54 protein-coding genes (1 of these 54 running past the window's edge) are annotated in these 57,671 nt (G+C 50.6%); 22 read left to right on the top strand and 32 right to left on the bottom strand.

All coding sequences use genetic code 11. The features are described from left to right. From VB741_RS03085 to VB741_RS03070, 4 genes are all read right to left on the bottom strand, one after another. A protein-coding gene (locus tag VB741_RS03085; protein WP_323363675.1) for a class I SAM-dependent methyltransferase crosses the window boundary here: on the bottom strand, positions 1 to 972 show its 5' portion. Its footprint begins 144 nt before the window's first position; the window shows 972 of its 1,116 coding nt (coding positions 1-972); its start codon is at positions 970 to 972; its stop codon lies beyond the left edge, outside the window. A 95-nt stretch (positions 973 to 1,067) separates the two neighbouring features. Continuing rightward, entirely contained in the window at positions 1,068 to 2,885 is a 1,818-nt protein-coding gene (locus VB741_RS03080) for a glycosyltransferase family 4 protein (protein WP_323363674.1), read from the bottom strand. Between the two features lie 215 nt (positions 2,886 to 3,100). Continuing rightward, a complete protein-coding gene (locus VB741_RS03075; protein WP_323363673.1) occupies positions 3,101 to 3,304 on the bottom strand; it encodes a hypothetical protein in 204 nt (67 codons plus the stop codon). A 139-nt stretch (positions 3,305 to 3,443) separates the two neighbouring features. Continuing rightward, positions 3,444 to 4,610 (bottom strand): DegT/DnrJ/EryC1/StrS family aminotransferase, encoded by a 1,167-nt coding sequence (locus tag VB741_RS03070; RefSeq protein WP_323363672.1) that lies wholly within the window; start codon positions 4,608 to 4,610, stop codon positions 3,444 to 3,446. Between the two features lie 78 nt (positions 4,611 to 4,688). Here VB741_RS03070 and VB741_RS03065 point away from each other — a divergent pair, with 78 nt between their 5' ends. The 3 genes from VB741_RS03065 to VB741_RS03055 are packed head-to-tail and all read left to right on the top strand — an operon-like array spanning position 4,689 to position 8,610. After that, positions 4,689 to 5,813 (top strand): glycosyltransferase family 4 protein, encoded by a 1,125-nt coding sequence (locus VB741_RS03065; protein ID WP_323363671.1) that lies wholly within the window; start codon positions 4,689 to 4,691, stop codon positions 5,811 to 5,813. Between the two features lie 30 nt (positions 5,814 to 5,843). Beyond that, positions 5,844 to 7,286 (top strand): undecaprenyl-phosphate galactose phosphotransferase WbaP, encoded by a 1,443-nt coding sequence (gene wbaP, locus VB741_RS03060; protein WP_323363670.1) that lies wholly within the window; start codon positions 5,844 to 5,846, stop codon positions 7,284 to 7,286. Beyond that, positions 7,273 to 8,610 (top strand): O-antigen ligase family protein, encoded by a 1,338-nt coding sequence (locus VB741_RS03055; RefSeq protein ID WP_323363669.1) that lies wholly within the window; start codon positions 7,273 to 7,275, stop codon positions 8,608 to 8,610. Before wbaP ends, VB741_RS03055 begins: the two co-directional genes overlap by 14 nt. Before the next feature lie 90 nt (positions 8,611 to 8,700). Here the strand turns inward: VB741_RS03055 and petL are convergent, their stop codons facing one another. After that, complete coding sequence (petL, locus tag VB741_RS03050; RefSeq protein ID WP_323363668.1) at positions 8,701 to 8,796, bottom strand: cytochrome b6-f complex subunit PetL; 96 nt, start codon at positions 8,794 to 8,796, stop codon at positions 8,701 to 8,703. Between the two features lie 200 nt (positions 8,797 to 8,996). Between petL and leuC the strand changes: the two genes are divergently transcribed. From leuC to leuD, 4 genes are all read left to right on the top strand, one after another. Continuing rightward, entirely contained in the window at positions 8,997 to 10,400 is a 1,404-nt protein-coding gene (leuC, locus tag VB741_RS03045) for a 3-isopropylmalate dehydratase large subunit (protein ID WP_323363667.1), read from the top strand. 448 nt (positions 10,401 to 10,848) lie between these two features. Next, positions 10,849 to 11,496: a Crp/Fnr family transcriptional regulator gene (locus VB741_RS03040; RefSeq protein ID WP_323363666.1), complete on the top strand. Its 648-nt coding sequence runs from the start codon at positions 10,849 to 10,851 to the stop codon at positions 11,494 to 11,496. Between the two features lie 542 nt (positions 11,497 to 12,038). Further along, on the top strand, positions 12,039 to 13,850 hold the full coding sequence (locus VB741_RS03035) for an alpha-amylase family glycosyl hydrolase (RefSeq protein WP_323363665.1): 1,812 nt from the start codon (positions 12,039 to 12,041) through the stop codon (positions 13,848 to 13,850). Between the two features lie 159 nt (positions 13,851 to 14,009). Then, entirely contained in the window at positions 14,010 to 14,612 is a 603-nt protein-coding gene (gene leuD / locus VB741_RS03030; protein ID WP_323363664.1) for a 3-isopropylmalate dehydratase small subunit, read from the top strand. Positions 14,613 to 14,634: 22 nt separating this feature from the next. On the opposite strand, the gene pyk is transcribed toward leuD, so the two are convergent. After that, a complete protein-coding gene (gene pyk / locus VB741_RS03025; protein ID WP_323363663.1) occupies positions 14,635 to 16,419 on the bottom strand; it encodes a pyruvate kinase in 1,785 nt (594 codons plus the stop codon). A 375-nt stretch (positions 16,420 to 16,794) separates the two neighbouring features. Between pyk and crtR the strand changes: the two genes are divergently transcribed. Beyond that, a complete protein-coding gene (crtR, locus tag VB741_RS03020; RefSeq protein WP_442786277.1) occupies positions 16,795 to 17,688 on the top strand; it encodes a beta-carotene hydroxylase in 894 nt (297 codons plus the stop codon). A 61-nt stretch (positions 17,689 to 17,749) separates the two neighbouring features. Here the strand turns inward: crtR and aroH are convergent, their stop codons facing one another. Both aroH and sppA read right to left on the bottom strand, forming a co-directional pair. Further along, entirely contained in the window at positions 17,750 to 18,148 is a 399-nt protein-coding gene (aroH, locus tag VB741_RS03015) for a chorismate mutase (RefSeq protein ID WP_323363661.1), read from the bottom strand. Positions 18,149 to 18,246: 98 nt separating this feature from the next. Further along, entirely contained in the window at positions 18,247 to 19,113 is an 867-nt protein-coding gene (gene sppA / locus VB741_RS03010) for a signal peptide peptidase SppA (protein WP_323363660.1), read from the bottom strand. A 200-nt stretch (positions 19,114 to 19,313) separates the two neighbouring features. Between sppA and VB741_RS03005 the strand changes: the two genes are divergently transcribed. The 7 genes from VB741_RS03005 to VB741_RS02975 all read left to right on the top strand — a co-directional run bounded on the left by VB741_RS03005 (position 19,314) and on the right by VB741_RS02975 (position 26,033). Further along, on the top strand, positions 19,314 to 20,444 hold the full coding sequence (locus tag VB741_RS03005; protein WP_323363659.1) for a DMT family transporter: 1,131 nt from the start codon (positions 19,314 to 19,316) through the stop codon (positions 20,442 to 20,444). Between the two features lie 495 nt (positions 20,445 to 20,939). Then, positions 20,940 to 22,376, top strand: coding sequence for a HEAT repeat domain-containing protein (locus VB741_RS03000; RefSeq protein ID WP_323363658.1), 1,437 nt, complete (start codon positions 20,940 to 20,942; stop codon positions 22,374 to 22,376). Between the two features lie 80 nt (positions 22,377 to 22,456). Continuing rightward, positions 22,457 to 23,554, top strand: coding sequence for a glycosyltransferase family 4 protein (locus VB741_RS02995; RefSeq protein ID WP_442786276.1), 1,098 nt, complete (start codon positions 22,457 to 22,459; stop codon positions 23,552 to 23,554). Positions 23,555 to 23,612: 58 nt separating this feature from the next. Next, on the top strand, positions 23,613 to 23,999 hold the full coding sequence (locus tag VB741_RS02990; protein ID WP_323363656.1) for a hypothetical protein: 387 nt from the start codon (positions 23,613 to 23,615) through the stop codon (positions 23,997 to 23,999). Between the two features lie 370 nt (positions 24,000 to 24,369). Continuing rightward, the gene (locus VB741_RS02985) at positions 24,370 to 24,714 is read left to right on the top strand and encodes a YbjQ family protein (protein WP_323363655.1); all 345 of its coding nucleotides are present in this window, start codon (positions 24,370 to 24,372) and stop codon (positions 24,712 to 24,714) included. A gap of 47 nt (positions 24,715 to 24,761) precedes the next feature. Continuing rightward, entirely contained in the window at positions 24,762 to 25,202 is a 441-nt protein-coding gene (locus VB741_RS02980; protein WP_323363654.1) for a YbjQ family protein, read from the top strand. Next, positions 25,203 to 26,033, top strand: coding sequence for a M48 family metallopeptidase (locus tag VB741_RS02975; protein WP_323363653.1), 831 nt, complete (start codon positions 25,203 to 25,205; stop codon positions 26,031 to 26,033). A gap of 23 nt (positions 26,034 to 26,056) precedes the next feature. Here VB741_RS02975 and VB741_RS02970 read toward each other — a convergent pair whose 3' ends face one another. The 11 genes from VB741_RS02970 to rpaB all read right to left on the bottom strand — a co-directional run bounded on the left by VB741_RS02970 (position 26,057) and on the right by rpaB (position 36,535). Beyond that, complete coding sequence (locus tag VB741_RS02970; protein WP_323363652.1) at positions 26,057 to 26,863, bottom strand: hypothetical protein; 807 nt, start codon at positions 26,861 to 26,863, stop codon at positions 26,057 to 26,059. 58 nt (positions 26,864 to 26,921) lie between these two features. Next, positions 26,922 to 27,689 (bottom strand): HAD family hydrolase, encoded by a 768-nt coding sequence (locus tag VB741_RS02965; RefSeq protein WP_323363651.1) that lies wholly within the window; start codon positions 27,687 to 27,689, stop codon positions 26,922 to 26,924. 377 nt (positions 27,690 to 28,066) lie between these two features. Continuing rightward, positions 28,067 to 28,996: a 2-hydroxyacid dehydrogenase gene (locus tag VB741_RS02960; RefSeq protein WP_323363650.1), complete on the bottom strand. Its 930-nt coding sequence runs from the start codon at positions 28,994 to 28,996 to the stop codon at positions 28,067 to 28,069. 16 nt (positions 28,997 to 29,012) lie between these two features. Further along, on the bottom strand, positions 29,013 to 30,047 hold the full coding sequence (locus tag VB741_RS02955) for a homogentisate phytyltransferase (protein WP_323363649.1): 1,035 nt from the start codon (positions 30,045 to 30,047) through the stop codon (positions 29,013 to 29,015). Positions 30,048 to 30,219: 172 nt separating this feature from the next. Continuing rightward, positions 30,220 to 31,269 carry an AI-2E family transporter gene (locus VB741_RS02950; RefSeq protein ID WP_323363648.1) on the bottom strand — a complete coding sequence of 350 codons (1,050 nt, stop codon included), beginning with the start codon at positions 31,267 to 31,269 and terminating at the stop codon, positions 30,220 to 30,222. 9 nt (positions 31,270 to 31,278) lie between these two features. Next, positions 31,279 to 31,608, bottom strand: a complete 330-nt coding sequence (locus tag VB741_RS02945) for a DUF2288 domain-containing protein (protein WP_323363647.1) — start codon at positions 31,606 to 31,608, stop codon at positions 31,279 to 31,281. A gap of 145 nt (positions 31,609 to 31,753) precedes the next feature. After that, the gene (locus tag VB741_RS02940; protein WP_442786278.1) at positions 31,754 to 32,335 is read right to left on the bottom strand and encodes a lysophospholipid acyltransferase family protein; all 582 of its coding nucleotides are present in this window, start codon (positions 32,333 to 32,335) and stop codon (positions 31,754 to 31,756) included. A 216-nt stretch (positions 32,336 to 32,551) separates the two neighbouring features. Next, positions 32,552 to 33,463: an ACP S-malonyltransferase gene (fabD, locus tag VB741_RS02935; protein WP_323363645.1), complete on the bottom strand. Its 912-nt coding sequence runs from the start codon at positions 33,461 to 33,463 to the stop codon at positions 32,552 to 32,554. A 95-nt stretch (positions 33,464 to 33,558) separates the two neighbouring features. Beyond that, entirely contained in the window at positions 33,559 to 34,557 is a 999-nt protein-coding gene (locus VB741_RS02930; protein WP_323363644.1) for a beta-ketoacyl-ACP synthase III, read from the bottom strand. Between the two features lie 6 nt (positions 34,558 to 34,563). Beyond that, positions 34,564 to 35,598, bottom strand: a complete 1,035-nt coding sequence (plsX, locus tag VB741_RS02925; RefSeq protein ID WP_323363643.1) for a phosphate acyltransferase PlsX — start codon at positions 35,596 to 35,598, stop codon at positions 34,564 to 34,566. A 208-nt stretch (positions 35,599 to 35,806) separates the two neighbouring features. Then, on the bottom strand, positions 35,807 to 36,535 hold the full coding sequence (gene rpaB, locus VB741_RS02920) for a response regulator transcription factor RpaB (protein WP_323363642.1): 729 nt from the start codon (positions 36,533 to 36,535) through the stop codon (positions 35,807 to 35,809). Between the two features lie 467 nt (positions 36,536 to 37,002). Here rpaB and radA point away from each other — a divergent pair, with 467 nt between their 5' ends. After that, entirely contained in the window at positions 37,003 to 38,490 is a 1,488-nt protein-coding gene (radA, locus tag VB741_RS02915) for a DNA repair protein RadA (RefSeq protein ID WP_323363641.1), read from the top strand. A gap of 7 nt (positions 38,491 to 38,497) precedes the next feature. Next, entirely contained in the window at positions 38,498 to 39,955 is a 1,458-nt protein-coding gene (locus VB741_RS02910) for a cyclic nucleotide-binding domain-containing protein (RefSeq protein WP_323363640.1), read from the top strand. A 114-nt stretch (positions 39,956 to 40,069) separates the two neighbouring features. Here VB741_RS02910 and VB741_RS02905 read toward each other — a convergent pair whose 3' ends face one another. The 12 genes from VB741_RS02905 to VB741_RS02850 form a co-directional block, all read right to left on the bottom strand. Further along, positions 40,070 to 40,606: a hypothetical protein gene (locus tag VB741_RS02905; protein WP_323363639.1), complete on the bottom strand. Its 537-nt coding sequence runs from the start codon at positions 40,604 to 40,606 to the stop codon at positions 40,070 to 40,072. A 250-nt stretch (positions 40,607 to 40,856) separates the two neighbouring features. Then, positions 40,857 to 41,072 (bottom strand): hypothetical protein, encoded by a 216-nt coding sequence (locus VB741_RS02900; RefSeq protein ID WP_323363638.1) that lies wholly within the window; start codon positions 41,070 to 41,072, stop codon positions 40,857 to 40,859. A 337-nt stretch (positions 41,073 to 41,409) separates the two neighbouring features. Beyond that, positions 41,410 to 41,862 (bottom strand): hypothetical protein, encoded by a 453-nt coding sequence (locus VB741_RS02895; RefSeq protein WP_323363637.1) that lies wholly within the window; start codon positions 41,860 to 41,862, stop codon positions 41,410 to 41,412. Positions 41,863 to 42,164: 302 nt separating this feature from the next. Further along, a complete protein-coding gene (locus VB741_RS02890) occupies positions 42,165 to 43,109 on the bottom strand; it encodes a F0F1 ATP synthase subunit gamma (protein WP_323363636.1) in 945 nt (314 codons plus the stop codon). A 64-nt stretch (positions 43,110 to 43,173) separates the two neighbouring features. Further along, positions 43,174 to 44,688 carry a F0F1 ATP synthase subunit alpha gene (gene atpA / locus VB741_RS02885; protein ID WP_323363635.1) on the bottom strand — a complete coding sequence of 505 codons (1,515 nt, stop codon included), beginning with the start codon at positions 44,686 to 44,688 and terminating at the stop codon, positions 43,174 to 43,176. Between the two features lie 157 nt (positions 44,689 to 44,845). Continuing rightward, positions 44,846 to 45,409: an ATP synthase F1 subunit delta gene (gene atpH / locus VB741_RS02880; RefSeq protein ID WP_323363634.1), complete on the bottom strand. Its 564-nt coding sequence runs from the start codon at positions 45,407 to 45,409 to the stop codon at positions 44,846 to 44,848. After that, positions 45,406 to 45,933: a F0F1 ATP synthase subunit B gene (locus tag VB741_RS02875; protein WP_323363633.1), complete on the bottom strand. Its 528-nt coding sequence runs from the start codon at positions 45,931 to 45,933 to the stop codon at positions 45,406 to 45,408. Before VB741_RS02875 ends, atpH begins: the two co-directional genes overlap by 4 nt. A 79-nt stretch (positions 45,934 to 46,012) precedes the next feature. Continuing rightward, the gene (locus VB741_RS02870; RefSeq protein WP_323363632.1) at positions 46,013 to 46,441 is read right to left on the bottom strand and encodes a F0F1 ATP synthase subunit B'; all 429 of its coding nucleotides are present in this window, start codon (positions 46,439 to 46,441) and stop codon (positions 46,013 to 46,015) included. A 177-nt stretch (positions 46,442 to 46,618) separates the two neighbouring features. After that, positions 46,619 to 46,864 (bottom strand): ATP synthase F0 subunit C, encoded by a 246-nt coding sequence (atpE, locus tag VB741_RS02865; RefSeq protein ID WP_006516215.1) that lies wholly within the window; start codon positions 46,862 to 46,864, stop codon positions 46,619 to 46,621. A 101-nt stretch (positions 46,865 to 46,965) separates the two neighbouring features. After that, entirely contained in the window at positions 46,966 to 47,721 is a 756-nt protein-coding gene (atpB, locus tag VB741_RS02860) for a F0F1 ATP synthase subunit A (protein WP_323363631.1), read from the bottom strand. 82 nt (positions 47,722 to 47,803) lie between these two features. Beyond that, on the bottom strand, positions 47,804 to 48,229 hold the full coding sequence (locus VB741_RS02855; RefSeq protein ID WP_323363630.1) for an ATP synthase subunit I: 426 nt from the start codon (positions 48,227 to 48,229) through the stop codon (positions 47,804 to 47,806). Positions 48,230 to 48,489: 260 nt separating this feature from the next. Further along, positions 48,490 to 49,689 (bottom strand): class I SAM-dependent methyltransferase, encoded by a 1,200-nt coding sequence (locus VB741_RS02850; RefSeq protein ID WP_323363629.1) that lies wholly within the window; start codon positions 49,687 to 49,689, stop codon positions 48,490 to 48,492. Positions 49,690 to 50,116: 427 nt separating this feature from the next. Here VB741_RS02850 and VB741_RS02845 point away from each other — a divergent pair, with 427 nt between their 5' ends. From VB741_RS02845 to VB741_RS02825, 5 genes are all read left to right on the top strand, one after another. Further along, entirely contained in the window at positions 50,117 to 52,807 is a 2,691-nt protein-coding gene (locus VB741_RS02845; protein ID WP_323363628.1) for a phycobilisome rod-core linker polypeptide, read from the top strand. 430 nt (positions 52,808 to 53,237) lie between these two features. Further along, a complete protein-coding gene (locus VB741_RS02840; protein WP_323363627.1) occupies positions 53,238 to 53,723 on the top strand; it encodes an allophycocyanin in 486 nt (161 codons plus the stop codon). 77 nt (positions 53,724 to 53,800) lie between these two features. Beyond that, on the top strand, positions 53,801 to 54,286 hold the full coding sequence (gene apcB, locus VB741_RS02835) for an allophycocyanin subunit beta (RefSeq protein ID WP_193996132.1): 486 nt from the start codon (positions 53,801 to 53,803) through the stop codon (positions 54,284 to 54,286). A gap of 378 nt (positions 54,287 to 54,664) precedes the next feature. Next, the gene (locus VB741_RS02830; protein ID WP_323363626.1) at positions 54,665 to 54,868 is read left to right on the top strand and encodes a phycobilisome linker polypeptide; all 204 of its coding nucleotides are present in this window, start codon (positions 54,665 to 54,667) and stop codon (positions 54,866 to 54,868) included. A 427-nt stretch (positions 54,869 to 55,295) separates the two neighbouring features. Further along, complete coding sequence (locus VB741_RS02825) at positions 55,296 to 56,630, top strand: trypsin-like peptidase domain-containing protein (RefSeq protein WP_323363712.1); 1,335 nt, start codon at positions 55,296 to 55,298, stop codon at positions 56,628 to 56,630. Between the two features lie 155 nt (positions 56,631 to 56,785). Here the strand turns inward: VB741_RS02825 and VB741_RS02820 are convergent, their stop codons facing one another. Further along, positions 56,786 to 56,971 carry a chlorophyll a/b-binding protein gene (locus VB741_RS02820; RefSeq protein WP_323363625.1) on the bottom strand — a complete coding sequence of 62 codons (186 nt, stop codon included), beginning with the start codon at positions 56,969 to 56,971 and terminating at the stop codon, positions 56,786 to 56,788. Between the last annotated feature and the right edge of the window lie 700 nt (positions 56,972 to 57,671).

Here is a 57,671-nt window from a genome sequence, read left to right as displayed (position 1 = left end):
AAGACACATACTATGTTTTCTTAAATGATAGTCAAGAGCTTCAATATCACACTTCCGATAAATGACACTCCCCCCCGTAGTAATAGTTGAGGAATTAGACGCAACATTAAATTCCGTTGTATGAACAGCAATTCCACCGGGACGCAAAAGCTGAGAGGAGCGCAAGATAAAGTCGAAACCAGCTTGCAAGCCCCCTAAATGTTCAAGGGCACATGAACTCCATATAAAATCAAACTTGTCAGTAATAGTTTCAGGATGATTCATATCAGCCGGTTGAAACCGTACCAGCTTTTGAAAAGCCTCTTGAGATATAATCTTCGGTTTCCACAGTTGTTGCAAAGAACCCGCATGCTGATTTGTTGCTTGCCAAGCCTTAGAGGCTTCGGCACTGGTATCTAGATCAGTCGCTAAAATTTCAACTCCGTGTTTAGCGAACACGGCTGGCAAAGGTTCAGTACCCACAGCAAACCCTAAACCGCGCTTGCCTGCTTGCAGCATGCCACGCTCTGAAAGCGCTTGCAAAATGGAACAGTACTCCCAACCCTTACGCTCCAGCTTCTGAGGAGAGGAACTGAGGCCACCATCTGGATTAATCTCTTTATTCCAATCAGCAAACCAAGGCAACTGAAAATGACGGTGCTGGCACACCATTGTTTTTATCGCATAGTCTTGTTCCTGCGGTAGGAATTTTTCACTAGCAAGCAAACTTAATGATGTTGCTATTTTTTCATTCTCTGTCTCAATCTGACCATCCTTTGGAACAAGCGATAGATTAGCGTTCCAATCTATTGACACAGAAGTCGACACTAATTCTGGAGACGGATGAATGGACTTAATTATTTCTTTTAACTCTAGGATCTGACTCTGCAAACTCACCACTTGATCCTCAAGATCAAGGATTCTACTTTGAGCTGTTGATATGCCAATCGCTCGTTTTACAACTTCTTTTAATCTTGAAGAAAGCAAAATCATGCTTATACACACTAACCGTGCCTAATATATATACCAATTAGTGTACATTTTCAATAAAGCTTAAATTTCGTTTAGAGAAATCGATTTAGCTATTATTAGGCTTCTAGGATGATTCTTCCTAACTGACGTAAATTTTCTTGAGTACTTAAAGGAATTTTTGCACACTCTCGTCCGACATAATCGATCACCTGTTTTTTCTTTTTCTCTTTGGCAAATACTATTTTCTTGGAGAGCACATCACTAAAATTTTTAGGATTAGCTGCACTCAGCCCTAATTCACAAAAAAGAATTTGGTTCTCGGAGAAATTAAACTTCCTAGAAATTACGTTATAAATATCCTTGCAAAATACAACTGTCTGAAGAGAGCGATTGACTATTAAAGCCAAATTATCCAAATCAATTCCTTTGATATTAACCAAAAAAATAATTCCAGGATATATCTTTAAATTATCGAGCATTTCATCTGATAGATGACCACCATCTATTTCGTAAATCAATAGTTCATATAGGTTATTAGCTAACCGCCCCTCAAAATTTGATATCTTATATGAGGTCCCATCAAGCTCTGAATGAGCTTGATTTCCTACTTGGTCATAAAACAAGTCTGTATCATAATTTGGAGAAAGCAGTTCAAGTAGCTGCTGTGTCAAATCCCTCTTTTTATTGGTAGGAAGATATTTGAAATAAGCAATTTTTGTTTTCTGAAAATCTCTTGGAATTCGCGAGAATGAAACACTATAACGACTAACTGGCTGCTGTTCAGAAAACACATCCGAAATTTTCTGAGCAACAGACTTCCAAGTAAAGCTATTAGCCTGCTTTAAAGACCTATCCTTTAAAGTTAAATGAAAATGGCTGTCATCTAAGACACTACACATACGTGTAGTAATTTCATTTGGTTGATGGGGGTCGAAAAGTTGATCTTGTGATCCAATGACTTCAGGCACAGAAGAACAAGATGACCCAATAGTAGGAGCTCCGCAGGACATTGCCTCAAGGGCAGGTAGACCGAACCCTTCATAAAAGGATGGGAAAACAAATAAATAACAAGTAGAATATAAGGCCCTTAATTCTTCATCTGATACATAGTTAGTAATAATGAGAGAAGAACGAATCCCTAGCTGACTAGCAAGGCTTTCGATACTCTTACAGAAGCTCGCACTTAATTTACAGGCAATAACCAAATCATACTTTTCCTGTAAACGTTTAGGTAAGTCAGCAAAACTTCTTATCAGGCCATCAATATTCTTACGCCAATCTTCACCACCGGCGTACATGACAAATGGTTTTTTGATATTGAATTTCTCCCTAAAATGTTCATTCCATTGATGAAACTCAAGCTCATCAAGCGGTCGAAAAAATGATGAAACACCCCCCGATATATTCACAATTTTATCAGGTGATATATTGAGGTACTTAATTGCATCCTGACGAGTTGCCTCAGAAATTGCAAAAATAAAATCAGAATTAGTAATATTTTTCAGTCGGTTTAAATAATGATCACGAAAGCCAGGAATACTCCAATAGGTATCGGGAAATATAAGTGGAATTAAGTCATAGCAAATCGTATAGATACGTTTCGAAAAATTTTGAAACCTTGGAATAACCGAGTCTAATCCCTCCATCGGGCTAGGAATAAAGTATGCATCAACATCTTTGGACAAAAGTGTTGTTTTTAAAATCAATGAATTAATATCGGTTTCATAGGGTGTAGGATAAGCAATGCTATGTGAGTCATACTTTGGATTTACGGGAAAGTCTAATGCCTCTATTTGCGAATTAGAAAACACTGAATATTTAGTTTGGCTATCCAGTTCCAGTAATTCTTTCAGTACAGCCTCTGTATATCTACCAATGCCACGTTGTCTCGAAGTGGGTGACTGAAGAGCTTGTAAATCAATTGCAATATGCATAATAGATAGCACCTATGTTCTTCAATAACGGGTTAAACAGATTAAGGTAAAAGTATTTTAATTGTGGAGAAGCTTTAAGAAAACGCGCGATAGTTGCAGGATAAAAGTCAGATAAAATAGCGTAATGCTCATTTACTTGATTAAAAGTTTTTATACTTTATAGGTATGATTTCAAAAATATTTTAATTACAACGTATGTCACATAATTTCTCAGTTCATTTGAGCTTGTAGAGTTTGGTTAATATCTTTTTAAGAAAAAACTTTACTCCCTCTGGAATAAATTGCTTTGCCTTTTGAACGAATCGTCTGTGCATCGCATCGGTCTTTGCCAGGATAAGATGGGAGGTAGTTGTAGAAGAGATGCGTTTAGCCTCTTTATAAACCTCTTCTAAGCGCTCTAGCGTCTCTTGTTCGTTCATATTTTTTACTGGGAGCTAGGGTCACAAAAGAATTTAATGCAATGTCACTGCCTGAGCAACCCTTGGGTCCAGCAATTGAATCAGAAATATGGACGGATAACATATTTCGTCAGTCACCAGGATATCTGACCAGATAAAACTACAGCTTTTTAAGATGGCACTGCAACGTCTTGGTCACATAGTCGACTTGCTCGGATGCCAATTCAGGCCACATCGGTAAACTCAATACCTGTCGTCCCAGTTGATCGCTGACAGGATTTTGGGGATATTCGCCTAAATAGATCGGTAGTTTATCTTGAGGGATAGGGTAATAAATCATCGCGCCGATGCCGGCATCGCTTAAGGATTGTCTTAATCGATCTCGCTTATCTCCCAAAATTCGGACCGTGTACTGGTGAAACACGTGCCCCTCAGATGTCGATGGTGTGATCACGCCATCGACATTTGCCAAATATTGACTATAGGTATTCGCTATCAAACATCGTTTCTGATTCCATTCATCGATGTAGCGTAGCTTGACTTGTAAGATAGCTGCCTGGATAGCATCCAACCGAGAGTTATAGCCCAACATGACATTGTGATAGCGTTCTTTTGAACCATGCACGCGCAGCATACGAGCCATTTCGGCAACTTCATCATCATTGGTGGTAATCAGCCCGCCGTCACCATAGGCTCCAAGATTTTTGGTTGGAAAAAATGAAAATGCTCCTACGTCGCCTATGGTGCCGACATATCGATCTTGTAGCAGATGACGTGTTGTGTCTTGACAGTTTTGGTTGCAGCCAGTGCAATCACCTTTATAAATAGCTCCAAAGGCCTGGGCACAGTCTTCGATGACTTTGAGATTATACTTAGTTGCAATGTCCATAAGCTGAGCCATGGCTGCCGGGTTGCCATATAGGTGAACTGGCATGATGGCTTTGGTTTTTGCAGTAATCGCCGCTTCGACAAGACAGGGGTCAATGTTGAACGTTTCCGGCTGAATATCGACAAATACCGGCTTAGCTCCCACATTGCTGATGGATTCTGCTGTGGCGAAAAAACTAAAAGGTGTGGTGATCACCTCATCCCCTGGCATAATTCCCATGGCCCGCAGACCAATGACCAACGCATCGGTACCTGAGTTCACACCAATGGCATGCTTCACCCCCAGATAAGCTGCTACATCCGCTTCAAACGCCTGCACCGTTGGCCCCAGGATAAACTGCCCAGAGTCTAAGACCTGATTGATGGCTGTTTGGATTTCATCCTTAATGGCCTGGTACTGAGGTTTTAAGTTGAGGATGGGGATTTTGATTTCGCTCACGGTATCTCTGTCTGAAGGGTCTGATGCCTGGAGGCTCTGCTCTAGAATCTTAGGACGATTTGTGTCGCCAATTTTGCTATGCGTGTTGCCGTTGTCCATGAATGGCTGGCTAGCCATGCCGGATCTGAGAAAGTTGTGGAGCAAATTCTGCAGATTTATCCAGATGCAGACCTGTTTAGCTTGGTGGATTTTTTGTCGCCGGATCAGCGGTACTTCATTGGCAATCGTTCGGTACAGACGTCTTTTATTCAACGATTGCCCTGGGCCAAACGGATCTTTCGTCAGTATTTGCCGCTGATGCCCTTGGCGGTGGAGCAGTTTGATTTATCCGCCTACGACGTGGTGATTTCTAGCAACCATGCGGTGGCCAAGGGGGTACTCACGGCCCCCCATCAACTCCACATCAGCTATGTACATACCCCCATTCGCTATGCCTGGGACCTGCAACATCAATATCTGCGGCAAGCGGGTTTAGAACGGGGAATTAAAGGCGGCATTACCCGACTGATTTTGCACTACCTACGGCTATGGGACACGGCCAGTGCCCATCGGGTGGATAAATTTGTGGCCAATTCCCAGTTTATTGCTAAGCGGATTTGGCGGGCCTATCGCCGACCGGCCCAGGTGATTTACCCTCCGGTGGATATGTCTCGGTTTGATTGGCAGCAGCCCCGCGAAGAGTTTTATCTGACGGTGTCGCGGTTTGTTCCCTATAAACGCGTTGACCTGACGGTGCAGGCCTTCAATCAACTGGGACTGCCCTTGGTGGTGATTGGGGATGGCTCCGACTGGCGGCGGATTAAAGCCATGGCGGGTCCTACGATTCGCCTATTGGGGCAGCAGCCGGATGCGGTGGTGACGGATCATATGCAGCGATGCAAGGGGTTTATTTTTCCAGCGGAGGAAGATTTTGGCATTACTCCGGTGGAGGCTCAAGCGGCGGGAGCCCCTGTGATTGCCTTTGGCCGAGGCGGGGTGGCCGAAACCGTAATCCATGGCAAAACCGGTGTCCTGTTTTCAGAACAGACAGTTGACAGTCTGGTACAGGCCATAAAATCCTTTGAAATGGGTATGTATGAATTAAATCGGGATACCCTACGGCAACAGGCAGAACAGTTTTCCATCCATTGCTTTCAAAACCAATTGCGGAACTGTATTGAGCAAACCTATACAGCTTTCCTGCAAGGTGATCCCTTAGAGTAGTTAGGTTATAGCCCTCGGCATCTGGTGCCCATGACTCTTTCTCAGTCAACTCAACCTGCGATCGCACCCCTCAAAGTAAGGGCTCACCCCAGTTATATGGTGACCGCCCTGGTCGCATGCGATGCCCTAGGGTTGAGCATCGCCGGCATTGCCAGTGTCTATATTCGCCTGTGGTTCAACGGTCAGTACGCGCCTTCCCTTTATTGGGAACTATGGCCTTTGCTGGGCCTATTTTTATTAGGCTATGGCTTAGCCGGCCTCTACCCTGGCCAGGGCATCGGCCCGGTGGAAGAACTACGCCGCTTAACCCTAACCACGACACTGCTCTATCTCACTCTAGGATCGGCGATCTTTCTCTTTCGCGATCTAGAACTCTATTCCCGCGCCGCCTTTCTCATGGCCTGGAGCCTATCGATTATCGTGCCCCTGCTGGGCCGTTACGCCTTAAGGGCCTTGGTGGCCAAGCGCTCTTGGTGGGGATACCCGGTATTGGTGCTGGGGGCCGGAGAAACGGGAGCCCTCGTGATTCGCACCCTGCATCGCCAGCCCGCCTTGGGGCTTAAACCCGTGGCCGTGCTGGATGACGATGTCACCAAACACGGTCACCTAGAAGGGGTACCCGTCATTGGGAACTTGGCCCAGGCTCCAGTACTCGCCAACCGTGACCAAATTCCCTACGCCATTATGGCCATGCCAGGGGTACACCATGATCGACTGCTGTACGTCGCCCAGCGCTATGGTCGAGCCTTTCCCCATCTGCTGATCATTCCCGATCTGTTTGGCATGGCCAGCCTGTGGGTGGCCGCTCGCGATCTGGGGGGGGTGCTGGGTCTAGAATCCCGCCAACAACTCCTACTCCCTGGCCCAAAACTGGCCAAAAGCCTGCTGGACCAATGTTTAACTATCATCGTCGGATTTGTCTGCCTACCCCTGATCGCCCTGATTGCCCTGATCATTCGACTCGACTCGGCCGGGCCCGTTTTTTATGCCCAAGTCCGCATCGGTCGAAAAGGTCGCCCCTTCAAAGCCTGGAAATTTCGCACCATGGTGCCCAATGCTGACAAAGTGCTGAAGGAGTATCTCCAGGGTCACCCAGAGCTGCGCAACCATTGGGACCAAGATCGCAAACTTAAATACGATCCCCGCATTACCGGCGTAGGCCGATGGCTCAGGCGCACCAGCCTAGATGAACTCCCCCAGCTGTGGAATGTGCTCAAGGGTGACATGAGCCTGGTGGGACCACGCCCCATCGTCCACGATGAAGTCCGACGATATGCCGAAAAATTTGAACTTTACACCCAGGTTCTCCCCGGCCTGACTGGGTTGTGGCAGGTGTCAGGCCGCAACAATATCACCTACGAAGAACGGGTCAACCTCGACGCCTACTATGTCCGTAACTGGTCAGTTTGGCTAGATTTATATATTCTTATCCGTACCGTATGGGTGGTCTTAGTGGGGGATGGTGCGTATTAACTCAGCTCAATCTACCGAAAATTTTCTGGCTCCGCTGCGTTCCGGCCTTTGGTATGAATGGCTGTGGATTGGGGCCCTGGTAGTACTCCCCTTCGCCAGCTACCTAAGTTTGACCATTTTAGTCGCCCTCATGATCAGCGCCCTAGTCCAGAGGGGCCACGCCATTGGTCATGTCCTATGGCGTCAGGGCTACGGTCTCTTAACGGTGGGCTTATTGGCCAGTGCCGGCTTTGCCGTCAATCGGGGTGATGCCTGGCTGCAATTGGCCAACTTTCTACCCTACTTTTTGTTGGTGGGTGTCCTGACTACGGCCCCCCGATTTCGGCCCCCCAGCCAATTATTGACTAGGGCGGCCCTGGCATTGGTGTTGGGGTCTTTACCCTTCAGCGTCGCCGCCCTGATCGAATACATCGTAAGATTCCCAACCATTACCGCCCAGGTCAGCGATTGGTCAATGTTTAACTGGGTATTTGATGTCAGTTTTGCCGGGCACCGGGCCCATGGTGGTCTGAGCCACCCGAACATTTTGAGTAACTATCTCACCCTTGTGTTGGGGTTAGGGCTGGGCTGGCTGGTGGGACAAGCTAGGTCCCAGCCCAAAAGTCGGCCTAAACTCACACCGGTGATGGCGGCCGCCGTTACCCTGGCGGGTATGGGCATCTTTTGCACCAGCTCCCGAAACGGACTCATCGCTGCCGTCATCTTGCTACTCATAGCCGGATACCTAGCTCGACGCCACCGCTGGGTGTGGATGCTGGGCTTAGTCATTTTCAGCGCCATGGCCACGGGGCTATTTTTCATGGGATTTGGCGGTCGCACTCTCGATCTGGCCCTATTTACCCAAGACCCTCGCATCGCCGCCTGGCGCATTGCCATAGATTTAATTCAGCAGCGCCCCTTAGTGGGCTGGGGCCTGGGGGGCTTTAGCCATCAGTATGTACCCTTTAGCGTCACGGACCACGAGCGGCTGTTTCATCCCCATAATCTTTGGCTCTATTTAGCCTGTGACACCGGCATTCCCACCATGGTGCTCTTTTGTGGGGTGGTGGGTCGCAGCTACATCGCCGGCCTCCGTCGCCTGGTGGCGAGGCCCAACCAAACACTACTCAGCTATCTGCTCGGGTTTACCGGATGCATGATCTTTGCCCTGTTTGATGTCACCCTATTCGATGCTCGCCTTAATGTTCTGAGTTGGTTTCTGTTGGCAGGAATTGGTGTGTTAGCTCAGCGGGATGATTGGCCCACCACCAAGCCATCCCAGGAAAGTCTATCCTCAACTGATCGATCCAAGCCAGATTCTCCAAGAACAAGCCCACAAAACTAAAAAAACTGCTTTCGGGCAGGAATGACATCTTCACGCATCCCGGCCTAAAAGCAGTTCTGGAAATAGATTGTCGGAAATATTGAACCTAACCTAGATCAGCTTGGCCGATTTGAGGCCAAAGTACATACCAATAGCAGCGCCTGCTGCGCCAAACAAAAGTACCAAATAAACCACTGCTCCAGCCATCGCCAAACTCCTTTTTTATCGCAACCAAAAAAGCCTTATATTCAACCATTGAAACATGTTCACTGATCATTTGTCGCGGATAATCCGCCCATTGATAGCCCAGGCACATCCTGTGAATGGGAACCTCTAAGGCTAGAATGAAAGGCCTAGCATCTTTTTGGTTAGACACCGGTTAGACAGCGGCAACACCCCACATCACCATGAGCAAAGGCACATTATTCGATAAAGTTTGGGATCTCCATACGGTCACCACACTCCCCTCAGGCCAGACCCAGCTATTTATTGGGCTTCATCTCATCCATGAGGTGACCAGTCCCCAAGCCTTTGCCATGCTGCGCGATCGCAACCTCCCAGTGATGTTCCCCGAGCGCACCGTAGCCACAGTGGATCACATCGTCCCCACCGATAACCAGGCCAGACCCTTCGCCGACAGCTTAGCCGAGGACATGATCGTTGCCCTAGAAAGCAACACCCAAACCAACGACATTCGATTTTTTAACGTGGGCTCCGGCAGCCAGGGCATCGTCCACGTCATTGCCCCTGAACAGGGATTGACCCAACCGGGCATGACCATTGCCTGCGGCGATAGCCACACCTCCACCCATGGAGCCTTCGGCGCAATTGCCTTTGGCATCGGCACCAGCCAGGTGCGGGACGTACTCGCCTCCCAAACCCTGTCCCTCGACAAACTCAAAGTGCGGCGCATCGAAGTCAACGGCACCCTAGCACCGGGCGTCTACGCCAAAGACGTCACCCTACATGTGATTCGCAAGCTTGGGGCCAAGGGCGGCGCAGGCTATGCCTATGAGTATGCGGGCAGCACCATTGAGGCCATGTCCATGGAAGAGCGCATGACCCTGTGCAACATGTCCATTGAGGGCGGAGCCCGCTGCGGCTACGTCAATCCTGACCAGACCACCTACGACTATCTCAACGGTCGAAAATTTGCCCCCCAAGGAGACCAATTTACCCAGGCCGTCACCTGGTGGGACAGCCTCCGGAGCGATAACGACGCCGACTATGACGACGTCGTCGTCTTTGACGCCCAAGACATTGCCCCCACCGTCACCTGGGGCATCAGCCCCGACCAAGCCATTGGCATCGATGAGGCCATTCCTCAGCTGGCCTCTTTCCCTCCAGAAGAACAGCCCCTAATCCAAGAAGCCTATGCCTATATGGACCTAGCCCCCGGCCAGCCCATGCTCGGCACCCCCATTGACGTATGCTTCATCGGCAGCTGCACCAATGGTCGTCTCAGCGATTTAAGGGAAGCCGCCAAGGTGGCCCAGGGTCGCCATGTGGCCGCAGGCATCAAAGCCTTTGTGGTCTCAGGGTCAGAACAGGTCAAACAACAAGCCGAAGCCGAAGGTCTAGATAAAATTTTTGAGGCAGCTGGCTTTGAATGGAGAGAACCCGGCTGCTCCATGTGCCTAGCCATGAACCCGGACAAACTTCAGGGACGACAAATCAGTGCCTCATCCTCCAACCGCAACTTTAAAGGACGCCAGGGTTCCGCATCAGGTCGCACCCTGCTCATGAGCCCGGCCATGGTAGCCTTGGCCGCCGTCAACGGTCAGGTTAGCGACGTTCGCAGTCTGGTATAACCTCAGCCACATTCAGCCACATAAGTACAGTCAGCCAATATAGATCAGCAGAAATGCATTTCAGCGCCATCCTGCTAACCTCTCAACCAGAAAACTAGGCCAGAAAGCCAAGCCCTGGGAGCAGATTAGCCTCATCCTCATCCCAGATTTTGACCCATGAGACCTATTCACCCCATGGGTCAAAATTTTACTTAGGGAGAGATAAACAATTACAGCCAAAAGGTTTCGCTTTTCTTAACCTTTTGATTACCAGACGTTAAAGCTTTGCTTTAATCATGTGGTTAATATCGGCCCAGCGAACTTCACTGCGCTGCCAGGACAAATCATTTTTCCCATAGCAGCGCGAAATTTCTTTATTTTTAGCAGAGTTATCCAAGCATTGCCGTTGGCTAAACTACATCTCTGCCATCGATTGCCCAGACCGCATTCCTAGGGGCTCAGTTTTTTTATGTCAGTATCCCAGCTCACCCAAAGCCATTCCACCCAAGCCCACAGCACATCGGACCACTATATTGCGCTGCTGGAGCAGCTTTACCACGAGCGCAATCTAACGCAATTTGCAGCAGGCCAAAGCATTCCCCTGAGGCGGAATGAAATTTACGTTATCTGCCGAGGCATTGTGCAGCTGCACACGATTCATCCAGACGGCAGCGAAACACTCCTGGGACTGGCAGGACCCTCCATGCCCTTTGGCCTCAGCCTGACGGGGGTTAGTCCCTATTGGGCAACGGCGCTTACCCCCGTAGATGCTTTGCCCCTATCCATGGCAGAGCTGGAAAATTCGCCCCCGTTAATGGCAGGACTGTTCTCCCATCTATCTAGACGTCTCCAGCAATCGGAAGCTTGGCTAGCTCTCTCTGGAAAGCGGCTAGTGGCCGATCGACTACGGCAGCTTTTAATTACGTTGGCCCAGGAGTTTGGTCGGGTAGAACCCCAAGGAGTTAAACTAACCATCCGTTTAACCCATCACCAGCTAGCCACAACCATTGGCACAACTCGGGTCACCGTCACCCGCCTGCTAAGAGATTTTCGTAAAGAAGGGTGGCTCACCATCCACCAGCGCTACCTGATTTTGCCCCTGAATATGCTCAACTAAAGCTGGCCACTGTACCCAGCTTTTGCTCAGGCAGCCTGTGCCCATCAACTAAGGGTCAACGCCATTAGCCCCTTGGCAACTAAAACTATAAAAGAGGTTCTTGGCGCATAACCAAGGACCTCTTTTATAGTTTTTTCTGATGGTCCAGAGAGAGTTCAATTCACATAGACTTTAGAGTTTATTGAGAGTTGTGAAGCATACTCGATATTTAGACTTATCTCCAGACTTTTCTAAAAAACCGGTGATAACCTAATTACTCATAAATCACAATCAAAATTGCTCAATTATTAGTCTTGCTGATATTCAAATCAGACAGTCCATATCTGATGGTGAATTATCCAGTCACCTGGGTTAAGCTGACCCAAATAGACTTTAATAATTGATCTAATTATTCAACTCCCTAGACATTCAAACCCTCAGGAATATTTGGAAACTTTGTGGAACAAGGATTTAACCTTGGGCCTCAAGTTTATTTGCTTGCATTTACTCTATCGCACCTCAGTGCTTGCCCACGAAAATATTCACACCAGACTTCCCTATTCATGTTGACAACGTCTAAAGCTGCCATATCGTTTGAGCAATTTACCTCTAAAATCCGCCATCTACTGAGCCGTGTATATTCTGAAGAGCAGATTAATACTCTTCTGCCTAAGCTTTACGATCTGACCAAAGAGCATCTCAAAGCCTACTCCAAAGAGGATTTGGGTAAGTGGAATCAGAATAATGTTTTGCTCATTACCTACGGTGATAGCATCCGCAGTGACGATACATCGCCGTTACAAACCCTGCACCAGTTTCTCAACACCCACCTAAAGGACACCGTTACAGGAGTCCACATCCTGCCATTTTTCCCCTACAGTTCTGACGATGGATTTTCTGTGATTGACTTTTTGGCAGTCAATCAAACCCTGGGCAACTGGGCTGATGTGGAGGCCATTGGCAGCAGCTTCAACCTGATGTTCGATCTGGTGGCTAACCACGTTTCTAGCCAAAGCGATTGGTTTCAGCAGTTTAAGCAAGACCAACTACCAGGCCGTGATTATTTCATTAGCCTGCCAGATGATACACCAACAGCGGATGTGGTGCGCCCCCGCAGCAGCCCCCTCCTCACTCCGGTGGAGACAGCTCAAGGTTTGCAACATGTCTGGACCACATTTAGTGCCGACCAAGTCGACTTAAACTATGGCAACCCTGACGTCTTTCTAGAGTTTGTCAACATCATGATGGCCTATGCAGGCCACGGTGCTCGCTATATTCGGTTAGATGCCGTGGGCTTTTTGTGGAAATCCTTAGGGACCTGCTGCATTCATTTGCCGGAGACCCACGCCATAATTCAAACCTTCCGCGCGATTCTACAAATGGTGGATCCAGGTATTGCCCTAATCACCGAAACCAATGTACCGAATCGGGAAAATTTGAGCTACTTTGGCGATCGCAACGAAGCCCACATGATCTACAACTTCAGCCTGCCACCGCTGCTGCTGAATGCGTTGATGCAAGGTCGAGCCGATCATCTCAAAACATGGATGATGAGCATGCCACCAGCCCCCATTGGTTGCGCCTACTTTAATTTTACCGCCTCCCACGATGGTATTGGCATGCGTCCCACCGAGGGACTGTTGGCAGCAGAAGAGTTTGAAACCCTGATTGATACCATGCGCAGCTTTGGTGCCCAAATCAATATGCGCCGCAAAGCTGATGGTAGCGAGTCTCCCTATGAGATCAATATCTCCCTATTTGACGCCCTCCAGGGAACAGCCCAGGGACCTGACCAATGGCAGATTGAGCGGTTCATTTGCTCCCAAACCGTGATGATGTCTTTAGAAGGCATTCCAGCGTTCTATATCCACAGTTTGCTGGCCACCCCCAATGATGTGGAAAAGATGCAGCTCACTGGCCACAATCGCTCCATCAACCGGCACTCCTGGGATAAAAACCGATTAGACGCTCTCCTCACGGATCCTAACTCTAACCAATCCATCGTATTGGCAGAGTTGTCACGGCTGATCAAGATTCGTCGTCAGCAAAAAGCGTTTCATCCTAACGCAACACAATATACTCTACACCTAGACAATCCGGCTATTTTTGCCTTCTGGCGTCAGAGCATTGCCCGGGATCAAAGCATTTTTTCCATTCACAACCTCAGTAACCAGCCCCATACCCTCAGGCTAAGCCAACTAAACCTGGTGAATACCGACAGTTGGATGGATCTAATTAGCGGCGAACAGTTTGACGATCTCCATGCGGCTTACAATCTGCAGCCATACCAGTCAGTGTGGCTAACTAATCGGCCCTACTATGACCTGTCTAATACGCCTAACCAGACAGACCTGGAATTCCTTTACCAGGTTTAAAAACAGCCCCAGGCAACCCAGAATTCGCCCCCATTACTTCCCCCATGGGTCTGAACCATGGGGGAAATAACATGAAGAAGTCTATTGCAGGGAAAACCTGGTATCACGTTACTATAGGAAACCGGTAACCTCATATACGGTAGCGTTTTAACACACACTATGGCTCCAGCAACGTCTAAAATCACATCGGTCAACGGTCGCGGCATTCCTTTAGTGGGCAATGACATCGATACGGACCGGATCATCCCGGCTCGTTTTTTGCGCTGTGTGACCTTCGACGGCCTAGGAGAAAACGTGTTTGCAGACGATCGAGTCCAGAGCAACGGCACCCATCCCTTTGACCAGACCCAATATCAAGGGGCCAAGATTTTAGTCGTCAATAGCAATTTTGGCTGTGGCTCCTCTCGGGAGCATGCCCCCCAAGCCATTATGCGTTGGGGCATCAGTGCTATTGTGGGCCAAAGTTTTGCCGAAATTTTCCTCGGCAACTGTGTGGCCATCGGCATGCCCTGTGCCGTAGCCACACCAGAGACCATTAACCAACTTCAGAGATTAATTGCCGCATCCCCTGACACCGCCCTCACCCTCGACTTAGAAGGCCTCACAATATCTGGCGGCGGACTGAACTCAGAGGTCACCATCAAAGCAGGCAACCACCAAATGTTCATCAACGGCACCTGGGATGCCTGTGGTCAACTACTCCAGGGGGCCGAACAAATTAGAGCAACTGCAGCCAACCTGCCCTATGTCAGCTGGGGATAGGGTCAGCTGGGGGTAGGAACTACTAATAGGACATTGTGGCTTCGCGATGGCCGCCGTTGCTGGCCCCAGAGCTAATCATCCCCCGCTTGGCATCTAAGGTAATGATGGTGCCATCGCGAATAATCCGGGTGGCATCGCCCACGCCAACCAATACTGGAATCCCCAGACGTAACCCCAGCACAGCGGCATGGCCCCCATGGCTGGCATCCTCTGTAACGATGCCGCCGGCATGGCGCATGATGTCCACATAGTCAGCACTGGTACTGGGCACCACTAAAATTTCACCGGGGTTAAAATTGCTGATATCTAAGGCCTTGCTCACGACCCGGGCGCGACCGCTGACCACACCTTCACCAATGCCTTTGCCATGGCCCAGGACAGCGGTAACCAGCTCCACCTTAATCAGGTCCGTGGAACCGGAAACCCCTTGCAGGGTGCCCGCAGTCATGACGACTAAATCCCCATCATCTAGGAGTTCTTTTTCTTGGGCGACGTTAATCGCTGACAAAAAGGTTTGATTGCTAGAGGGTAAATCGCCCACCAGTAAAGGTTTCACCCCCCAAACCAGCTGCAGCCGCCGGGCCACCTCTACATGGGGGGTGACGGCTAGGATCGGGGTGGAAGGACGAAACTTGGAAACGTTACGGGCCGTGGCACCGGTTTTGGTCAAGGACATAATCGCCGCTGCATCGAGCTGCGATGCAATTTGCCCGACGGCCCGGCTAATGGCATTGGGAATGGTGCGACTAGTGCCCGTATCTGTTTTTTTAGTCAGTTCCTCTTTTTCGGTGCGCATGGCGATCTTGGCCATGGTGGCTACAGCTTCTACCGGATACTCCCCCACCGCTGTTTCATTCGACAGCATGACGGCATCCGTGCCATCGATAATGGCGTTGGCCACATCGGAGACCTCCGCTCGGGTGGGCCGAGGATTGCTCACCATGCTGTCGAGCATTTGAGTGGCTGTAATCACGGGGATGCCGAGGCGATTGGCGGTGGCAATTAGGCGCTTTTGGAGAATGGGCACATCTTCAGCCGGTAGCTCTACCCCCAGGTCCCCCCGCGCCACCATGACGCCGTCCGACAGGGACAAAATGGCCTCCATCTGTTCAATGGCTTCATGCTTTTCAATTTTGACGATGACGGGCACTTGTTTGCCGGCATTGGCAATAATCTGCTTGATTTCTAAGACGTCTTGGGGATTGCGCACAAAGCTGAGGGCCACCCAATCCACCCCCTGATCAAGGCCAAAGGCGAGGTCCACCTTGTCTTTTTCCGTCAGAGCCCTAATGGATAGGTAGACGCCAGGAAAGTTAACGCCTTTGCTGTTGGATAGCTTGCCGCCCACCACCACCTCGCAGTGGAGTTCTTTTTGCTCCATATCCTTATTGACCACTCGCATTTCCACCTTGCCATCGTCCAGCAAGATGATGGCACCGGTGGGGACCTCGTCCACCAAGGGCTCATAGGTAACGGAGCTAATGGTTTGGGTACCGGGCAACTGACGACTGGTGAGGATAAAGCTGTCACCAGGTTTTAAATGGATAGAGCCTTCTTCGAATTTACCTAAACGAATTTTGGGTCCTTGCAGATCCTGCAAAATGCCGACGGGCTGATTGAGTTCAAAGGAAATCTGGCGAATCAACCGAATACTACGTTGATGATCGTCGTGGGTTCCGTGGGAAAAGTTGAGGCGCAGGGTAGTGGAACCGGCTTCAATGAGCGATCGCAACGTTTCAGGATCCTGAGTTGCAGGACCAATGGTCGATACAATTTTGGTCCGACGCAGGGCATGGCGCAGTGACATAGTGCTGTCCGTAGGCTAGTGACAGTGGGTTAATAAACCACCGGATACTATCATGTCTGGACTCGTTTCCGCTCCACCTATCCCCTCGGCTTCACCTTAGAGTTGCAATGTCCTGCCTTAAGCATAAAGCCCACACTTCTGGCCGGAATGCACCCAAAAATCAACTTAGATGCCAAACCAATGCCAAATTTTACAGACAGCCCTAGACAAATTCACGGCACCTCAGGCTAGGACATATTTTTTGACCATGTGGCGGCAATGTAGCCAGCAATATAGCTCAAACAAGGTTAGGGGTATATGAGATAACGTCACAAAACTTTATTATGCCCGCTAGGTAGCGTATACTTCGAAACATAGGTGTGAAGGAGTATAACTGTGGTTTCGGTGGCAACACGTCCTTCGGCGGTGCGCAGAAGAGTACCCAAGGATCTTTTAGACGCAGATGGTGGCGTCAGCCCGGATCTACTCATATTCGTTGGTGCAGTTGCATTGGTGATTGTGGCAACGTTTGGGTATTTTTCCTGGAGCTTTCCCCATTGGGTTTGTTTTGTTTTAAATACGGTGGCCCTACACCTAGTAGGTACGGTCATCCATGATGCATCCCACAATTCAGCCCACAGCAACCGAATTGTCAATGCGGTGTTGGGTCATGGCAGCGCCCTCATGCTGGGGTTCACCTTCCCCGTGTTCACCCGGGTGCATTTACAACACCACGCCAATGTCAACGATCCAGAGAATGACCCCGATCACTTTGTGTCCACCTGTGGTCCTCTATGGCTAATCGCGCCGCGGTTTTTCTACCATGAAATTTACTTCTTCCAGCGGCGGCTGTGGAAAAAGTATGAGCTCTGGGAATGGTTTTTAAGCCGTTTGACCTTTGCCGGGTTGATTTACTCGGCTTGGCGGTTTGATTTTTTGCCCTATTTTGCCAACTACTGGTTTGCGCCAGCCTTGGTGGTGGGTGTAGCCCTGGGGTTGTTTTTCGACTACCTGCCTCACCGTCCCTTCCAAGAAAAGAATCGTTGGAAAAACGCGCGGGTCTATCCAGGTCGCCTATTGAACCTGCTGATCATGGGGCAGAACTATCACCTGGTTCATCATTTGTGGCCCTCCATTCCCTGGTATAAGTACAAGCCAGCCTACGAGCTCATGAAGCCTTTATTGGACGAGAAGGGCTCTCCCCAATCCCTAGGTCTGAATCAGCGGAAGGACTTTTGGGGATTTGTGTATGATATTTTCCTGGGTATCCGCTTTCATCACAAAAATTGATCCATCAAAAACGTGGGGGATTTTGCATGCAAAATCCCCCACGTTTTTGACCCCGTCTTTATTAGGCCGTCACACTCGCCCAGTCAGGCCTCAATCCACTGGCTCCCCTCAGGTAGGGATGGTAAATCTCAGCCTGGGGGATAGCCATATAACCATGGATCAAAAAGCGAATACACATGGGGAGGCTACCCGCCACATGCATATGCTGCACGTCTAGTAGGGGTACGGTGTCCCAACAGGGGCGCTGGCGTGCGATCGCAGCTGGGAAAATTGCGTTTAAATCCGACGTCACCGAAAAGGTGACACTTACCATGTCATCCGGCGTAATCGGATTATTCGCCTCTAAGGCATCCAACAGCTCTTTCACCGCATCCGTCATGGCCGCGATTGAATTTTCGGGTACGGTGGTCGCCCCTCGAATCGCCCGCAATCGCCAGTCACCCCTATCCCCCTGCGACATGTTACCTATCCCCCATACAATGCTCGACTGGCATCTAGCCAATTCCTTAGCTAGATTAGCTCTTCTAGGGCTAGATTAAACCCATCCTTGCACCGTAATTATCCAACAAAGGGCCCCGGTAGCGATGTGCCGGGCGATTGATAGAGCCACAGGGGCATCCCCTGGTAGGCTAGCTCAAACTCCACCCAGCCCATCAGACGAGGACTCATCCAGGCAGCATGCGCCTGCCTGGCTTGACTACCGGACAAAAGCTTATTCCAAAATGGCTTACGTTCTTCAATGGTATAAACCTCAGTCTTGTCCGGATCCAGATCGACCAACTCCGCCGCCCAACGCTTTGCATCCGCTTCCGTCCCCAGACGATCCACCACCCCCAGCGCTAGGGCTTGGGAACCGGTAAAAATCCGCCCATCGGCAAACCCGCGCACCGTCTCTTCACTCAAATTTCGTGCTTCGGCCACCGTCGACACAAACTGTCCGTAGCTAACGTCAATCAGCTCCTGCAAAATCGTTTGCTCAGACTGGGTCAACTCCCGATCAAAGGACAGAATGTCTTTGTAGGGGCCCGACTTGATCACCTTAAACGACACCCCAATCTTCTCCAGCAGCCGCTCCAGGTTATTCCCCCGCAAAATCACCCCAATACTGCCGGTAATCGTGCCCGGATTGGTCACAATGTGCTGGGCCCCCATGCCGATATATACCCCGCCGGAAGCAGAAATATTGCCAAAGCTAGCGACAATTTTGACGGTTTCTTGCAGCTGCTTCAGGGCACTGTAAATCTCTTGGGAATCACCCACCGTGCCCCCCGGACTATCAATCCGGAGGAGCAAGGCCGGAAATTTCTTCTCTTTCACCTCTTCAAGGGCTTCCAGCACTCGCTTCCGGGTTCCCCCCGCAATCGCCCCAGAAATTTCGATCCGGGCAATCTGTTTACGGAAACGTGGCTTGAATGGCCAAATCATAGATAAAAATTCAATAAACAACGGCAAGTCTAGATGATTACTATAAACGCCCGTTGACCTTTGGCGTCGCTCCCCAGACACCAACCAGACCGTAACCTGGTTAAGCAGCGTCACCGGAGCTTAACATTACTTTATAATATTCGAAACATTTCTCTAGCTCATTCTCAACCCATCGCATAAATTCATATCTTCGTGACTGAATGGCCTCCCCCTTCAACCCGGAAAAAACTCCCACCCTGCTTTTAATTGCCCCTTTCTTTTTATGGGGAACAGCCATGGTGGCCATGAAGGGCATGATTGCCACCACCACCCCCCTGTTTTTAGCCACGCTGCGGCTAGTGCCAGCGGGTGTATTAGTGCTGATGGTAGCGGCTATTTTGGGCCGTAAACAACCTACAACCTGGCAAGGATGGGCCTGGATCAGCGGTTTTGCCCTGGTGGATGGCACCCTATTTCAAGGTTTTTTAGCGGAAGGTCTGCAACGGACAGGGGCGGGGCTTGGATCAGTCATGATTGATTCTCAACCCATTGCCGTCGCGCTCATGGCGCGGTTTCTATTTAAGGAAATTGTTGGCCCCTTAGGATGGTTGGGCCTAGTTATAGGCATTGTGGGCATCAGCCTATTGGGTTTGCCCGACGATTGGATTCTTCAAGCATGGTCTGGTCTGACCACTACCCTGACCACCGGGCAATGGCCCGCCCAAGAAACCGCATTATTCAATCCATGGCTTCAAGGGGTAGATTTACCCGCTGTTCTCCTAGGCCATGGCGAATGGTTAATGCTCTTAGCGGCTTTATCCATGGCGGTGGGGACGGTGATGATCGCCTATGTAGCCCGACATGTGGACCCTGTGGTGGCCACGGGCTGGCATATGATTTTTGGCGGGCTGCCGCTGCTGGGGCTATCGGCCTACACCGAAGTCCACCAGTGGCAAGGCATTACCCCCGAGGGCTGGTTAGCCATCCTATATTCGACTGTGTTCGGCAGTGCCATTGCCTATGGGGTGTTTTTCTATTTAGCGTCCAAAGGGAATCTGACCAGCCTCAGTGCCCTGACGTTTCTCACCCCTGTTTTTGCCCTCACCTTTAGCATGTCACTGCTGTCGGAAAACCTCACCACCGTCCAGTGGATCGGTGTGGGCTTGACCTTGGTGAGCATTTATTTAGTCAATCAGCGGGCTGTAATTGCCCAAGCCGCCATGGCAGGCCTGACCCAGCCAGCCATTCACACTGTAGTTGCAGCAATTAGTCCCCAGCTGGCCAATGCCCTGACCGACTGGTTGCGATCGCACAGCCCGGTGGATTCATCATCGGATGGATCATCACCCTAGAAACATGCCTAGGCTGCCCCAGCCACATACAGCCTTCATATAGATGTCCTATAGACTAAAAAGTCTTGACAACTAGTCTTAGTATCACCCAACTATTTGAGTTAGTATTGGCTTCAAGCTAGTAAAGTCCTGTTATGGCAGGCCGTGTACTTAAGACATGACGGTTTTGCCAAAGACCCATGAATTTTGGGTACAGTTAAGATAAGGTCCAGTAACTATCATTTTTAATCGCACGGCGCTGTTGTCCGTCAATCCAAACAACAGTATGACTGTTTAGTTTCTCGTCATCCCCCATAGCTCGCTCAACCCCATGGGATTAGCCTGCTTTGAACATGACACAGGAAAAACGCTAAAACAGTCTGCTTTAGCAGTCTGACTTAATTGTATAGATTTAGCAGGCATCTACGTTCGCTCCACTGAATAGTCAATCTAAACAGTACGTACTAATACTAAGCAGTACATAGCAAGACGCAGATACTGGATATAAAACTAACTATGATTTGGCGCTCTACCCTAGTATTTTTAACCAGCCTGACAGCCCTCACAGTGCCTGTAGGCAGTCTGCCCGCCCAGAGCAGCTCCCTGCTCATGGCCCAGTCTTCAGCAGTTGATCCGAATACCGCCATTGATACGGGCCAGGCGGTACCTAACTTTGATGCTATTCCCGCCGATTCGCCATTGCAAGGCGCTGCATCTGAGCAGCAGATAGAAGAAATTAAGGCCATCCAGCAGGAATTAAAAAAGCGCGGGTTTTATAACGGTCCCATTGACGGCATCTATGGACCAGCAACGGCAGGGGCCATTCAAACCATCAGGGGACAAGGGGGACAACCGCTATTCCCCTCAGAAGCAGCCCCAGACAGCCCTCCAGACAAAGAAGCCGGTGTACCCGAGGCCTCATCGGCGGCAGCGGGGGAGCCAGGGGTGGACGGACAGACTAATCCGGCAACTGAAAAAGTCGAAATTGGCCAGCAGGTTTCACCAGCAACCGGCGTCGACAGCCCTGAAACCAACGCCAATGCATTTGAGGAAACGACTAATGGGACTAATGAATACCCCCCAGCTGACGCCCCTCCGGCTGACGCCCCCCCGGCTGACGCCCCATCATCACCAGGGCTTGGTCGATTACTGTGGCCAGGCTTAGCACTGATTGCGGCCCTGGGGAGCTTTGGCATTGGCTTTATTTTATCGAATCGGCCAAAACCAGGGACTGAGGATGATTCTTCCGAGTCCCCCTGGGGCGTTATTCCCAATGGAGTCCCCCAGGGGAATGTATCTGTTCCCGCCCCCTCATCTTTCCTGGGCCATGTAGCCACCAACGGTGGTGAGCCCAGCAGCCACAACTCAACTGACCATGGGGTACCCCAACCTAATCCCATACCCCATCACTTATCCACCATCGCGGCAGCCCCCTCGGCCAGTGCTACCACCCGTTTAGCAAGGGTTGATGTGATGGATGAGCTGGTGGCAAATTTGCAGGTAGCCGATCCGACCAAACGGCGGAAAGCAATTTGGGAGTTGGGTCAGCGGGGTAATTCCTCCGCTGTACAGCACCTGGTCAACAGCATGGTAGATGCTGACTCCAAGGAAAAAAGTCTGATTCTGGCCGCGCTTTCAGAAATCGGTATTCGTTCTTTGAAACCTCTGAACCGAGCCCTAGCCATTGCCCTCCAAGATGATAATCCCGATGTACGGAAAAATGCGATCCGTGACTTGACCCGTGTCTACGATCTGGTGACCCAAATCAGTCAGATGCTAGGTCATGCAACGGAGGATGAAGATCCTGAAGTGCGTCGAACGGCAGAATGGGCGTTGGGACAGCTCAACCGGATTCGCGAGGCTCCTAAGCTCAAATCATCCATCAACACATTAGAGGGCTCCCACCCTACACCAGACCTATTGCCTGATGGAATAGAGAATCTAAAAAATTAGCCATTGGTGATTTAGGCTGTAATCGACATAATCGTCGGCATAATCTAGTAGGGTCATAGGGCTAAATCGAAGCGATAGCCATGGCACGGTGCTTGAAATTATTATTGGTCTCTACCCCTGTGGGTCCACTTGGTTCGGGATTAGGGGGTGGGGTAGAGTTAACGGTGGTGAATTTATTGACGGCCTTGACCCAGCGCGGTCATCAGGTTGCGATCGCAGCCCCCGAAAGCTCCCACATCAACTCCCACATCAACTCCCACATCAACGGGACACAGCTGATCCAAATTCCTGGCACCCTTCAACCCACCGCCCAAACTCAGGGCCGAGACACTCCAGCCACCATGGTGGATAACGCCGTCCTAGCCAACCAGTGGAACTACGCCCACCGGGTACAGCACAGCTACGACCTGATCGTTAATTTCGCCTACGACTGGCTACCCCTTTACCTAACATCATTTTTTGATGTCCCCATTGCCCATTTCATCAGCATGGGCTCCCTCAGTTGGGTCATGGATCGGGCAATTTCCCAGGTGCATGACAAATTTCCAGGTACCCTGGGGGCCTACACCCAAACCCAGGTCGATACATTTCCCCCGGGGCTCACGTGGCAATTGCTCAGCAGTGCCATTGATCTGAGCCAATATGACTATTGCCAGACCCCCGGCCCCGAGCTGGTATGGCTAGGCCGCATCTCCCCTGAAAAAGGTTTAGAAGATGCCGTTGCTGCCGCCCAGCGAACCCAAACACCCCTGAAAATCCTGGGCAAACTTGAAAATCCAGCCTATTGGGATAACATTCAACGCACCTATCCCAATGCGCCCATGGAGTATCTGGGATTTGTCAATACTCAGCAGCTCCAGGCCACGGTCCGTCGCTGCCAGGGGTTGCTCATGACCCCACGCTGGGTAGAGGCCTTTGGTAACGTCGCCATTGAAGCCTTGGCCTGTGGTGTACCGGTAGTGGCCTACCGTCGCGGTGGCCCCGCCGAAATTATCGACCATGGCAAAACCGGCTGGTTGGTAGAACCCGATAGTGTGGACGGATTAGTGGCCAGCATTCAACAACTAGCCACCATCAACCGTTACCACTGTCGTCAGCAAGCAGAAACTGAATATTCTTTACCGGCCCTGGGCCAACGCTTTGAAAATTGGTTTGAGACAATAATAGAAAACCGCTGAATGTATTCAGCGGCTGGTGCCGCCCACAGCTGTTGTATCTAATTCCTTCCCCCTTTACATGCTCTCCATCCCTTTAATCGAAATCACTCAATTAATCGAACGCCTGGCAGACTACCCTGAAGCGTTGCGATCGCTCCACGAAATCGAAGACTGCGACGGCGACCTCAACGATGCCGCCCTATCCTTAGCCCTGCGGGCGGGCTTAGAACCCTCCCAAAACGACGGTTGGCTTGAGGGATTTGCCAAACGTTATCGACACATTGCTTGCCTGCCACAATTTCGGGCGGACCTGGGGGAACAACGCATCATTGAGCTAGTCCAATACCTCACCGAAAATAGCCAATGTCCCAATCTTTTAGTCATTCCCGTAGCACTGTATGTCAGCAAAACTGGCATCCATACCTTTTGCCAAAGTTTTGACAATAGCCGCGTATCAACACCGTAAGCCCTGTTACGTCCAAAATTACAGCCAAAGCAATCGTTTTACGGTCGGGAAATCGACAGTTGGCAACTTGGTCGTAGGTTAATCCGTGGGTTAAATTAGCCCAGCCCTCACACAAATTTGGATAAAGCAACTTTAATAACCATCTGGGCATCTTATCAAACAGCAGATAAAATCAGGCCCAGATGCCCTGGGAGAGGCATATTCTTGCCTGAAAAACGCTCAACAGCGAGCCTAACAATCCATCGGTCGTGAGAACGGAATTTCCTCTCTCCCCGGTGTATTGATCTGTATTGATCAAGGACAGTCCACGACGGAGGATTAAACTGGCTCCCTCGCAACAGACACAATAACCACTTATCGGAGAATTTCCATGACACGCTCCATAGCCCGCTCCTCTAAGATTATTCTGACCACCCTAGAAGGCGTGCCCGGCAAAGAAATCGTCGAGCATTACGGTCTGGTGCAGGGCAGCACTATTCGCGCTAAGCATGTCGGCAAAGACATTCTAGCGGGCTTTAAAAATATCGTTGGGGGTGAACTCAAAGCCTATACAGAACTGCTACAGGAATCACGGAAAGAGGCCGTTGATCGCATGGTCATGGAGGCTGAACAACTGGGGGCTAATGCCGTTGTGAATGTTCGATTTGCCACCTCTTCGGTAGCGCCCGGAGCAGCTGAACTCTTTGCCTATGGCACCGCCGTTAAAGTCCAGTAAATTAAGCACTTGAGTCAGTATTAGGGAAGCAATCGGAGGTAAATCTGATGGTAGATATTCTCGTTTTTCTAACCTTGCTTGGGTTGGGCTACTTTATTGGTAATCACCGCGAGCGCAAACACTACGAAGACATTAAGCGACGCGAAAAAAGCACCCTCCATATCCCCATTATGAGCTGGGGAGCCAAGCAAGACTTACCCTATGCCCATGAGACCGAAATGTTTGTGGGCAGCGTCGTGATCGCCAATGATTACTTCAAGACCATTTCCGCTGGGTTACGCAATTTCGTGGGGGGTCGGGTCACCGTTTATGAAACCCTGATCGACCGAGGACGGCGAGAAGCCATACTGCGGATGAAAGAATCCGCCATTGAATGGGGCGCATCCCAAATCCTCAACGTGCGCTTTGAAACATCCAACATTTCTGGGGAAAGCGGAGGGGGGGCCGGGTCCGTTGAGATCATGGCCTATGGTACGGGTATTCGTTAGATGAAATACATCCCGCGTGAAATAGTCCATGAGGTCAACATAACCCCAGTGCATCCCCTGGTCGATTTTGGTTACCTGATCGGCACGGTGGCTGCAGCGGCGGTGGCTGTGTATGTTGGCCTAGGGGTGGCAGGGGCTCAAATTGCGGCGCGCATAGGCCCAGAAGCAGAGGCCAAGGTGGGGGAGATAATTTTTGACAGTATGTTTGCCGAGGCTACCCTCATACAAGATGGGCCGCAGTTTGAATATACCCAGTCTTTGGCGGAAGCCTTGCGCAGTGAGAGTCTACAGCAGCGGCCTGAGCTGAAACTCCACATCCTGGATGAAGATATCCCCAATGCCATGGTCATACCTGGGGGGTATGTGTTTGTAACCCAGGGGCTCTTAGATGACATTGAGACGGAAAATGAACTGGCGTTTGTGCTGGCCCATGAACTCGGCCACTACGAACATCGAGATACCCTCCGCAGCCTGGGAAGATCCTTGGTGTTTCTCAGTTTGAATAGTGTCTTAGCCCTAGGGGGGGTGCAACTGCCCCCCATGCTAACGGGGTCCATCAGTCTGGCAGATTTGCACTATAGCCGCGATCAGGAGCAACGGGCCGATGTCTATGCTATTGAAATGATGCATGAGCACTATGGGCACCTGGGCCACAGCTTGGACTTTTTTAAGCGGCTGAATGAGTCAGAACCGGACCTGGGAGCAGTCAATCAGGTGTTGGAATGGCAGTCCACCCATCCCCTCACCCAGTCGAGGATTGAAGAATTGGAAGCCCTGGCCAAGCAACGAGGTTGGGCATTAGCAGGGGAGGCAACGGCCCTGCCCTTCTAATGCCCAGAAAAAGAGCCCATGACCTAATTCTCCGAATGCCCCCAGGCGAAATCTCCTGGTGACAGCTGTGGCGGCTGCTCTAGCTCCAGTCCCAAATAGGCCACCAGGGACTGAAAATGAACCCACGAGGGCTGCTGTTTATACTGCCGTAGGTAATCAATCAGCTTAGCTTTATGGACCTGGGAAAACCATGGCCGCAGGAGCCGGGCAACGTAAGTACTAATAAACAAGCCTTGTACCAGGGTGGTGACATTGGCCGGTCGGCGGTCTAAGCTGGCACCGCTAAAGTCAATCAGCACAGGCCCCGTAGGCAGCACCAACCCATGGGCCGTAATGCAGCGCAGATCGCCATGGTCTAGGCCAGCCTGATCTAACCGATGGGCCTGATGGATCAACTGGGTCACCACGGTGCGAATGGCCGCCACCGAGGGCGGTGTTTGTAGCCAGTCCACCAGCCTGGGGCCATCGATGTAGTCCATCAGCAAAAAGTTATCGCTATGGGCGATCACCTGGGGAGCCACCCCCACCCCATTGGCCCGCAGCTGCATGGCGGCTTCGAGCCTCAGATTAGGCTGGGGTGAAGGCTCTCGGCGGATTTTGAGCACCCGATCTTGGCCTTGGTGGCACACTTGCAGGACCACTCCGCAATAGCCCAAACCGAGGATGTTTAATCCCAGCAGAGTTTGGGGGCCACGGGGGTAAATGGATTCAATCTCATGGGTCTGGAGTTCATCCCAGCGGCGGGCCAGAACGGCTGCATCACCGCTGGGATAGGCCAATAACTGTCGGGCTGGACTGTGCCACCACTGGTCTAGGCTCAGTTCAGTCATACATTTTAGAGACCCAAGCCGAGACACAAGACACGCAAAATCCTGGGGACACAGGCCCCTAGGCACACAACTGACGGGCTAGGGCCACCGTAAAGTGGGTAGCGTCGCCCGCATCCCCTGCGAGCACGGTAAATGGGGTTTCTGGAGTCCCCAAATCGCTCAGCACCAGCTTAGCTTCAGAGAAGTCTTGGTCCTTTGTATAGTCGTTGACGGTCACGACGGTCTTGAGTCCGGTGGGAGTGGCGGAGCGGAGACCGTTGTTCGTGTCCTCAAAGGCTAGACAATTGTCGGCGGGTAGGTCCAGATGCTCTAGAGCATACTCAAAGATGTCGGGGGCGGGCTTTTTATGGGGGACCATGTCGCCTGCGGCGATCACATCAAACCAGTTGAGGCTGTCGGCACCGAGGGTATTTTCGAGCAGGGCTTGCACGTTGGCTGGGGTGGTGGTGGTTGCGATCGCAAGTCTCACTCCCTCCCTGCGAGCCTCATTCAGCAGCCGTTCCACCCCCGGTCGTAGGGGAATCTGACCGGCCGCCGCATACTGCTTGTAATAGTTAGTCTTCGTGACATGGAGATGCTTGATCAAGGCATCCAGGTGCTCAAATCCCCCAGGCAGTTGAAAATCACTGAGGTAGTCCTGCACATAGGCCAAAATCCGCTCCTTACCACCAGACACCTCCAACAGCTGGCCATAGAGTTCAGGGGTCCAGTCCCAATCCATGCCCGTATCCGCAAAGGCTTGGTTAAAGGCGGGTCGATGACCATCCCGCTCCGTTTCCGCTAGGGTACCATCCACATCAAAAATCAACGCCTTTAACTCTGCCACAGACTTCTCCTGTTAACTGCCTAGGGCTAATTTTACCGCCATTGGGAAACGGCCCTAAAACATATCAACGTTGTCGATCTGCTCAACCCGTAGGGTTTGCTACAAAAGTCCCCATCCATCGGTTGATATGTTGGGATGGAATGATGTGACCAGGTAACCCAACCGATGCCGTAATCGGCAATCCTAGGGTGGTCCCTAGGTCCAACCGTCGTTCACTACTCATGTGCCTAATCAGGCATTTCTTGAAGCGTTTCAATCGAAGCTCAGCCCTAGGGCTGGGCTTTTTTCTTCGCCATCTCCTCGCCACGCCAGAAGAGACCACGTCTCCTGACACCCTGTCTCCTGACACCCTGTCTCCTGACACCCTGTCTCCTGATTCAATATCCCTGACGCCGATCCACCGGATTCAGCAAAGGGCGACCGGCAGTTAAGCGGCGGTAGTTTTCAACAATTTGAGGCGCTACCGACACAGGGTCAGTCAGGCTAGCAATGTGGGGGGTCAGGGTAATTTTAGGATGACTCCAAAAGGGATGGTCCTGGGGTAAAGGCTCCTGGCGAAACACATCTAAACAGGCCCCAGCCAGATGATGGTTATCCAAGAGCGCCAGCAAATCTGCTTCCGCCAAATGGTGCCCCCTGGCCACATTGATCACATAGGCTCCTGGAGGGAGCTGGCCCAGGGTCTCGACATTAAGAATATTCTCGGTCTCAGGGGTTAACGGCAATATACAGACGAGAATTTTGCTAGCCGATAAGAAGTCTGCCAGTTGTTGGGGTCCGGCAAATACCTGCACCTTTGCCATGGCCTTAGCTCGACGAGACCAACCGACCACAGAGAACCCCACTTGACCTAGTCGCTGGGCCACCGCCTGACCAATCTGCCCCAGGCCCATCACCCCTACGGTGATTTGATCTAGATTGAGCGGAGCTAGAGGCTGCCACTGCCGCTGCCGTTGCTGTTGACCATAGCGGGAAAACTGTCGCCCGTGGTTTAAAGCAGCAGCTAAAACATAGTCCCCCATCTGGCTGACCAGCCGTGGATCCACCATGCGGACAACGGTGACCTGTTCAGGAATGGAGGTATCCTGCAAAAGATTATCCACCCCCGCCCCCATGGACGAAATCACCTGCAAGTTTGGGTACTGGGCGAAAATGCCCTGGGGCTGAGCCCATACTAGGGTAAATGTCACATCTGCCCTATCCCCATCGTCCGGCCACACTCGCAGGTCCACGTCGGGGGCAATTGCTTGGATAGCAGCCATCCAAGGCTGGGGGTCTTTAGTCGGACAAATTAAACTTAAAACCATCTTCTTGCTGCAGGGTTCACCCCATCTGGTGTAGCAAGCAGGCGGTGGGAAAAATCAGGTATTCAATAAAAAATAACTTCCAGACAAACTGGAAATATTCTTGGCAGCTCAATTTTTGGGCCCCCATATCATCCTCGTCATGCTCTTGACAGCTCAGTTGGGGGGCTTCCGTGTCATCAGATAAGGGCTGCACCTGATGACTTAAGTACCAAAAATACATCAATGCTAGGCCGTGGGTAACCATGAAGAATGGCGCGTTAATCCCAGGGATAACCATCGCCGCGATTATGAGGCTGGCGTAACAAACGGTCAATAGCCACCAGACAAGTTTTAAGATCATGGGGCCCGTCAACCCGCCGATGGAATAGGTCTGGTTATCTCGTAGGGCTTTGAGCAGTGCGATCGCACCACTAAACACCAGCACCAGCAGTGTCAGCACCCACACTCGCCCAGGCACCTGGGGCCGCAGTAGCCCCAACTGACTCGCAGCATGGAGAAATATGCCCAGGTTCGCCACCGCCCCCCGCACCAGCAGTTTGCACAATGGCCCCAATAGAGGAAATCGTTTGAGCTGTAGCGGCGGCAGGGAATAGGCCGTCCCAATCGCTAAACTCAGACAGACCGTCCCCAATAAATAAATGCTTTGGGAAACCACCGCCAATAGGATCGCCCCACTACAGGCAATCCCTACCAACATCTTGGCCTGGGGGGCAGAGAACTCCCCAGAGGCAATGGGCAAATAGGGTTTCGTCACCCGATCAGCAGCGACATCCTCAATTTGGTTAAGACCCACAATGTAAATGTTGGTGCACATACAGGCCAACCAGGTCAACCATAGGGCACTCACCCCCTGCCACACATGAAATGTCCCTGGGGACACCCCGGCGGGGTAACGGGTTGCCCAAGCAATGGCAAATAGCCCCAAGACACTCAGACTGGTGCCCACAAGGGTGTGGGGTCGAGAAAACTTCCAAAATGCCCGCAACCAGGGAATTGGGCTTTGGATTAAATTCAGAGATGGGGGGCTTAGGGCAGATTTGGCCATCGACATGGGGGGACCTCTTAAATCACCATGCCGATTTTTCCCAATGCCGTCAACAGATTCAGGGCATTGTTGAAATGCTTAATGGTTCTGCTAAACATTTGTATCGCCGCTGGCTGGCATTCTCAGTTTTAGCTCCATTTTTTACAGGGGTTACCATGGCCACCTGGGCAAAAAAACATCACATAGAATGTCCCTTCATCTCATCCACATCCAAGAGGCTGACAATTACTCCAGCGATGGGAATGGCCAAAAACAGTCCCAGCAACCCCGCAATCCGCAATCCCACAATCAAGGCAAAAAACATCACCACAGGATTGATGTTGAGGGAGTCTCGCATCACATGGGGCAGCAGCACATTCTCCTCGAATTGCTCCAACAAAATGAACACCACCACCGCTTTCAAGGCTATGCCAATCCCTTGGGACAATAGCAACAGCCCCACCAGGGACACTCCCAAAGTGGCACCAATCCCAGGAATCCAATTAAATACCCCCGCAATTATCGCTAGGACAAGGGCATAGGGAATTTTCAACAGCAAAAAGACCACAAAGGTGGACATGGTAAAAACGATGGCCAACAGCAGCCGTCCCCAAAAGAACCCCAAAAGATTCTTTTGAATGGTGAGGGTCAACCGCTGTCGCTGATGTTCTGGCACCGCTTTCAGCACCAAGCGCCAAAGCCGGGAGCCATCTAACATCATAAAAAAGGTCACCACGGCAATCAGAATACCGTGGATAAAATTCTCCAGCAGCGTCTGGACCAAACCAAGGCCCGACCCGACCAATGTGGTGGCCTGTTGCTGCAGCTGCTCCCCTAGGGTTTGCAGATCCACCTGCACATTCCACTGGCGCAGGGTGGTTTCAATCCGCTCAATCAACGGCAGTAAAGAGTTGAGAAAGTCCGTACCATTTTCTAGCAGGCTTTGCCCCTGGGCCATCACCGCTAGGACCAAGGTGGTGACCAGCCCTACCACTAGGACCAAGGCCACCATAAACACCACAAACACGGCAACACCATGGGGCAAGAGCCTGCGGCACCAGCGCACCGGATAACTCAGTAAAAATGCCAAAATCATGGAGATCACAAACACGATCACCACAATCTCAAAATAGGCCAGCACCTGGAGCGACGCCCAAGCACTGGCTAGAAGTAATAAAAATCGAACTAGGGCTGAATTATCTAACTGGGCCAAGACAATCTGCACTTTTTCTAGCGAGGGCGTTGCCATGGGAGTTAGTTATGTAGAGAGTCCACTGGCGTGGTCCGCTGCCTGATCGATCTCCTGCACTAGAACATAGGGTTGCACGATTAAGGACTGTAGTTGACTACTCGGTCCCACCACCCCCCAGGTTTGTAACTGCTCTTTTGTGGGTTTGGTCATTAGCTGTTCACCGATCCAGCGCTGCACGAGTTGCACGTTGTCATGGGTCAGGGCAATGCCCACCTCGATCAAATCTAGCTGAGGATCCACTAATACGACCACATCACGCGCAATATGGGGTTTAAGCCAATCCCACTGGGTGGGTCCCACCATATTGGCTAACTCTTGTCGCAAGGTTTCGGACATAGTAGTGCTCCGCTGGACTGAATAGAGATCGGTACAAACCGAGGGCCAACAACGCCCAAAATTTATCACTTTAGGTTGAAAAGTTATTGTAACCGTTGCTTCAAAGGCCTTTGAAGCAACGGCCTTTGAAGCAATGCCATCTGGTCTAACGCCCTAGATCGTGGAGGGCGTGGATGCGATCGCAACAATAATTCGTCACCGCTTGTAAGGCCACTTTATCCTTACTAGAACTGGGGGGGGCAATGGGCGGCCCAATGCGCACGGTCACCGGCCAGGGCTTCGGAAACATCGCCCCGCGCGGCAAAATACGATGGGTGCCCCACAAACTCACTGGCACCATAGGGACTTGGGCCTTAGCCGCAATCATCGCAGCCCCCAACTTAGGATCTGAAATCCGACCATCGGGGGTGCGGGTACCTTGCAAAAACACCCCCACGGCCCACCCCTGCTCTAGCTGTTGCAGCGCGGCTCGAATCGCTCCACGGGCAGAACCGCCCCGCTGCACCGGATAGGCCCCATAGGCACGAATGGCTGAGGCCAAGACCGGCACCTTAAACAGCTCCTGCTTGGCCATATAGGACACGGGACGACGCACACAGGATGACACAATGGGCGGGTCAAAATCGCTAGCGTGGTTGGCCACCACCAGCACAGGGCCAGACTTGGGCATATGCTCAGCTCCGTAAATTCGGCCCCGAAAATACCCCCGCAGCACCGGATTGACCATAGACCACTTAAACAAATAGTAGAGCGCTAGACTAATCCTCGGCTCGCGCTGCCGTTCTAAACTGCCCACGGTCGTCTAACCATATCTCTAGCTACTAGATGGGCCGTCTGCCCTCCGGCCACCAAACCCAACATTGACCTAACAACAGTTACCCCAATGCCCATGCCCCCGGACCCATTTCCCATACCTGTATAAACCGCCTCCACCCAGGCTAACCTACACACATTCGACCGGGACCTTGCCACTGGGCTGCATCGCCTCAACCTGTTCCAATGTTTCCACATTCTGCAGGGTCAAACTGCGACAGGTGCGTTTGATCAATCCAGCTAACACCCGTCCTGGACCCACTTCAATCACCGTATCCACCCCTTGCTCCGGCAGGATCAAGGAAATTTCACGCCAACGGACGGAGCCGGTCATCTGTTGCATCAGGCGCTTTTTCAAAGTGTCTCCATCCGTGGTCGGGGTCGGATCAACATTTGCAAGCACGGGAACCGTTGCCGTCTTAAAGGGGACATCGGCTAAAATCTGATCAAATTCATGGGCCGCCGGAGCCATCAATGGGGAATGAAAGGCCCCACCCACATTTAGCTTGACGGCTCGTTTTGTCTTGATGCCCGTCATAACTGCCTCGACAGCAGCCGGAGTCCCGGAAATCACAACCTGAGCAGAACTATTATCATTCGCCAGCACCACACCTTCGGTGGTGGCCAGCGCTTGATCGAGTTCATCCCGGTCAAAGCCCATCAGGGCAGCCATGGCACCATCGGCGGCCTGGGCCATGAGTTCGGCCCGCCGTTTCACCAGGCATAAACCCGCCGCAAAATCAAACACATCAGCCGCATAGAGGGCAGAATATTCCCCCAGACTATGACCGGCCACCAGGTCTGGGTGGGTGCCCTGGGCCTTGAGTAGGTCGACCAATATACACTCAATCACGTAGAGACAGGGCTGGGTATATAGGGTGTTGGCGAGCTGAGATTCGTCACTCTGACACTGGCCCAATACGGACCAGCCCAAAATATCTTCAGCTTCGGCAAATTTATCTTTAGCTAGATCAGCTAAATCACTGCCCATGCCCACGGCCTGGGACCCTTGCCCAGGAAACACCCATACGGTCTTTGCCATTGTTGTCTACGTGTATTTTCTGTATCCCACTGTCTCAGTAAATGGGCAATTAGGGAAGTCTTGAAAAATCAGGAGAACGATGGGTGGCAGGGAAATTATCGGCCCCACTCCAGCAAAACCGCACCCCAGGTCAGACCTGCGCCAAAGCCAGACATGGCAATTTTATGGCCGGGTTGGATTTTACCCATGCGGACCCATTCGTCTAACGCAATGGGAATGGACGCAGCTGAGGTGTTGCCGTGCTTGGCCATGTTGCTGACCACACGCTCAGCCGGTAGATTGAGCCGCTTGGCAACAGCATCTAAAATTCGCTGATTGGCCTGGTGCAAAATCAACCAGTCCATGTCACTGGCGACCAGCCCGGCATGGAAGAGGGTTTTTTCTAATACTTCAGGCACCCGACTCACGGCAAAGCGATAGACCTCACGACCGTTCATGGTGATGGCTGTGAAGGTGCCTTTCTGGGCGGTGACGCCATCGACTAAGGGCACAGACTGGGCGGTGTAGGCCAAGTTCAAACAGCCGTTCAGGGTGCCGTCACTATGCATTTCAAACCCCAGCAGCCGGTCGCGATCGCAGGCCTGCATCACCACCGCCCCCGCCCCATCGCCAAATAGCACACAGGTGGTGCGGTCTTCCCAGTCTACCCAGCGACTGAGCAAATCAGCACCGATCACCAAAACGTTTTGGTAGGTACCGGTACGAATGAACTGGGCTGCCGTCACCACCCCAAACACAAACCCGGAACAAGCTGCAGTTAAGTCAAAAGCAACAGCCCGGGTAGCACCGATAGCCGCCTGCACCTGACAGGCCGTACCAAATAAATCATCGGGGGTGGAAGTGGCCAGGATAATCAGATCGATGTCGTCGGGGGTGAGGTTTGCCGTTGAGATCGCCCCTTTAGCAGCCTGGGCCGCCAGCACCGCCAGCGATTCATCACCATTAGCCACATGGCGCTGGCCAATGCCCGTACGGGAAGAAATCCACTCATCGGAAGTATCCACCACTCGACTGAGCATGTCATTACTCAGCGCTGTCTCAACCTGAGCACTACCGCTGCCAATAAAGGCCACACCGGCCTCACCATTTATCATTACTAACTATTCTCCGTTGGTCACCGATGCAGCAACCTTTTGGTACTGATCCTGGATATGCCCAATCACCCCATTATCCACCGCCTCCTTAGACTGGCGGATAGCATTGAAGATAGATGGTGCGTTAGAGCTACCATGGCTAATCACAGCCACGCCATTCACACCTAACAGCAAAGCACCACCATGCTCAGCATGATCGAGACGTTGTTTAATGCGCTTGAGATTACCCTTTAGGATCAGCACCCCCAGCTTTCCTAAAATACCGCGTGGCAGCTCCTCACGGAGAATGTTCATGGCCGCCTCACCGACCGCCTCAGCAAATTTCAACAGCACATTGCCCACAAAACCATCGCAGACAATCACATCAAAATTGCCCGAAAGCACGTCTCGCCCCTCGGCATTGCCTACAAAGTTAATCACCGCCGACTCACTCAGAGTCTGGTGCACCTGCACGGCTACATCGTTGCCCTTACTCGCCTCTTCACCAATGTTCAACAGCCCCACTCGAGGGTTGTCAGCACCAAAAGCATACTCAGAATAAACGCTGCCCATCAGGGCAAACTGCTCTAAAAACTTGGGCCGACAGTCAACGTTGGCCCCCACATCCAAGATTAAAACGGGCTTACCCGCCACCAGGGTGGGAAATACCGCACCAATAGCAGGTCGATCAATCCCCTTAATCCGCCCCAGCCGTAGCAGGGCAGAGGCCATGGCCGCCCCAGAATGCCCCGCCGACACCACCGCATCAGCCCGCCCCTGCTTCACCATATCCATGGCCACATTAATGGATGCCTTACGTTTCTTACGCAAAGCACTGAGGGGTTCCTCATGCATTTCAATGGTGCCTTCCGCAGGCACAATCTCGACCCGACTCAAACTGTCAGGATCGGCGACACAGGCCCTAATCTTGTCAGGATCACCCACGAGCAAGATTTCAACACCTAGCTCTTCTCTTGCCCTAATGGCTCCAGCAACGATTTCAGCAGGTGCATAATCACCCCCCATTGCGTCTACTGCGATCCGCGCTTGAGTTAGGCCCATCGAATTAGATCTATAGAAACTTTAAGAAATTCTATCAGACTGAAACCGAGTGAAAATTCACAACTTCAATTTTCTGACAAAAGCTCAGACAAAAGCTTCTAAAGCTTCTGCTACCAGCACCGCCCATGGATGTATGCCCAGATACAAACATCGTTATCTGACAGGGTTAGCAGCGACCCAATGGTCTGCCCATGGGAGGTGAGGAGAACTACTCTTCGCCAGGCTCAACAATGCGCTGGAACAGATAGCCAGTACCCCGCGCCGTTAAAATTAACTCAGGGTTACTCGGGTCATCCTCTAGCTTGGCACGCAATCTAGAGATGTGAACATCCACCACTCGGGTATCCACATGGCGTTCGGGGGTATAACCCCAAACTTCCTGCAAAATTTCAGAGCGAGAAAAGGGCTCACCGGAGCGACTGACCAAAAGCTCTAGCAAGCTAAATTCCATACCCGTTAGCCGGATCCGCTCATCGCCCTTATAGACTTGGCGCTTGTTGGTATCAATCCGGATGTTATTGATGCTGATCACGCCGGAGCTAGGAATACCCGAGGTACCCGTCTTTTCCACCCGCCGCAACACCGAGCGGATTCTGGCCTCTAGCTCCTTGGGGGAGAAGGGCTTAACCACATAGTCATCAGCGCCTAGTTCTAATCCGGTAATGCGGTCGGCCACGTCCCCTAGAGCCGTCAGCATAATGATAGGAATATCAGACTCTTTGCGTAATTCTTGGCAAACACCATAGCCATCTAGCTTAGGCATCATTACATCCAGCACCACCAGATCAGGAACTTCGTGTCGAAAGGTATTTAATGCCTCTTCACCATCAGCCGCAGTAACGACGTCGTAGCCAATCATCGAAAGACGGGTTTCTAAAATGCGACGAATACTGGCTTCGTCATCGACGACCAAGATTTTCTCTTTTACGCTTTCCAAAGTTTCTTGAACTCCTACATAACGGTAACGGCAGAAGACTTCGACCGTTGAAGGGATGAACTATAAGCTCTATATCCCTTGAAAAACCGACAGCTTCACCCCTGTGCAAACATCCCTAATAAAGCAATGGAGCACAGGGATGGAAGGACTCCTGATTAAATCTTGATTAGGTACTATTTTTAAGATACCTAACATTGTATTGATTTTTACAGCCTATGGCCTTGTATTGCTAGGGTTTTCAACGTTTCTTAAGGTTGTTGTCCATAAAACATTTTTTTGGCATTTTTTTGGCATTTTTTTGGCATTTTTTTGGCATTTTTTTGGCTACGGCACCTGCTGATTCACGTTGCCGATGTTTGCACGGATTTGCTTAAAGATCGCAGGATGGGTGGCGGGCATGCCCGTAGAGTTTTAGTCTCTGCTAACCTTAACCGTGGGTATGTAGTTCATATGTTTTATGGCTAGCCATGGCTAAGGCACGCTCGGTATATGTATGTAATGAATGCGGAGCAGAATCGCGGCAGTATTTTGGCAAATGTGCCGTTTGCGGCAGTTGGAACTCCTTGGTGGAGCAGGTTATGGAGCCTGAGGCCATCGCAGTCCGTCCAGGTCGTCGCAGCACCAGCAAACGCGCCGACAGTAAACCCCGGCTGGCCAAAACCTTTAGCCAAATTGTGGATCATCCCCAAAGTCGCATTAGCTCTGGCTACAGTGAGCTAGACCGGGTGCTGGGGGGCGGCATTGTCCCGGGTTCTTTGGTGCTCGTGGGGGGGGACCCTGGCATTGGTAAGTCGACTCTGCTGCTGCAAACGGCTAATCGGTTGGCGGCCAAGGCCTCGGTGTTGTATGTCTGCGCGGAGGAGTCGGGGCAGCAGGTCAAGCTGCGATCGCAACGCCTGGGGATAAATCAGGAGACAGAGGGAAACGGGGAAAGGGAGCCGGGGGAAGATGTCCTGGGACCGTCGCCAGAGTCTTTATTTCTTTTGGCTGAGACCGATCTGGAGACCATCCTGGCAGAATTAGAATCGTTGCGGCCTCAGGTGGCGGTAATCGACAGTATTCAGGCGTTGTTTTACGGCCAACTCACCTCGGCACCGGGCTCGGTATCCCAGGTGAGGGAATGTACCTCGGCCCTGATGCAGCTGGCTAAGCGGGAGAACATCACCCTGTTTATTGTGGGCCATGTCACCAAGGAAGGAGCCATTGCCGGACCGAAGGTGTTGGAGCATTTGGTGGATACGGTGCTTTATTTTGAAGGGGACCGGTTTGCCAGCCATCGGTTGCTGCGCTCGGTCAAAAATCGGTTTGGGGCCACCCACGAGCTGGGGGTGTTTGAAATGGTGGCGGAGGGGTTGGCGGAGGTGACTAACCCTTCTGCCCTGTTTATGGGCAATGGGGATGAGCAGGTACCCGGGATTTCCACCATTGTGGCTTGTGAAGGGTCCCGACCATTGGTGGTGGAGCTGCAGTCCTTGGTCAGTCCTACCAGCTACAGCTCTCCCCGGCGCACCGCCACCGGCATTGGCTACAATCGCCTGCTGCAGATTTTGGCTGTGTTAGAGAAACGGGTGGGGATACCCCTGTCTAAGTTGGATGCCTATGTGGCGTCGTCAGGGGGACTGAGCGTGGGGGAACCGGCAGCGGATTTGGGTATTGCCATTGCGGTGGCCGCCAGCTTTCGCGATCGCATCGTCGATCCGGGCCTGGTGCTAATTGGGGAAGTAGGGCTCGGGGGGCAGGTCCGCCCGGTCTCCCAAATCGAACTCCGGCTCAAGGAAGCGGCCAAACTCGGCTTTAAGCGGGCCCTGGTCCCCAAGGGTCAGAAAATAGCCGGGCTGCCTCTGGAAATTACAGAGGTGGGTAGAGTTGTGGATGCGATCGCGCAAGCGCTGACTAACCAGTGCGCAACGGCCCTAGCATTTGAGGTTGAAACCGCCCCCATAGACCCTGACTGATGCCCCCATGACGGACATTTTTTCATTCATCTTTGAGCAGCTCAGCAACCTACTTAGCGCCAGGCTCTTCAGGCTCGGTGACGATACGGAAATAACCCTCAAGCTCCTACTGAGTTTGACCCTGTGGCTAACGTTTATCCTGTTCGCCATTGGTCTGGTGAAACGATTTCTCAAACGGCAACTGCTGGCGGGCATTGATGCCAATAACCGAGAAGCCATTGCTACCCTGGTGAGCTATGCCCTAGGGGCAATCGCCATCCTCATCGCCGTCCAAAATTCCGGCATTAACCTGCGCTCCTTAGGCATTGTGCTCGGCGGCTTGGGTGTAGGCATTGGCTTTGGCCTGCAGCACATTGCCGACGACTTTATCAGCGGTCTAATCATGCTGTTTGAACGCAACCTCAAGGTCGACGACCTAGTGGAACTGGACGACTATCGATTTGAGGGACTAGTGGGACGCATTGTCGAAGTCAACCTCAGATCCACCATTATCCGTACCCTGGACGACGGCGATGTGGTCATTCCCAATAATCAACTGATCAAAAACCGGGTCTTAAATTGGAGCCACAACACCGCCATTGCCCGCCTCAAAATTCCCGTTGGCGTGTCCTACGACAGCGATCCAATCCTCGTCACCGAGCTGCTGCTAAAATCCGCCCATATGGAACCCGCCATCTGCAGCCAGCCCATGCCTAAAGCCATGTTTATGGCCTTTGGCGAAGATGCCCTCCAGTTTGAACTCTGGGTGTGGGTGAACGTCAACCAGCGCTTTAATGTGCAAAGTGCACTCCACTTCACCATCGAGTACAACCTCCGGCAGCACAACATCGAAATTGCTTTTCCTCAGCGGGACGTATGGATTCGCAACCTCCCCCCCCAGGACAACAGCGAAGGCAAAACTCCTTTCTTTAATCGACAACTGGCGCTGCAGCACCGCCCCCCATTGCCCGTGCCCATCACCCTCAAAGACATGCTCCGCCAAGTCAGCTACTTTGCCAACTTCACCGATCTCGAGATCCGACAGCTGATTGAGATTGGTCATCGCCAGCGCAGTCCTGCCGGGACCACCCTGTTTCACGAAGGCGACGCAGGCAATTCGTTTTACATATTGCTGGAGGGCAAAATCGAGATTCTGGCAGAAAAACTAAACCGCCACCTCGCCACCATCGAACCCGGCCAGTTTTTTGGTGAGGTCGCCCTACTGCTAGGGGTGCCACGTACCGCCATGGCCCGAGTATCGGAGGACGCCCTACTATTTGTGATCAATCAGCCCAGCTTCTCTGATCTCTTGCGGTGCTATCCCGACCTATCCCACCAAGTGATGAAGACCATGGCCCAACATCGAGATGAACTGGCCAAACGCCAACGGGAAATGCGTGCCCTCAACCTAGTGGACTCCAGCGAGGACGATGCTAACCCGGTGATCTGGGCCAGAAATCGAATTAAACGCATGTTTGACCTCTAGGATTTAACCGAATTTAGCCTGTAAAGATCGCTGGCGCCCTAAAGCAAAGGGCCTACAAAAGGATCAAAGATCGCTGTCACCCTAAAGCAAAGGACCGACAAAAGGAGCTAACGTTCAGCTATCGCCAACCCAGCTGTCACCAAACCAACGACTGAATCGAATCTTGGTGGCCACATACCAAGGCCACTGATAGTGTTCAGCAATTAGCCACAACACAATGCCGGCATGGGCCAACAACGTAGCCACCGTCCAAATGACCGAAAACCGAGTTACCCCAGCCCCATCAATAGGGGGAAACATATAGTTAGAAGCAATTACCAACAGAGCGGGTAAACAAGAAATCGCTAGGGCAAAGAGCCAAACAATCGCTGCTACACGTGCATCAGTACGGCCATTCTGTCTCCAGCGCTGCCCCGTCCAAAACCAAACCATTGGCCGAGTCCCGTCCAACATCTGAAGCGACTGAGCTTCCAGATTGGCCGTAAAAATATGTCGACAGAAGCTACAAGCAAACGCATCGGTCAGGATCAGCACCGACAGCTCACCATGCCGACATACCGGACAGGTATAGGTATCGTGGTAATTCAGGGGACGCAGCGGACTGCCAGATGACATCTTTGGAGCCGACAAAGAAAAGCGCTGGTAGCTCATGCAACAGATAGAAATGGATTAGACCTTTCCCAAGGTATGCCGTCTCGCAAGACCAAGAACCGAATCCGCTGCTTTTCTTAATAGGACCTGACCATCAAGGCAATACTACTTAACAGACAGGAGATAGACTCTGCCCTGAATTGCTTGAGTTTGTCTCAATTCCGCTTTGTCTAAAAGACAAAAGTAACTAGCCAAGCCCCACAAACGTAGCTAGCTCAATCAAATGTCAGAAAATTCCAACAAATACCTGCTATTCACAGCACCTGGTCTTAAGCTGCAGCAATAACGCATCGGCCTCAGCCTGTAGGTGCAAAACTTCAACCTGAATACTGGGTTGATAGGGGTAGCTTTTCAGCTCAGCTAAATAGATTTTTTTATCGTCAGAGGCTGGTTGAGTCTCACGACTAGCATTGCTTGTACTCGAAACAGACTCAGTAATTGTTTTATTCACAGAAATGTATTTCATATGATTGATATTATTTGTCGCTAGTAATAACTACCTAGCGCAGTTGTGACTAGGATTGTATCCCAAAAGTTCCACGTATAACTTCATCAAAAGATACCAATATTTAATCTGGCCCGTAATACCTGTCTAAACTTGTCCTGATGGGTTAGGCGAACCCAGACTCACCAAGGGAGACATAACAGATTACCAAGGGGTCCCAAGGTGGGCCAGGGGTCTCCAGGGGGAAAATAGTCATAATCATTAGCTACCCGTGGGCCCACGGACCATAACTGACTATCTTGCCGACTATCTTGCCTAAATCAAGATAGCCCCGTGGTCCTAATTTAATCAGCCTAATTTAATCAGCGGGGATAGAAGCCTGCTCTTTGGCTAGCAGGTCAATGGTATCGCCTAGGGCAGTGGTGAGGCTGTGACGAGTTTCTTCATGGGCAGCTTGCTCAGCCTTCAGGGCATTGGAAAGTTGATCACAGAGGGTCAGGGCATCGGTTAATTGCGATCGCAACGCATCCACTGACTCCACCTGGTTTACATCCGCTAACACCTGAGCCAAATCAGCAGAGGCTTCACCATTCACAGGGGCCTGCTGAAACATAGTCAACTGATTGGCCAAGGCCCGAATCCGCGTCTGACTTCTCTCCGAATCATTCCGACGCTGCTCGGACTCGGATTCATATAACCTCCGCCAGTTAGCAGCACTGGCATAGGCTTGGTCCCGTTCTTGACTAAGAAGTTGCAGCTGCTGCTGTAACGTTTGAATCTCCGCTAACCACTGAGATACTTCATTAACCATGGGCACTGTCCACAACAGTTGACGATGACATTGAGTAACTATGGCATGCAGTACATTAGCCCAGGACCATCACATCCTTAACTACGGAGTTATGCAGCCAATGTAACACCACCCCCAGATCACCAGAGCATTTACCCCAGAGCCTTTGCCATAGAGTTCAGGATATAGCCTTTTTTAAAAAAGGGAAAACCCCTTTACGACCCTTGGGCAAAAAAAAGGCAGTGCCGTAGCACTGCCACACATATGGGGTTAAAACTTAGAGCAACTCCATTAGCACCAATAGTCCAGCTAGACGAGACCAGCTAGGTCAAGGCAGCGGCACCACCCACTACCTCCAGAATTTCCTGGGTAATGGCAGCCTGACGGGCCTTGTTGTAGTCAAGGGTCAAGGTTTTGACCAGATCGCTAGCATTTTCACTAGCATTGTTCATCGCCGTCATCCGAGCCGCTAGCTCACTGGCAGCAGATTCTTGTAATGCACGCAAAATCTGATTATTCAGATATAGGGGCAGTAATGCATCCAGAATTTGCACCGGATCCTGCTCAAAGAGCATGTCCTGGGGCAACTGCTTTTCTTCAGTTTCCACCGCTGAGCGTTCAACCTTAAACTGGCCACCACGACTGGTGAGGCGGAAGACTTCATCTTCCTTATCCAGACCCTCGGGATCTAGAGGCAACAATGTTTGAATCACCGGACGAGAGCTAATCAAGGAAACAAACTTAGTGAAAATCAACTCTACACGGTCGACCTCTTCCGATAAAAACAAAGACAGGGCCTGATCAGAAATCTTAGAAGCCTCATCCGCCGTGGGAATCTGCTCTAGATTCTCAAAGATAGAATCGATAGGATAGTTACGATTCTTAAAGTACTGCACCGCCTTACGTCCAATCAGAATCATCTGATAGCCCGTACCAGCCGCATCTAGCTCCTTAGCCCGCTGCTCAGCGCGGCGAATGATGTTGCTGTTATAGCCACCACATAGGCCGCGATCGGCTGAGACAACCACCAAGCCAACATTTTTGACCTCGCGGGTCTGCAATAGGGGCAGATTGGCATCTTCAAACTTGAGTCGAGTTTGAAGACCAAAAAACACCTGGGCTAAGCGATCGGCAAAAGGACGAGTCGCCTCAACCTGTTCCTGGGCGCGACGCACTTTCGCCGCCGCCACCAGGCGCATTGCTTCAGTGATTTTCCGAGTATTTTTGACCGACTGAATACGGTCACGAATAAATTTGAGATTAGCCATACGCGTTATTTCTAGCCTGACTCCCCCAACCCATCAGGGCATGGGGGAGCTGGGCCGATCCCTCCTATGCCGCCATAAAGGACTGCTTACACTCGGCAATTGACTCTTTGATCAAGGCTTCAACCTTGTCAGTCATATTTTTGCCTTCATTGACTTCCTTCACCAATTCAGGCTTGCTGGTGTTGATGTAGTTACACAACTCGGCCACGAGGGGAGCAACTTTCTCGACGGGGACATCATCAAACAAACCGTTAATACCGCCGTATACAACAGTTACCTGCTCATGCAAAGAACGGGGAGAGTACTGAGACTGCTTGAGGAGTTCCCGCAGACGAACACCACGAGCCAGCTGGCCTTGGGTAGCTGCATCTAGGTCAGAGGCGAACTGGGCAAAGGCCTGCAGCTCGTCAAACTGAGCCAATTCCAGCTTGAGTTTACCGGCCACTTTCTTCATGACCTTAGTCTGGGCTGCACCACCCACACGGGATACGGAGATACCGGCGTTAATGGCAGGGCGTAGACCGGAGTTAAACAAGTCAGAGGAGAGGAAGATCTGACCGTCGGTAATGGAAATGACGTTGGTGGGAATATAAGCCGAAACGTCACCTGCCTGGGTTTCAATAATGGGCAGGGCGGTCATACTACCTTCACCCAATTCTGGGCTCAGCTTAGCAGCGCGCTCTAGCAGACGAGAATGGATAAAGAATACGTCTCCAGGATAGGCTTCACGACCAGGTGGACGACGTAGCAGCAAAGACATTTGGCGATAGGCCTGGGCTTGCTTGGACAGGTCATCGTAGATCACCAGCGTCGCTTTGCCCTGGTACATAAAGTACTCGGCCAGGGTTGCACCGGTGTAGGGAGCCAAGAACTGGAGCGGCGCAGGGTCGTTGGCACTGGCACAAACCACAATGGTGTAAGCCATGGCACCACGCTCTTCTAGCAAACCCACCACTTGGGCGACCGAGGCTGCTTTTTGGCCCACGGCAACGTAGACACAAACCACGTCTTGGTCGGCCTGGTTGAGAATGGTGTCGATTGCGATCGCAGTTTTACCCGTCTGGCGGTCACCAATAATTAGTTCACGCTGACCACGACCAACAGGAATCATCGCGTCAATCGCAGTGATTCCCGTTTGCATAGGCTCATAAACTGATTTACGGCCAATAATCCCAGGGGCGGGTGATTCCAGCAGACGGGTTTCAGTGGCGGCAATGTCCCCCTTACCATCAATGGGACGGGCCAAGGCATCGACCACACGGCCCAACATGGCCGCTCCCACAGGGATCTCCGCCACTTTACCAGTGGACTTAACCGAACTGCCTTCCTTAAGGTTGCGGCCAGTACCCATCAGTACCGCACCCACATTATCCTCTTCCAGGTTTAGGGCAATACCGATAGTACCGTCTTCAAACTCAAGCAGTTCACTGGACATAGCCTGATCAAGGCCATAGATGCGGGCAATACCGTCACCTACCTGCAGCACAGTACCTACATTGGATATCTTGACATCCTGGTCGTACTGCTCAATTTGCTGCTGAATAATGCTACTGATTTCATCAGGTTTGATGCTTACCATGGGAGTTGCTCTATTAACTCAGATATCAACAAAAAATCAACTTAAACAATGTTTGACTAAGATTGGCGCTGATAAGATTAACGCTTAAAATGTCCAGTCTTAACCACATCGCCTTCCAAACACAGGCCAAGAACAGAATGTCCTCAACCTAAACACCCTAGCGAGAAGAAGCGCTACCCAACTGAATGCTGATACGCCGCAGCTGACCTCGCAAACTGGCATCTATCACCTGGGAACCCACCTTGATGATGACGCCACCTAACAACTCAGAATCTAAAGCTGTTTCCAACTCTACAGATTGAGCTCCCGTCATAGCGACGACCTTCTGGCGAATCGAATCCTTTTGGGAATCAGATAGGGGTACCGCAGAAGTCACATCAGCTAAAACGATTTGATTTAGCTCACGGAATAGTTCCTGGTAACGCTGGCACATAGCCCCCACAAAAGGGATCCGGCCTCGGTCCACCAGCAACATGACAAAGTTCAGCATTGTCGGATGCAGGGTTTCACCCAATATCTGACGCAGAACGCCCTTCTTAACGTCAGGCTTAGCAATTGGGTTCTCAAGCAACTGAGTCAACTCAGGAGATGAGGCCAACACGCTGCGGATTGAGAGGCAATCCTGGGCAAAACGATCGGTCAAATCACCATTCTGAGCAATGGACAATAGAGCCTGAGCATAAGGGGCTACTAGGCCCTCAATCACCACGCTATCCTTCACAAGCTACCTCCCAATAGACCAATACTCTGATCAATCAGCTTCTGTTGAACGCCTTCATCTATATGTGACCGCAGCTGCGCCTCAACCTTCTCAACCGCAAGGGCAGAAATCTGTTGGCGCAATTCAGCTACCACACGATCCCGTTGAGCAGTCATATCTTGGGCAGCTTCGTCCTTCATGCGCTGGATATCTTTGGATGCCTGAGCCAAGATATTGTCTTTGGCTACCTTAGCGGACGCCTCGCCATCAGACTTTATCTTCGCCGCTGTAGCCTGCGCCTGAGCTAAGTTCTTCTGCCCTTCGACTAAGGCCTTTGAAGCCTCTTTCTGGCGTTTTTCAACATCCTGAATAGCCGCCTCAATAGCCGAACGACGCTCGGACATAATGCCACCTAAAAAGCTTCGTCCAAAATAGACAATTAGGGCGACCAAAATAGAAAGATTGATTAGGTTGGTTTCTAAAATATTGAAATTTAAACCAAACCCACCTTCTTCAGTCGCCAGTAGCCAAAAGTTTTCAACCATAGCAATCACTGCGCGCCAATAATCCTTAAAAAATGTGGCTCCCTAAACTCCAGCGAGTCAAAAGGCCAAAATGATGCACCTAAGCAGCTCGAGCACCTAGCAGTTTGTCTAAAATCTGTTGACTCAAAACATCCACTTGCGATTCAAGCGCTTGAAATGCCTCGTTTTTTTGTTGATCAAGCTCTTTTTGAACCTGCTCACGCTGTTGCTGAGCTTCAGCCTGAGCCTGAGCAACCTGCTTATCAACCACTTCTTTAGCTTCAGCTTGAGCTTGAGCGATTAATTGCTGAGCCTGCTTACGACTGCCAGCGAGTTCATCCTCATATTGTTTAGCTAGCTTTTCAGCCGCTGCCAAATATTCTGCAGCCGAGGCTTTATTATCGCGAATATAGCCGTCACGCTCATCAATCGTCTTCGAGATGGGTTTAAAGAAAACCGCATTCAGAAGAAACGTCAATAGTACGAATTGCAACGCCATTACAGGCAGTGTTGCATCAAAATCAAACATCCTTAGATTTCCCTAAACCTGAGAACCCACCAAAGCGCAAGAAATTTAAAGAAAAAAGTGTTTATTGACTCAACCCAGGTTGCATAAAACATAATGAAGGTTGAGAGGGCACTACCCAGAGAACATTGATGCCCCAAAGGGGGAAAAACTCAGATAGTACCCTTAACGCCCATTTCCTTAAGCAAGGGGGTTGGCAAACAGAAGTACCAGAGAAATAACCAGACCGTAGATGGTAAGAGACTCCATAAATGCAAGAGTCAGCAGCAAGGTGCCACGGATTTTACCTTCTGCCTCAGGCTGACGAGCAATACCTTCAACCGCTTTACCAGAAGCATTACCCTGACCAATACCAGGACCAATGGCGGCCAAACCAACTGCTAGAGAGGCAGCGATGACTGAAGCAGAAGCAACTAACGGATCCATAATGTATTTCCTTTTCGGTATATACGAAACAAACAAGACTGAGAGTCAGTAAAAACAGGTATACAAATCACCTGCGAATAGAGGCGCTTTAGCAATAAATGCTAAGCATGTTCCTCGTGACCTTCGTCACCATGCCCTTCCAAAGCTTCGTGGATGTAAGCTGCAGCCAAGGTAGCAAACACCAATGCTTGGATAGCACTGGTAAACAGCCCCAACATCATAACGGGCAAGGGGACAAACAAAGGGACCAACAACACCAAAACCGCAACTACAAGCTCATCTGCCAAGATATTTCCAAAGAGACGGAAGCTCAGGGAAAGTGGCTTGGTAAAGTCTTCAAGAATTGCAATTGGCAGCAAGATTGGCGTTGGCTCAATGTACTTAGCGAAATATCCCAGACCTCGCTTTTTAAATCCTGCATAAAAATATGCCAGAGATGTTAACAAAGCTAAGGCAACCGTAGTGTTGATATCACCAGTTGGAGCAGCAAGCTCTCCTTCAGGAATTTCGATGACGTGCCAAGGGAGAAGGGCTCCCGACCAATTGGACACAAAGATAAACAGAAATAATGTGCCGACAAATGGCAACCAAGGACGGTATTCCTTTTCGCCAATCTGATTTCTAGCAATGTCTCTGACAAACTCAAAGACATACTCCATCAGGTTCTGCAAACCTTGGGGCACCCTCTGCATATTTCGGGTTGCCAATACTGAAGCAATCAGAAGCAGTCCAATCACGAACCATGAAGTCAAGAAGACCTGGCCATGGAGTTGAAGTCCTCCTAAATGCCAATAGAAGTGATTACCTACCTCCAGCTTCGCTAACGGCAACACATCAAAGTGCAGCAAACTTAGCATCTTAAATTCAGGTTAGGTTGACCAAAAAACACCAGATCAAATGATTAGCGACTAATACAGCCAGCGCACGCCTCCAACCTAATTAAGTCGTTGACAATGCCTTGAACATGTACGCAATGAGGGCGGCTTTATAAGTCAGGAAACCTAAAAAAATTGGGACGATTTGTAGCTGCTCCACCTGGGTTGCGACTACTATTAATCCAATAAAAAGAGCAAGCTGATTCTTGCCCACTTTAGATTTCTGCCTGCCAAGCTGCTCAACACTTCTAGCCAACAATTTTAAGTAAACCACACCCGCACAAGCCCCAATTAAGTAATTGAGAGATGTGTTTAGGGAGTAGGCCATCCAAACCGAAATGAAGACTACTACCATCAGCAAGAGTGTCAACAAAAGCAACTCATTCTGAAGTTGATAGTATTCTTCCATTGAAGAGTCTGGCTCTGGAGAGATAACTCCAGAAACCGACGCATCGGCACTAAGGGCTTCTACGTCATTTTTTTCATCCATGGATGAATCTCTAAGAGGTTCGTCTGGCAAGTTCACAGAAATCACTTAAACCGGCCCATTTAACTTAACATTAAGGGCCGAAGCCCTTTCTGCAAGCCGAGGATAATCATATCATTTAAAGCTAACAATACTTAATACCAATCCCTCGGGCTTACCACAGATAAGTGTTTTTTGCTGCCTGTAGAATAAGTCCCCCATCTGGCATTACCTAAATAGGTGGGTCTTATCCTACAGCCGCTATGCAGTGACTTATCTGATCATCAATCTGGGGAAATCAGCAGAATTAATTGCCGGGTTTGCAATGAGCGCACATCTGACAGCGCCAATGGAGCCTCTGACAAGATGTCAGTCACTGTTTTTTTGCCATCGTTCGCCTCACAGGCTTGCAAAAAGGAGTATTCACCTTCACTCACGGTTACCAACTGGTAGTCAGGATTAAAAAAGGACCGGCTAGGCCAACCGGAAAGACAAGGGGTCAGGGTTGGACAGGCTGACAGCAGCCGCTGATCGTCGGCCCAATCTACCTGGGGTAATGGAGGACGCGCCAAGAAAAATTCATAGTGGGTAAGTTCAGGATCGAGCAGTTCAATCAGGCGATATTGGGCGCGCGGCTCCAAGGATTGAGCGCGTGCCATCATGTCAGGGGCTTTGGCGATCAATCGCTCCAAACTCCAGTATTGGGGGTTAGAAAACCCGACGAACTCTAAACCCGAGGCATCGATTAGTTCAAAGAGGGTATCGATGGTGTAGTCCACTTCTTGGGGATGGACGTACATGTCGGCAAAGCATTCATCCTGGTGATTTTCCAAAGCCCAGCGCTCTTTGTCTCGTTTGACAATGCGATTATTTTCAGGCAGCGCATCAAACAGCTGGCGGCCTACGGCTACCCCGTCTCGATAGTCTCCCCGGCGCTCCCCTTGCAGCATGGCTATGGCTTGCTGCATCAGGGAAATTTCCCACCGCCCCAGAGCGGCATAGACAAATATATGCAGGAGTCCGCCGGGGGCAACCTTATGGGCTAGCGCTTGAATGCCCCGAATGGGGTCGGGCATGTGATGCAACACCCCCACGCAGTTGATCAGATCAAACTGCCCTTCAAGTTGATCCACGTCATAAATGCTGAGATTGTGAAAGTTTACTCGGTCAGCCCGTGAGCGTTGACAGCGTTCACGGGCCACCTCCAAGGTGCCAGCGCTGAGGTCAATACCGGTAACCTGGGCCTGAGGGTTGAGATGGACTAAGTATTCGGTGCTAACACCTGAACCACAACCCGCATCGAGAATCCTGACCTGCTCTGTTGCGGGTAGCTTACCTGTGCAAAAGTTGTAGGCCGTTGGCCAATACCACCGCCAGTTATAGCCAGGTGGGGGTTCATCGAGAAAAGGCTCTGGCGGGAAGGGATAGGTATCGTAAAGCTTAGCTACTGCTGCACTAACGGCAGCTTCGTTTTCGGCAGTCATGGAATACGTAGGTTGGAGTGCTCAGTTTTGAGTTTTAAGTTGTTCTAAACCCAGTCAAACTCAAAACTCTACGGAATTAAGCCTGGCATTTTTTGGCCCATGCTTCGTAAATTCAAGTAACAAAACTTATCTTTACTCTCATTCACTTGCACACCGTCTTTTATGATGACTCAGTGGGCTACTTACAAGATGTTACACAGTCTTGAGACAATCATCTTGGTGTTCCGCAATCGTTTTAATCTGGAACTGTCACATAAAGCCGATCAGCCCGTTAACTGCTTGGTGTAAGCCAATGCGCTAGATCAATTAGCTCGGAGTTACTTATTAGTTCTGAGTTACCTAAGATCTGAGCCGCTCGGTGCTGAGGGAGGGGTCTGATGCAATCACCCATTGCAATCAATTATTAGAAGGGAGCCTTTGAAAAGGAATGACTGTAACTGCTAGTGGTGGAAGCTCCTTAGCGCGGCCACAACTTTATCAAACCTTGCCGGTTACCACGATTACCCAGGCCGAGCAGCAAGACCGCTACATGGAGGGGGGTGAGCTGAGGGAACTGTCCGACTTTTTTAAGTCGGGCCGCAAGCGCATTGCGATCGCACAGCTGATCACCCAATATTCAGAACTGATCGTCTCTCAAGCGGCTAACCGTATCTTTACCGGCGGCTCCCCCCTGACCTACCTGGAGAGGGTCGAATCCGCGCCCGAGCCCCTAACCATGGCAAACTCCAACGACCCCAGTCCAGAAGCCTTCATTGAAAGTGCCAACAGCGGTGGTCTGTTTTCAGGTCTAAGGGGCCTGGTCAGCAGCAGTGGCGATCTAGGTACCACCCCCGCTGGGTTCCGCCCCATCAACGTCGGCCGGTATGGCCCCAGAAACATGCAAAAGTCCCTCCGGGACATGAGCTGGTTCCTCCGCTACTTGACCTACGCCCTGGTAGCAGGAGACCCCAACATCATTTCAGTCAACGTGCGTGGCCTACGAGAAATCATCGAAGACGCCTGTTCTTCTGCTGCCACCGTCGTGGCACTGCAGACCATGAGGGCTGCCAGTATTGGATATTTTCGGGGTGATACCGAAGCCCAAGAGCTGATCCGGTCCTACTTCAACGTGTTAGTTGAAGAGTTCAAAGCCCCCGCCCCTTCCAACAAGGTCCGTCAGCGTCCATCCAAGGACCTACAGGGATTACAGCTGCCACAAATCTATTTCAACGCCTCTGAGCGTCGGCCCAAGTTTGTGATGAAACCGGGCCTATCCACATCTGAGAAAAACTCAGTGGTCAAGGCCGCCTATCGCCAGGTGTTCGAGCGTGACATCAAACGGGCCTACTCCCTGGATATATCCGATCTAGAATCCAAGGTCAAAAATGGCGAAATCGCCATGAAAGAATTTATCCGCCGTCTGGCCAAGTCTCCCCTATATCGGAAAAATTTCTTTGAGCCATACATCAACAGTCGGGCTTTGGAACTAGCCTTCCGGCATATTCTGGGTCGCGGCCCCAGTTCTCGCGAAGAAGTCCAGCAGTATTTCTCCATTGTTTCCAATGGCGGCCTATCCGCCCTAGTGGATGCCCTGATCGACTCCAATGAATACGGCGACTACTTTGGCGAAGAAACCGTCCCCTACCTGCGTGGCCTGGGACAAGAAGCCCAGGAATGCCGGAACTGGGGACCTCAGCAAAACTTGCTGAACTACAGTGCCCCGTTCCGCAAGGTGCCCCAGTTCCTCACCACCTTCGCTGCCTACGATCAGCCCCTGCCTGATCAGCATCCCTACGGGTCCGGCAACGATCCGCTGGAAATCCAGTTTGGAGCCATCTTTCCAAAAGAGACCCGCAACCCTAGCAGTAGTCCTGCCCCCTTTAAAAAAGACACCCGCCGTATTTTGATTCGTCGCGGTGCAGGCATCGATAGCCAGATCAGTAACCCGGCCGCTCGACCTAAAGCTCCAGGTAGTTTAGGTCCCAAGGTCTTCAAACTAGATCAAATTCCTTCGGGCAATGGGGCCAGCGTCAAGTTCGCCGAAAGTTCTACCCAGACAATCATTCGTGCGGCTTATCGGCAAGTATTTGGCTGTGATATCTACGCCGGTCAAGAGCTTAAATCCGCCGAAAATCGCTTAGAAAACGGGGATATCTGTCTGCGTGACTTTATTCGGGCATTGGCCAAGTCCGCAGCTTTCCGTAAGACCTACTGGACATCCCTATACGTCATGAAGTCGGTGGAATATATTCACCGGCGATTATTGGGACGGCCCACCTATGGTCGCCAGGAAACCAACAAGTATTTTGATATTTGCGCCAAGCAAGGGTTCTATGCCCTAGTAGACACCTTAATTGACAGCGACGAATACACCGCATCCTTTGGCGATGACACCATTCCCTATGAGCGCTATATCACTCCAGCGGGCCAGTCCCTGCGGAACTTCCGCGCCGGCAGCGTGGGTGGCACTGGCATCAAGCCCATCGCTAAACCCAGCGTGCCTCGTTTTGTGGAACTCGGTGCAGCTGGCAGTCAGCCGGGTGAAATTGAGCTGAACAAGCGCATTAAGCAAGGGGTTAATGCTCGCCGAGTGCAGTCTAAGGTGTTTAAGCTCACCAGTTTGTTCGACAAAGCTAACCTCACCTTGGTCACCCAAGCCGCCTATCGACAAGTGTTTGAGCGGGATATTGCCCCCTATATCATCAAGACCGAGTTTACTTCCCTCGAAAGTAAGCTGAGTAACGGTGAGATTAACTTGAAAGAGTTTATCGAAGGGTTAGGCTGCTCCGATCTCTATCAGAAAGAGTTCTACGCCCCCTATCCCAACACTAAAGTGATTGAGCTTGGCACCAAGCACTTCCTAGGCAGGGCCCCCCTCAACCAGGGTGAGATTCGTAAATACAACCAAATTCTGGCCACCCAAGGCATCCGTGGGTTTATTCAAACCATGGTTGAAACCCCTGAGTACGCTGAGTTCTTTGGGGAAGATACGGTACCCTATCGACGATTCCCCACACTGCCAGCAGCCAATTTCCCCAATACAGAGCGTCTGTACCAACAGCTAACGCGCCAAAACGATGATGTTGTTGTGCCCAGCTTTGGTCCTTCTGTTTCGCCCATAGCATCCATTGATACCTAAGGTTTTCCTAGGTTCGGTTCAAAGGTGCTGTGGCATCCATCTGAATCATGCCTTAAGCAGAATGGGCTGTGCTCCGCGCATGGCTCATTTCTGTTTGATCTGGCAGAACACAGAAATGATTCCGGAGCAATTCTGAGGACTAGTGTTACAAAATATTGCACACCCCCTTAGAAGGTTAACTGAATGCCGGAAAATACTATCGGAAGGCAGCTGAGCTGACAGTAGGATTCATAGAATCTGGCCAATAACTGGCATGCTTCAATGAGCGAATTTAAGTGTTGCACCAGCGCATAAGATTCGGGCTTGATTCGGAGTTAAAGTAAGTGAGGGCTACTTTACTCACCTCTTGACTGAAGTGAGTGATGTTCAGCTCCTTGAAGGTGAAAACCAGATCATTTGTCTGGTTATATTCTTTCGGAGGAATCCATAAATGAGTATTGTCACGAAATCTATCGTGAACGCTGATGCTGAGGCTCGCTACTTGAGCCCCGGCGAACTAGATCGCATCAAGGGTTTTGTTGGGTCGGGTGAGCGTCGTCTTCGCATCGCTCAGGTCCTGACTGAGTCCCGTGAGCGCATTATCAAGCAGGCTGGCGACCAGCTTTTCCAAAAGCGTCCCGACGTTGTTTCCCCCGGTGGTAACGCCTACGGTGAGGAAATGACTGCCACTTGCTTACGTGATATGGACTACTACCTGCGTCTCATCACCTACGGTATTGTTGCCGGTGACGTTACTCCTATTGAGGAAATTGGTCTAGTAGGTGCTAAGGAGATGTACAACTCTTTAGGTACTTCTATTCCCGCAGTAGCTGATTCAATTCGCTTTATGAAGGGCGTTGCAGCTTCTTTGTTGTCTGGTGACGATGCCGCTGAGGCCGCCTCTTACTTCGATTACGTTGTTGGCGCAATGCTGTAGTTCAGGTTTGAATTACTCCCATTTGCCAATCACAATTGTTGAGCCCCATCGTCAAATTTCATTAAGGAATACAGATCATGCAAGACGCGATTACTTCTGTAATTAATTCTTCGGACGTTCAGGGTAAGTACCTTGATCAGTCCTCCATGGATAAGTTAGCCGCTTACTTCCAAACCGGTGAGCTGCGTGTTCGTGCGGCCACTGCCATTGGCGCTAATGCTTCTGAAATCGTTAAAGATGCCGTAGCCAAGGCGCTACTGTACTCTGACATCACTCGTCCTGGTGGCAACATGTACACCACTCGTCGCTATGCTGCTTGCATCCGCGACTTGGACTACTATCTACGCTATTCCACCTACGCTATGTTGGCTGGCGATCCTTCTATTCTGGATGAGCGTGTGCTCAACGGACTGAAAGAAACCTACAACTCTCTGGGTGTACCTGTAGGTGCAACTGTACAAGCCATTCAAGCAATGAAAGAAGTAACCGCTAGCCTGGTTGGTTCTGATGCTGGCAAGGAAATGGGTGTTTACTTTGACTACATCTGCTCTGGCCTTAGCTAGGTCAAGTTCATGTGGTGTAGATCGGCTAGACTGGTCTAACTCTGTTTCGGAAGTCTGTAGCGAGTGTTAGTTTGTCGCAATCTATCTATGCTGAGAGATTATGACAACTTATCCATTGGTTATCGGACTTCCGAGCTTTTAATTCTGTACTTATTGCCTAGGGCAGCATAACAATTGCTCCGAAGCCTAAGTCATGGCAGGTTTTATATAGGCTGGATGTCTAGTCACTAGCTACGTTAGACGGTGCTAGTTTCATTGGAGTTCAGCTAAAAATGAGTCCTATTGAACCAGGGTCAAGGTATAACCGCTGAAGGGAATAGGCTTTTCGCAATCGATTTGCAAAATAGTTTTTGTTTAAGAGTAGGAGACATCTCTGCTATGCGTATGTTTCGGATTACTGCCTGTGTGCCGAGTCAATCTCGCATTCGCACCCAGCGCGAGCTACAGAATACTTTTTTTACTAAGCTCGTTCCCTACGACAGCTGGTTTCGTGAACAGCAGCGAATTCAAAAGATGGGCGGCAAGATTGTCAAAGTAGAATTGGCAACTGGCAGACCGGGTGCTAATACTGGGCTGGCTTAAGTCCTATCATTACACTCTTAGCCTAGATCGCTACTACCGCCCAAGTTGAAACCTGCAGCTTGTTCTAAGTCAAAACGGCCATACTAGACTTGGACAAGCTTCGTATTAAAAACGACAAAAAAGGGAGCAAATAAGTTGCTCCCTTTTTTGTCGTTCACCCCAAGGGTTTCTTCAGCTATGACCGTTGTAATTTATAGCTTTCAGGGATCGCACCTGGGGTGAACCCTGGGTCCAACGCGATGTAATTTTCAACTTTTATAAAGCGCCTTAATAGGGAACGCGTATTCTATGAAATATTTCCTAGGCTACCGGAATGGTTCCAGGGTTGAAAGTATCCTATAGGGACGTCCACTATGCTGCAAAAGCGATGAGCTCCATCTTTCTGAAATCCTGTACTGGTTTGTTAGCGTGTGCCCTTAGTTTGAGTGTGATCGGAACGCAGTTTGATGTAAACCACGGGGTGGTAGTTGCTGCAGCTCAGGCCGAAGGGACTAATGAAGATACCAATGTGCGCGTCTATCAACAGGCCAGCCCGGCAGTGGTGGCGATTGATGCAGGCGATAGTACGGGCAGCGGCAGCATCATTACGCCAGATGGATTGGTGCTCACCAATGCCCATGTCGTCGGGGAGGCTAGCCAAGTCACCGTCCGCTTGGCAGATGGTCGGGAATTTTTAGGCCGAGTTGTGGGGTATGCCGATGAGAATTTAGACCTCGCAGCGGTGCAAATTGATGGAGGCAATAGTTCATTCCCCACAGTTCCCCTGGCCAATAGTTCGGCTCAGGTGGGACAGCAGGCGTTTGCCATTGGTAACCCATTTGGTCTGCAGGGTACATTTACTGTCGGTATCGTCAGCCGCATTGATGCGGAACGTGGGTTAATCCAAACAGATGCGGCAATTAATCCTGGCAACTCTGGTGGTCCCTTACTAAATCGGAATGGTGAGTTAATTGGCGTTAATACGTCGATTTTTACTACGGGGGAAAATTCAGGCAATATTGGGATTGGATTTGCGATCGCTACCCCCCAAGTCCGCCCCTTTATTACCGCCGTGGCAAATGGCACCGCCAGTACAACCGCCTCCCGCTCAAACCTGTCAACTCAAGCCCCCTCTCCAGTCGCCATTGACGGCAGTGTTCTGCGGGCTCGTCTGGATAGTAGTAGTAACGTACTGCCTGACAATAGTTACTTTAACGCCCACAGCTTTGAAGGCCAGGCCGGTCAGCGCATCAGCATCGTTATGAACAGTGAGCAGATCGACTCCTATCTATTGCTCTATGGTCCGAATCAGGAATACATAGGCGAAAACGATGATAACGGCAATAGCCGGAACGCCCGCCTAGAGGTTACCCTCCCCAGCAATGGCACCTATTTTGTCTTTGCCAACTCCTATGGGGCTAGCGAACAGGGCCAATACGAACTGAGCGTCAGCACCCTCAACAGCAGTGGCTATCTGGTCAATCAAAACGGCGTTCTCAACAGTCAAGATAATCGCCTAGCGGACAATAGCTTGTACGACGAATACTCCTTCAGCGCACCCCAGGGGCAAGATGTCACAATTACGCTCACCAGTCAGGACTTCGATACCTATCTGCTGCTAATCGATAATCAAGGCAACAAACTGGCTGAGAATGATGACATTGCTGAAAACAACACCAATTCATCCATTCAACTATCCCTGCCCTACACCGGTGACTATCGAGTGATCGTCAATACCTATGACCAAACAGGGCAAGGTCAATATCAAATCAGCGTTCAATAGGAAACTAATTCGAAAATAACGTAAATTTGGCCAGCCTGTTAGGAGCCTAGGCGCTGAACAGGCTGACCTTTTAAGCTTTGTGCCCATAGTTCACACCATAGGTGATGCCGGCAAGCTATATGTCGTTAGGTGGTTTTTCGTTACCAGAAATGTCCTTAAGGTAGCCCTAACCAGGTGAAAAAGTCTTGCCGAGTAAAAAATTCTAATAGTAACAAGGCCAAAAATCCTACCATGGCAAAACGACCGTTAATCCGTTCGGCATAGGTGGTCCACCCAAAGCCAGGTTCATCGGTCAATGGGGATTGTGACGCATCGGGCTGGACAGGATCAGACTTAGACATATCACAATCAGGGAAATAAAAAACAAACAGAACCTGACGGATCAAACAATGAATACTATTGATCCAAAAGTTTCAATAAAAAAGCGAAACTTTGGCTCATTTTATACTATTCATCCTGCATCATCGCCACTTCTTACAATGAATGGCCCGGACCAGAAGAAATGACTAAATTCTATGGACTGCCACCCTATGGGCCATCAGCATTGAGGCACTGCATTTAGGGTCTGAACCCGATTAAATAAAGCCTGAGCAACTGTCAACTCCAGATTTTCAAAGACTACTCATAACCCTTAAGAAAGTTGTTTTCTATTGTGAGTAGATACTTCTTCGACCTAGATAGATAGGAATTTTATAGTTAAAACTCAACAGAACTGAGGAATCAATAATATGAAATGACAATAATTTGTTACTATCACTAAAGTTTGAATATTCATGACCCCGTCTACAAATCGATGTATTTGAAAAAGGAAATCATCAGTTCCACGGGGATAGATTTTGTAAGTGTCACAGGGTTAACGAAGAAATAAGGATCTTGGAGTTAGGGAAGCGATTACAGTTGAGGGATGAGTAAATCGTTTGACCTATTCGGGCACCAGATCGCCCAATCAGACTGGGAAGCGACGCCAGAGAGCGTCAAAAAAGCAGTGCTGAGTATTTTGCAAAGCTTTGAAACGCGCCTGAGTGAATCAGAAACGCGCCT

It is taken from the genome of Leptothoe sp. PORK10 BA2, from assembly GCF_034932105.1.
In the GTDB taxonomy this organism is placed as follows: Bacteria; Cyanobacteriota; Cyanobacteriia; order Phormidesmidales; family Phormidesmidaceae; genus Leptothoe.
This window is presented reverse-complemented; position numbering and strand designations above follow the sequence as displayed.

Bases quoted from the DNA above. Each gene is read 5' to 3' on its own strand.
- VB741_RS03080 (WP_323363674.1), bottom strand. From the start codon at position 2,885: ATGCATATTGCAATTGATTTACAAGCTCTTCAGTCACCCACTTCGAGA.
- VB741_RS03075 (WP_323363673.1), bottom strand. From the start codon at position 3,304: ATGAACGAACAAGAGACGCTAGAGCGCTTAGAAGAGGTTTATAAAGAG.
- VB741_RS03065 (WP_323363671.1), top strand. From the start codon at position 4,689: ATGCGTGTTGCCGTTGTCCATGAATGGCTGGCTAGCCATGCCGGATCT.
- wbaP (WP_323363670.1), top strand. From the start codon at position 5,844: ATGACTCTTTCTCAGTCAACTCAACCTGCGATCGCACCCCTCAAAGTA.
- VB741_RS03055 (WP_323363669.1), top strand. From the start codon at position 7,273: ATGGTGCGTATTAACTCAGCTCAATCTACCGAAAATTTTCTGGCTCCG.
- petL (WP_323363668.1), bottom strand. From the start codon at position 8,796: ATGGCTGGAGCAGTGGTTTATTTGGTACTTTTGTTTGGCGCAGCAGGC.
- leuC (WP_323363667.1), top strand. From the start codon at position 8,997: ATGAGCAAAGGCACATTATTCGATAAAGTTTGGGATCTCCATACGGTC.
- VB741_RS03040 (WP_323363666.1), top strand. From the start codon at position 10,849: ATGTCAGTATCCCAGCTCACCCAAAGCCATTCCACCCAAGCCCACAGC.
- VB741_RS03035 (WP_323363665.1), top strand. From the start codon at position 12,039: ATGTTGACAACGTCTAAAGCTGCCATATCGTTTGAGCAATTTACCTCT.
- leuD (WP_323363664.1), top strand. From the start codon at position 14,010: ATGGCTCCAGCAACGTCTAAAATCACATCGGTCAACGGTCGCGGCATT.
- pyk (WP_323363663.1), bottom strand. From the start codon at position 16,419: ATGTCACTGCGCCATGCCCTGCGTCGGACCAAAATTGTATCGACCATT.
- aroH (WP_323363661.1), bottom strand. From the start codon at position 18,148: ATGTCGCAGGGGGATAGGGGTGACTGGCGATTGCGGGCGATTCGAGGG.
- sppA (WP_323363660.1), bottom strand. From the start codon at position 19,113: ATGATTTGGCCATTCAAGCCACGTTTCCGTAAACAGATTGCCCGGATC.
- VB741_RS03005 (WP_323363659.1), top strand. From the start codon at position 19,314: ATGGCCTCCCCCTTCAACCCGGAAAAAACTCCCACCCTGCTTTTAATT.
- VB741_RS03000 (WP_323363658.1), top strand. From the start codon at position 20,940: ATGATTTGGCGCTCTACCCTAGTATTTTTAACCAGCCTGACAGCCCTC.
- VB741_RS02995 (WP_442786276.1), top strand. From the start codon at position 22,457: ATGGCACGGTGCTTGAAATTATTATTGGTCTCTACCCCTGTGGGTCCA.
- VB741_RS02990 (WP_323363656.1), top strand. From the start codon at position 23,613: ATGCTCTCCATCCCTTTAATCGAAATCACTCAATTAATCGAACGCCTG.
- VB741_RS02985 (WP_323363655.1), top strand. From the start codon at position 24,370: ATGACACGCTCCATAGCCCGCTCCTCTAAGATTATTCTGACCACCCTA.
- VB741_RS02980 (WP_323363654.1), top strand. From the start codon at position 24,762: ATGGTAGATATTCTCGTTTTTCTAACCTTGCTTGGGTTGGGCTACTTT.
- VB741_RS02975 (WP_323363653.1), top strand. From the start codon at position 25,203: ATGAAATACATCCCGCGTGAAATAGTCCATGAGGTCAACATAACCCCA.
- VB741_RS02970 (WP_323363652.1), bottom strand. From the start codon at position 26,863: ATGACTGAACTGAGCCTAGACCAGTGGTGGCACAGTCCAGCCCGACAG.
- VB741_RS02960 (WP_323363650.1), bottom strand. From the start codon at position 28,996: ATGGTTTTAAGTTTAATTTGTCCGACTAAAGACCCCCAGCCTTGGATG.
- VB741_RS02955 (WP_323363649.1), bottom strand. From the start codon at position 30,047: ATGTCGATGGCCAAATCTGCCCTAAGCCCCCCATCTCTGAATTTAATC.
- VB741_RS02950 (WP_323363648.1), bottom strand. From the start codon at position 31,269: ATGGCAACGCCCTCGCTAGAAAAAGTGCAGATTGTCTTGGCCCAGTTA.
- VB741_RS02945 (WP_323363647.1), bottom strand. From the start codon at position 31,608: ATGTCCGAAACCTTGCGACAAGAGTTAGCCAATATGGTGGGACCCACC.
- VB741_RS02940 (WP_442786278.1), bottom strand. From the start codon at position 32,335: ATGGTCAATCCGGTGCTGCGGGGGTATTTTCGGGGCCGAATTTACGGA.
- fabD (WP_323363645.1), bottom strand. From the start codon at position 33,463: ATGGCAAAGACCGTATGGGTGTTTCCTGGGCAAGGGTCCCAGGCCGTG.
- VB741_RS02930 (WP_323363644.1), bottom strand. From the start codon at position 34,557: ATGATAAATGGTGAGGCCGGTGTGGCCTTTATTGGCAGCGGTAGTGCT.
- plsX (WP_323363643.1), bottom strand. From the start codon at position 35,598: ATGGGCCTAACTCAAGCGCGGATCGCAGTAGACGCAATGGGGGGTGAT.
- radA (WP_323363641.1), top strand. From the start codon at position 37,003: ATGGCTAAGGCACGCTCGGTATATGTATGTAATGAATGCGGAGCAGAA.
- VB741_RS02910 (WP_323363640.1), top strand. From the start codon at position 38,498: ATGACGGACATTTTTTCATTCATCTTTGAGCAGCTCAGCAACCTACTT.
- VB741_RS02905 (WP_323363639.1), bottom strand. From the start codon at position 40,606: ATGAGCTACCAGCGCTTTTCTTTGTCGGCTCCAAAGATGTCATCTGGC.
- VB741_RS02900 (WP_323363638.1), bottom strand. From the start codon at position 41,072: ATGAAATACATTTCTGTGAATAAAACAATTACTGAGTCTGTTTCGAGT.
- VB741_RS02895 (WP_323363637.1), bottom strand. From the start codon at position 41,862: ATGGTTAATGAAGTATCTCAGTGGTTAGCGGAGATTCAAACGTTACAG.
- VB741_RS02890 (WP_323363636.1), bottom strand. From the start codon at position 43,109: ATGGCTAATCTCAAATTTATTCGTGACCGTATTCAGTCGGTCAAAAAT.
- atpA (WP_323363635.1), bottom strand. From the start codon at position 44,688: ATGGTAAGCATCAAACCTGATGAAATCAGTAGCATTATTCAGCAGCAA.
- VB741_RS02875 (WP_323363633.1), bottom strand. From the start codon at position 45,933: ATGGTTGAAAACTTTTGGCTACTGGCGACTGAAGAAGGTGGGTTTGGT.
- VB741_RS02870 (WP_323363632.1), bottom strand. From the start codon at position 46,441: ATGTTTGATTTTGATGCAACACTGCCTGTAATGGCGTTGCAATTCGTA.
- atpE (WP_006516215.1), bottom strand. From the start codon at position 46,864: ATGGATCCGTTAGTTGCTTCTGCTTCAGTCATCGCTGCCTCTCTAGCA.
- atpB (WP_323363631.1), bottom strand. From the start codon at position 47,721: ATGCTAAGTTTGCTGCACTTTGATGTGTTGCCGTTAGCGAAGCTGGAG.
- VB741_RS02855 (WP_323363630.1), bottom strand. From the start codon at position 48,229: ATGGATGAAAAAAATGACGTAGAAGCCCTTAGTGCCGATGCGTCGGTT.
- VB741_RS02850 (WP_323363629.1), bottom strand. From the start codon at position 49,689: ATGACTGCCGAAAACGAAGCTGCCGTTAGTGCAGCAGTAGCTAAGCTT.
- VB741_RS02845 (WP_323363628.1), top strand. From the start codon at position 50,117: ATGACTGTAACTGCTAGTGGTGGAAGCTCCTTAGCGCGGCCACAACTT.
- VB741_RS02840 (WP_323363627.1), top strand. From the start codon at position 53,238: ATGAGTATTGTCACGAAATCTATCGTGAACGCTGATGCTGAGGCTCGC.
- apcB (WP_193996132.1), top strand. From the start codon at position 53,801: ATGCAAGACGCGATTACTTCTGTAATTAATTCTTCGGACGTTCAGGGT.
- VB741_RS02830 (WP_323363626.1), top strand. From the start codon at position 54,665: ATGCGTATGTTTCGGATTACTGCCTGTGTGCCGAGTCAATCTCGCATT.
- VB741_RS02820 (WP_323363625.1), bottom strand. From the start codon at position 56,971: ATGTCTAAGTCTGATCCTGTCCAGCCCGATGCGTCACAATCCCCATTG.